The organism is Micromonospora sp. NPDC005161 (assembly GCF_053599855.1).
On record NZ_JBSFYQ010000010.1, the window covers coordinates 112,477 to 170,147 of the forward strand.

Sequence of the window (57,671 nt, forward strand, 5' to 3'; positions counted from 1 at the left end):
ACCGCGGCCACCGCCAGCTCCCGCTTGTCCAGGTCCGCGGTGCCGAACTCCATGCTGGCGCTGGCGTCGACCAGCAGCCAGGTGGTCAGTTCCCGGTCGGCGTCGACCTGCCGGACGTGCGGCACGGCGGTCCGGGCGGTCACCGCCCAGTCCATCCGGCGGACCTCGTCCTCGCCCGGCCGGTACTCGCGACTGCCGGCCGGTTCGCTGCCCGGCCCGGGCAGCAGGCCGCGGTACTGGCCGTGCAGCAGGCCGTTCAGTCGGCGTGTGACGGTCAGCTCCAGGCGGCGCAGCCGCTGGTCCGGAGCCAGCTCGGCGAGGCCGGGATCGGCCGGCGCGACGACCGCGCGCCTCATGCCGCCGCCAGGTCGGGGGCCTGCTGCGGGTGGCTGTCGGCCAGCCGGGGCGGTGGCACGGCCTCCACCAGCCGGCGGACCACGCCTTCGGCCGAGACCCCGTCGGCCACCGCGTCGAAGGAGAGCACCAGCCGGTGCGCGAGGACGTCCACCGCCAGCTCGCGGACGTCCTCGGGCAGCACGTACTCCCGCCCGCGCAGCAGCGCCCGGGCCCGGGCGGCCGCGACCAGGCCGAGGGTGGCCCGCGGGCTGGCCCCGTACGCCAGCAGTGACGCGATCTCCGGTAGCCCGAACCGGCCCGGGTCGCGGGTGGCGAGGATGAGCCGGACCACGTACTCGGCCAACGCGTGGTGGACGAAGACCCGCTCGGCGTGGGCCTGGAGGTCTTGCAGCCGTTGCGCGTCGAGCACCTGGCGCGGGCTCGGCCGGTCGGTGCTCATCCGGTAGAGGATCGCCAGCTCGTCGGCATCGCTCGGGTAGTCCACGACCACCTTCATCATGAACCGGTCGCGCTGCGCCTCCGGGAGCTGGTAGACCCCCTCGGACTCGATCGGGTTCTGCGTCGCCAGCACCAGGAACGGCGTCGGCACCGGCCAGCTGCGGCCACCGATGGAGACCTGCCGCTCCGCCATCGCCTCCAGGAGCGCCGACTGGACCTTGGCCGGGGCCCGGTTGATCTCGTCGGCGAGCACGAGGTTGGCCATGATCGGGCCCAGCTCGATGTCGAAGGTCTCCTTGGAGGCCCGGTAGATCCGAGTGCCGACGATGTCGGAGGGGACCAGGTCCGGAGTGAACTGGATCCGCGAGAAGGTCCCGCCGACCACGGTGGCGAGGGTCTGCGCGGCCAGCGTCTTGGCCACGCCGGGGACCCCCTCGAGGAGGCAGTGCCCGTTGGCGACCAGGGCGGTCAGCAGGCGTTCGACGAGCCGATCCTGCCCGACGATCACGCGTTTGACCTCGAAGAGGGTCTGTTCCAGCTCGACGCCGGTCGGCTCGGCTTCGACCGGGCTGGGCACGCTGGCCAGGGTGTCCGAGATGTCCGTCACGGTGCTTGCTTCCCGGGGCGGCCGCCCGGCAAACGTCGGATTATCAGCGCGCAAGTGCCCGATGGCGCCCCGACCCGGGATGAACGGTCCGGTCGGGTGACAACCGCCCCGGGACGACACGAGCCACGCGTGCGGCAGCAGACCGGGTGCAGGGCGAAGCCGCCGGGGCGGGCCGGCGGCCTCATCGGGACAACCCGGGTGCCGGCCCCTGTCCGGGGCCGGCACCCGGACCGTCAGGAAATGTGGACGACCAGGTGGAAGCCCAGGTCCGCCGCAGCCCCCGCCGAGTTGCGGGTCTGCACGAACACCCCGTTCGGCGTGCCGAGCCGAGGCGCGACCGAGACCTCGCCGGACGGCGGGACGCAGCAGGAGTCAGCGCGGCCGACGGTGGCCGCGAAGGTGCCGGTGGTGACGATGTGACCGAACTGGACCTCGTACTGGCCGACGCCGTACTTGATCACGATGCCAACGCCGCGCGCCTTGGTGCCGTTGGCGTTGACGACCACGATGCTCGTGCTGGCGGCGAGTGTGGTTGCGGCGCCGGACTTCAGTGCGGCCTTCGCCTTGCGTGCGGACTCCGCCGTCACCGGCGGCTGGGCGTTCGTGCTGCGGGCCGCCGGCTGGACGGTCTCCGCCGGCGCCTTCGCGGTCGGCTGGGCGACGGCGATCCCGCCGCCGGCCAGGCTCAACCCCAGGACAGCGAACGTGATTGCCGCCGCCTTACGTCGGAAAGATGTGCTCATGACAGGTCCCCCTTGTGTGACCGTGCGAATGCGGCCGACCCGCAGGGCGGGACGGATGACTGCCTGTAATAGGTGGACGACGACAATGAGACCGGAGGAAGTTATCTCACGCGCACCTGGTGAGGTTGATTTCTCAACGATCCACATCCGGTCTGAGCTGGGATTACTACTCAGAGTTGCGTCGTTTAGGCCAGGTGGAACGTAGCATCGGAAAAAGCCGAACGTCAATAGTTGATCTCGCTTTATCGAGCTGTCGGTCAGCCGTCAGATAATTGTGAAATGTGAGAGCATCACCATTCATGAAAATGGGATCCGGGGGTTACCGCTAGGCTCACCGCCATGATCGTCGACGCCCCGTCCGCACCGGCCCGACGCCGCGCCGACCGGATCGGTACGGTGCTCTGCTGGCTGGCGGTCGTACCGACGGCCGCCTGGGCCGCCGCCCGGCTGGCCGGCCTGGACCGGGGGCCGCTGGTGCAGGCGCTCGCCTTCACCCCGTACGTCGCGGGCTGGAGCCTGCTGGCCCTGACCCTCACCCTCGCCCTACGGCGCTGGTGGCCGGCGGCGGTCGCGGCGCTGGTCGCGGCGGCGCTGCTCAGCGTGGTCGCACCCCGGGCCCTGGCCTCTCCGCAACCCGCGACAGGCGGGCCCACCGTGCGGCTGCTCACCGCAAACCTGCTCGCCGGCTCCGCCGACGCGCGGACGCTGGTCGAGCTGGTCCGGCGGCACCGGGTGGACGTGCTCACCGTGCAGGAGTTCACCCCGGACGCGCAAGCCGCCCTCGATCGGCTCGGTCTCGACCAACTGCTGCCCCACCGGCAGCTCAACGCGCAGGTCGGCACGCCCGGCTCGGGGCTCTACTCGCGCTGGCCGATCACCGACGCCGGTGTCCGGCACAACCGCCGCGGCTGGGGCTTCAGCCAGGCGTACGGCACGCTGGCCGTCCCCGGCGCGCCCCCGGTCCGCGTCGAGTCGGCCCACCCCTCGGCGCCATACGCGCTGGACCAGGTCGGCGCCTGGCGTGACGACCTGACCGCCCAGCCACCGGCCACTCCGGACGGTGGCCTGCGGATCCTCGCGGGGGACTTCAATGCCACCCTCGACCACGGCCCGCTACGGGCCCTGCTGCGAACCGGCTACGTCGACGCCGCCGACGCCACCGGAGCGGGGCTGACCGGCACCTGGGGCCCGTACGACGGCGACCTGATCCCGCCGGTCACCATCGACCACGTGCTGATCGATCGCCGGATAGCCGCCCGGACCGTGACCGTGCACGACCTACCCGGCACCGACCACCGTCCCGTGCTGGCCACCCTCCGCCTCCCGGCCACCTGACCCCCGGCCCCCACGCCCCGCCCTGCCCCGATCCGGGCGGGGGTGGAGATCCGGGTCAGACGGGGGCGGGGGCCAGTCCGTAGGTGAGGGCGTCGACCAGGGCGTGCCAGCTGGCTTCGACCACGTTGGGATGCACGCCCACGGTGGTCCAGTCCCGGCCGCCGCTGTCGGCGGTTTCCAGCAGCACCCGGGTGACGGCGCCGGTGCCGTGGCTGCCCTCCAGGATGCGCACCTTGTAGTCGGCCAGCTCGAAGTCGCGCAGCTGCGGGTAGTGCCGGGCCAGCCCCACCCGCAGCGCCTCGTCCAGCGCGTTGACCGGACCGTTGCCCTCGGCGGTGGCGATCACCCGCTCGCCGCGTACCCGGATCTTGACGGTTGCCTCGGAGACCACCGCGCCGTCCTCGCGGTGCTCGACCAGAACCCGGTACGACTCCAGCGTGAACGGCCGGGCCGGGCCGCCCTCCGGAAGCTCCGAACGGACCAGCAGCTCGAAGGAGGCGTCCGCGGCCTCGAAGGACCAGCCGCCGGCCTCCAGTTCCTTGACCCGGTTGGTGACCCGGGTCAGCGCCTCCGGTCGGCCGGCCAGGTCCAGGCCGAGCTCACGACTCTTGAGCTCGACGCTGGCCCGGCCGGCCATCTCGGTTATCAGGATCCGCATGTCGTTGCCCACCACCGACGGGTTCACGTGGTTGTAGAGCAACGGGTCGACCTTGATCGCACTCGCGTGCAGCCCCGCCTTGTGGGCGAAGGCCGCGGCCCCGACGTACGCCTGGTGGGTGTCGGGGGCGATGTTGGCGATCTCGGCGATGGCGTGCGAGACCCGCACCATCTGCGCGAGGCAGCCCTCCGGTAGGACGGGCATGCCCAGCTTGAGTTCGAGGTTCGCGACGACCGCGAAGATGTCGGCGTTGCCGGGCCGCTCGCCGTACCCGTTGGCGGTGCCCTGGACGTGGCGGACCCCCGCCTCGACCGCGGCGATCGTGTTGGCCACCGCGCAGGCGGTGTCGTTCTGCGCGTGCATGCCGAGCAGCCCCGCGTCGATCCCGAGCCGGTCGGTCAGGTCGGCGATCACGGCGGTCACCTGGGATGGCAGCATGCCGCCGTTGGTGTCACAGAGCACCATCCGCTCGGCGCCGGCGGCCAGCGCGGTCTGCACCACGGCCGCGCCGTACGCCGGGTCGTGCCGGTAGCCGTCGAAGAAGTGTTCGCCGTCGACGAAGACCCGTCGGCCCTCGCCGACGAGGTGGCTGACGGTGTCGTGGATCATCGCCAGGTTCTCCGCGCCGGTGGTGCGCAGCGCGCGCTCGACGTGCCGGGTGTCGGCCTTGGCGACCAGGGCCACCGCCGGGGTGTGCGCGTCCAGCAGGCCGCGTACCTGGGGGTCGTCGGCGACCGCCACACCGGCCTTGCGGGTGGCGCCGAACGCGACCAGCACGCCGCGCCGCAGATCCAGCTCCGTGCGTGCCCGGCGGAAGAACTCGGTGTCCTTGGGCACCGCGCCCGGCCAGCCGCCCTCGATGAAGCCGACGCCGAACTCGTCGAGCAGCCGGGCCACCGCCAGCTTGTCGACCACCGAGTAGGTGAGCCCCTCGCGCTGGGCGCCGTCGCGCAACGTCGTGTCGTAGACCTGGAACGTCATCAGGATCCTTTCTCGGAGCAACAAAAAGACCCCCCGCGGCTGCGGGAGGTCTGCGCGCTCGGCGGAGGGAGGGCCGGCGCGCTAGGTCGCAATAATCAGGGCGGTGCTGGTCACGATCGCTACTCTGCCACCGCTCCTCTGATTTTGGGAGGAACAGTCCACATCGCGGGATGGTGACGCACCGTTGGCCGACCCGGACCCTCCTCCGGTCTCGGGCACAACCCCCCGCTCGTGATCGGCTTCACAAGTCACCTGCCCGCCCACCGGCGAAAACTCGCCTACGGAAGCATCTGGAACCGATCCAGTTATCGGGCCCAGTGCCGCTCCCAAGGAGGACCCTTGCTCACTGTCGGTGACCGCTTCCCCGAGTACGAACTCACCGCCTGTGTGTCGCTGGACGCCGACAAGGCGTTCGAGACGCTCAACCACAAGTCCCACGAGGGCAAGTGGCGGGTGGTCTTCTTCTGGCCGAAGGACTTCACCTTCATCTGCCCGACGGAGATCGCCGAGTTCGGCCGGCTCAACGGCGAGTTCGCCGACCGGGACGCGCAGGTCCTGGGGGCGTCGGTGGACAACGAGTACGTCCACTACGCGTGGCGCAAGGACCACCCGGACCTGCGGGAGCTGCCCTTCCCGATGCTCAGCGACATCAAGCGTGAGCTGGCCGCCGCCTGCGGCGTGCTCGGCGAGGACGGCGTGGCCCAGCGCGCGACGTTCATCATCGACCCGAACAACGAGATCCAGTTCGCCATGGTGACCGCCGGCTCGGTCGGCCGCAACGTCTCCGAGGTGCTGCGGGTGCTCGACGCGCTGCAGACCGACGAGCTGTGCCCGTGCAACTGGAACAAGGGCGGCGAGACCCTCGACGCCAGCGCGCTCCTCGCCGGCGCCGGAGCCTGACCATGGGTCTGGACGCGATCAAGGCGGCCCTGCCCGAGTACGCCAAGGACATCAAGCTCAACCTGGGCTCCACCGTCGGCACCTCGACGCTGACCCCGGTGCAGGCCTGGGGCACCGCGCTGGCCTGCGCGGTGGCCGCCCGCAACCCGGTGGTGCTGCGCGAGATCGCCGCCGAGGCGCTCGGTCACCTCATGCCGGAGGGTGTCGAGGCGGCCAAGGGCGCCGCGGCCATCATGGCGATGAACAACGTCTACTACCGGGCCAAGCACCTCATCGGCGACGAGCAGTACGCCTCGATGCCGGCCCGGCTGCGGATGCAGATCATCGCCCGGCCGGGGGTGGACAAGGGCGACTTCGAGCTCTGGTGCCTCGCCGTGTCGGCGATCACCGGCTGCGGGGTGTGCCTCGAGTCGCACGAGAAGACGCTGCGCGGCAGCGGCTTCACCCGGGAGCAGGTGCACGAGGCGCTGCGGATCTCCGCCGTGGTGCACGCCACGGCGGTCACCCTGGACGCCGAGGCCGCGCTGGCCTGAGCAGGTACGCCCCGACGGGCCGACGCCGCACCGCGGCGTCGGCCCGTCGCCGTTTCCGGCCCCCGGCGACCGGGTAGCTCCTGCGGGGACGCACTCACCTACGCCGTGCGCATCGGCGACAGTCAGGAGTGAACGGCATGGACAGGATCGACCCGCACGCGACGCACGCCGCGCCGGAGCCGCTGCGCGGAGGCGACCAGGGCACCGTGCCCGGCGGTGCCCCGGCAGGCGCCTTCGACCCCTGGCGCTACCGCGACCAGGCCGGGGTGGCCGACGCCGACCTGGTCGGCTACGCGGTCGAGGCCACCGACGGTGGGATCGGCAAGATCGACAGCGCCAGCCACGAGGTGGACGGCAGCTACCTGGTGGTGGACACCGGCCCGTGGATCTTCGGCAAGAAGGTGATGCTGCCGGCCGGCACGGTCAACCAGGTCGACCACGACCAGCGCACCGTCTCCGTGGACCGGACCCGCGACCAGATCAAGGCCGCCCCGGAGTACGACGAGACCAGCCACAGCGACCCGCACTATCGCAACCAGCTGGGTGGCTACTACGACGAGACGTACGGCGCACTCCCGCCCGGCACCGGGCGGTAGCCGATCGGACCCGACGGCCGGTGGGGCCTTGTCCCACCGGCCGTTACCGTGTCAGCGTGGACGCCATCGAGGACAACCGAAACATTTCGCTGCCCGCGACCTTCAACTTCCGCGACGTCGGTGGCTACCCCGGTCACGACGGCCGCACCGTGCGCCGGGGACGGCTCTACCGCTCGGACTCACTGCACCGCCTCAACGAGAACGACCGGGACGCGTTCGCCGCGATCGGCATCCGCACCGTCATCGACCTGCGCCGCCCGCACGAGGTGGAACGGGACGGCCGGGTGCCGTCGTACGAGGGGCTGACCTACCGGAACATCCACCCGGAGCACGCGGAGTGGGGCGAGCAGCCGTACCGCGAGGGCGACAGCCTGGCGCGCTACCTCGCGGACCGGTACGCCGCCCTCGCACAGACCGGCACCGGCGGGTTGGCCGAGGCGATCGGGTTGATCGCCGACTCGGCCAACGCCCCGGTGGTGGTGCACTGCGTGGCCGGCAAGGACCGCACCGGCATCGTGTGCGCGCTGACCCTCGCCGTGCTGGGCGTCGACGACACCGACATCGTCGCGGACTACGCCCTCAGCACCGAGGCGTCCGCCCGGTTCAGTGCCTGGCTGGCCGCCAACAATGTGGTTGTGGGGGACGTGCCGGCACCGTTCCTGGCCTCGCCCGCCGAGACGATGGAGCTCTTCCTCGCCGAGCTGCGCGAGGGGTACGGCTCGGTGGAAGGCTACCTACGCCACGCCGGGGTGACCGACGCGCAACTCACCACCCTCCGCGACCACCTGCTCGACTAGGGCGGAGGCGTCAGAGGACCCGGTGCACCCAGCCCTGCGGGTCGGTGGCCTTGCCACGTTGGATGTCGACGAGCTGTTGGCGCAGCGCCATCGTGACCCGGCCCGGTTCGCCGCCGCCGATCAGGAACTCGCCGTCGGGGAAGCGGACCCCGCCGATCGGGGTGATCACGGCGGCGGTGCCGCAGGCGAAGACCTCGCGGAGCCGGCCGCTGGCCGCGTCGGCCTGCCAGTCGGCGAAGGTGACCGGCCGCTCCTCGACCCGGTGCCCGGCCGCGCCGGCCAGCGTGAGGACCGCGTCGCGGGTGATGCCCGGCAGGATCGTGCCGGTCAGCGGCGGGGTGACCACCGTGTCGTCGTCGTAGACGAAGAAGACGTTCATGCCGCCCAGCTCGTCGACGAAGCGGCGCTCCACCGCGTCCAGGAAGACCACCTGGTCGCAGCCGGCCTCGATGGCCTCGGCCTGGGCCGCCAGTGACGCGGCATAGTTGCCACCGCACTTGGCGGCACCGGTGCCACCGGGCGCCGCCCGGGTGTAGTCCGGTGAGACCCAGACGGTGACCGGCTTGACGCCGCCGCTGAAGTACGCCCCGACCGGCGAGGCGATCACCATGTAGAGGTATTCGTTGGCCGGACGGACACCGAGGAAGACCTCGCTGGCGAACATGAACGGCCGCAGGTAGAGACTGCCGTCCGCGCCGGTCGGGATCCACTCCCGGTCGACCTCGATGAGCTTGTGCAGCGAGTCGATGAAGACCTCGGCCGGCAGCGCCGGCATCGCCATCCGCTGCGCCGAGGCGGCGAACCGGGCGGCGTTGGCGTCCGGCCGGAACATGGTCACGCCACCGTCGGCGGTCCGGTACGCCTTCAGCCCCTCGAAGATCTCCTGCGCGTAGTGCAGCACCGCGCTGGCCGGGTCCATCGGGATCGGCCCGCGCGCCTCCACCCGGGCGTCGTACCAGCCCTTGCCGTCGGCGTACCGGACGGTGACCATGTGGTCGGTGAAGACCCGGCCGAACCCGGGGTTGACCAGCAGGGCGGCCCGGTCGGTGGCGGATACCGGCGCGGGATTCGGACGGATCTCGAAGTCGAGCTTGTCACCACCGCTCATCGCGCTGACCTCCCTGCGGGACAACGGCATGCGGGATCGCACACCGACATGGCTGTGCCAGAAACTTACCCCGAACGGTCGTTCAGCGGGTAGCGCCGCCCGGGGCATGGACGACCCCGGATGGCTCCTCGCCGGACCGACCGGCGCGCGGCCGTGGGCGGCTCAGGCTACGGCGTGGGCGGCGAGCCGGTCGCCGACCTCGGCGGTACGCAGCGCCACACCCGGCGTCCGGCCGGCCAGCTCGGCGGCGACCGCCGCGTTGACCCGGGCCGCGGCCTCCGCGTGCCCGAGCTGCTCCAGCAGCAGCGCGGCGGAGAGCACCGCGGCGACCGGGTCGGCGATGCCCTGCCCGGCGATGTCCGGCGCCGAGCCGTGCACCGGCTCGAACATGGAGGGGTACGCCCCCTCGGGGTTGATGCAGCCGCTGGCGGCCAACCCGATCCCACCGGTGACCGCGGCGGCGATGTCGGTGAGGATGTCGCCGAACAGGTTGTCGGTGACCACCACGTCGTAGCGCTGCGGCTGGGTGACGAGGAACATCGCGGCCGCGTCGACGTGCTGGTACTCGGTGGCGATGTCCGGGTGCTCGGCGGCGACCGCGTCGAAGGCCCGCGCCCAGAGCGAACCGGCGTGGGTGAGCACGTTGGTCTTGTGCACCAGGGTGACCTTGCGCCGCTCCCGGCGGCCGGCCCGGGCGAACGCGTCGCGGATCACCCGCTCCACGCCGTGCCGGGTGTTCAGGCTCTCCTCGGTGGCGACCTCGGCGGGTGTGTCGCGGTGCAGCGAGCCGCCGGCTCCGGCGTAGAGCCCCTCGGTGCCCTCACGCACCACAACGAGGTCGACCTCACCCGGCTTGACGTTGCCCAGCGGGCCGGCGACCCCGGGCCAGAGCCGGGACGGGCGCAGGTTGACGTACTGGTCGAAGGCGAACCGGAGCTTGAGCAGCAGCCCCCGCTCCAGCACTCCCGGCGGGACGGTCGGGTCGCCGACCGCGCCGAGCAGGATCGCGTCGTGGCCGGCCAGCTCCGTCAGCACCGAGTCGGGCAGCACCTCTCCGGTACGGTGCCAGCGGGCCGCGCCGAGGTCGTACTCGGTGGCCTGCACGCCGGGCAGCACGGCGTCGAGGACCTTGCGGGCCTGCGCGACCACCTCGGGCCCGATGCCGTCCCCGGCCACCACCGCGATCCGCGCCACGCCCGCACTCCTCTGTTCGACTGCACCGTCGCCGCAACGGTACGTCTCCGTCCCGCCTCCCGGTACGCAGCTTCCACGATGTGGGAAGGACGGATACACAGCACCCTCTCAGGCGGGACTCATGCGGCGGTCATCTCCGCTGCCTACCGTGGGGGTCAGCGGGTCACGGGGGCCTGCGAACCGGGGGTCACCGACGACGCGACCCCAACTGCGAGGGGGCAGATGCCATGCGCATCGACGAGCAGCCGCGGACCCGCTGGCCGGACCCGTCGGCGTTCCGGAACCGCCGGCCGGACCTCCGGCTCGGCAGCCGGCGGCAGCGGATCGACCCGGCGGCCGCCAGCCAGGGCCGGATCGCGATGCAGCACACCGTGCGCACCCCGACCGCCGAGTACACGCTGCTGCTCAACGCCCCCGAGCGGCTCGGCCGCCGGGGCGTCGGCGAGGCACTGCGGGACAGCGTCGCGGAGCTACGCGCCATCGACCTCACCTACGGCCCGAACCGGCCGGAGAGCCTGGTCTCCAGGCTGCGTCGTGGCGAGATCAGTCCCGACTCGTACCCCCCGCTGGCCGACCTGGTGGACCGCTGCACGGCGATGCGCGCCGCCACCGACGGGTGGTTCGACGCCTGGTCGGTGCCGGGCGGCTTCGACCCGGGCGGCCTGCTCGGCGGCTGGGCGGTGGAGCGCGCGGCCGCCCGCCTGCGCGCCGCGGGCATCCACGACTACGCCGTGCTCACCGGCGCCGACCTGGTGGTCCGCGGCCGGGCGCCGCACGGCGGGCCGTGGCGGGTGGCGGTGCACCACCCGACCGCGCCCGAACGCGCGCCGCTGCTGCTGGAGATGACCGCCGGCGCCGTCGGCACCTCCGGGGTGACCGGACGACAGGGGCACGTGGTGGACCCGCACACCGGCGAGCCGGCCAACCACCTCGTCGCCGCCACGGTTGTCGGCCCCGACCTGACCGTGGCCGACGCCTACGCCACCGCGCTCTACGCCGCCGGCCCCACCGGGCTGGCCTGGTTCCGCGGCGGCTCCGACTATCGCGCGCTCTTCGCCCACCGGCGCTGAGCGGGACGTCGTCGCACCGAGCCCGCCTCCCCGCGGTGCTCCGGCCCGGTTGGCACCTCGGCGGTGCCCGGTCGGGCTGCGATCGGCCCCCACAGCCTCGGCAACGGCCGTGGGGGCCGGTCAGCGACGAGTGCGCGTGGCTCGCACAATCGAGGGGTGCGGACCGGTCGGGGCCGGACGTCGACCGCGCCACCCGAAGACGGGCCGACGCCGCGAACTCGGCCAGTGACCGCAGTCGGTACGCTAGCGAATCGACGCAACTCGACGCAAGAGTCTCCACAGCGGACCGTCGCGGCCGGAGCGTGGCAGATCAGTGATTGGCCTGCGGCGAGGCAGTTTCGACATGGTGAACGACGGATGGCACGCTGTCCGCCGTGAGTTTCGATCTGAGCGTGTGGGCCCTGGAGGACGGGGCGACGCCCGAGGACGTGCGGGCCGCGGTCGAGGGTTGCCGGCAGGGGCGGCACGTGGACCGTTACCCGGACCCGCGAGTGGTGGCTTTCTACCGGGCGATCACGGCCTCGTACCCGGACCGGCACCCCGGCCCGGACAGCCCGTGGGCGGTGGCGCCACTGCACGCCGCCCACGACCATGTCGAGCTGAACCTGCATCCGACCTGCGCGGACCAGGTGCTGCTGGACATCGAGCGGCTGGCCGGCGAGCACGGGCTGATGCTGTTCGACCCGCAGGACGGCTCGGTCTACCCGCCCCCGGCCCGGCTGCCCGGCTGACCCGGGCGGGCGGCAGGACCACCCGAGCCCGGGTACGACAAAGGGGCCCAGCGGATCGCCGGGCCCCCCGTGGTGCTGCCGTGACTACTCGTCGCGCAGGTCCGCCGCGCTGGCCGCCGTCGCGCCGATCGAGTCGGCCGCAGAGGTGAGCAGGTCCGCGCCGAGCGCCTGGTCGACGGTGAGCGTCATCAGCGTCTCGCCACCCGCCTCGCGCCGGGCCACCTGCATCGCCGCGATGTTGATGCCCGACTCGCCGAGCAGGGTGCCGACGGTGCCGACGACGCCGGGCCGGTCGGCGTAGCGCAGGAAAAGCAGGATGCCCTCCGCGCCGATCTCCACGTCGAAGCCGTCCACCTCGGTCAGCTTCAGGACGTCGCGAGCGCCGGAGTGGGTGACCGTGCCGGAGACGCTGACCGTCCGGCCGTCCGGCAGCGCGCCACGCACCGTGACCAGGGTGGGCTGCTCCGCCGTCTCGGCCAGGCTGGCCAGGGTGACCTCGACGCCACGCTCGGCGGCCAGGTGCGGGGCGTTGACGTAGGTGACCTGCTCCTCGACGACCGAGCTGAACATGCCCTTGGTGGCGGCGAGCTTGAGCACCGACACGTCGTGGCTGACGATCTCGCCGCGGACCTCGACCGTGACGCTGGCGGCGACGCCGCCGGCGACCGCGGTGAAGGCGCGGCCGAGCTTCTCGGCCAGCGGGAGCAGCGGCCGCACGTCCTCGGCGACCACGCCACCGGCCTGCACGTTGACCGCATCCGGGACGAACTCGCCCTGCAACGCCAGCTTCACGCTCCGGGCCACCGCCAGGCCGGCCTTGTCCTGCGCCTCGTGCGTCGAGGCACCCAGGTGCGGGGTGGCCACCACGTTGTCGAAGGCGAACAGCGGGGAGGAGGTGCAGGGCTCCTTGCTGTAGACGTCGACGCCGGCGCCGGCGACCCGGCCCTCGGCGATGGCGTTCGCGAGCGCCTGCTCGTCGACCAGACCGCCGCGGGCGGCGTTGACGATGCGCACGCCCGGCTTGACGATCGCCAGTTCCTTCTCACCGATCAGGCCCACCGTCTCTGGGGTCTTCGGCAGGTGGATGGAGATGAAGTCGCTCTCCCGAAGCAACTCCTCCAGGCCCACCAGGCGTACGCCGAGCTGCGCCGCCCGGGCCGGCTGGATGTACGGGTCGTACGCGATCAGCCGGGTGCCGAACGCGGCGATGCGCTGCGCGAAGAGCACCCCGATGCGACCGAGCCCGACCACGCCGACGGTCTTGCCCTGCACCTCGACGCCGGTGTACTTCGACCGCTTCCACTCCCCCGCCTTGAGCGCGGCGCTGGCGCTGGCGGTGTTGCGGGCCACGGCGAGGAGCAGAGCGACGGCCTGCTCCGCGGCGGAGACGATGTTCGAGGTGGGCGCGTTGACGACCATGACGCCCCGCGCGGTCGCGGCCGGCACCTCGACGTTGTCCAGCCCGATGCCCGCCCGGGCGACCACCTTGAGTCGCGGTGCGGCGGCGATCGCCTCGGCGTCGATCTGGGTCGCGCTGCGCACGATGACGGCGTGGGCCTCGGAGAGCGCCGAGAGCAGGGCCGGACGGTCGGTGCCGTCGACGTGCCGGACGTCGAAGTCGTGGGCGAGCACCTCGATGGCGGCGGGGGCGAGTTCTTCGGCGATCAGTACGACAGGATTCATCGGTCCTCGTAGAGGTCGTGTTTACGATCGGCGCGGGCGGCGAGGCGCCGCACTGCGCCCTGCGCTGATCCGTGCCGTGGCCGTCAGGTGCCGGCTGCGCACCTACCCGCGATCGTAGGGGCCCCGCTGGTCGGCATGTTCGGGTCTTCGGGGTGAGGGCCCTCACACGCCGGGGCGGACGCCGGACATCGCACGTTCACCCGACCGTCATCGCTGCCGGGCCCGGCGGGTCGCACGCTCAACGGACATGTCCCGGGCGGCCGACGCCACCGGCTCGGTGCTCAGCGTCACTCGGTCCAGCATGTGAGCATCGACAAGCTGGACGCGCGGGGCCGTCCGGCCGCGTCAGGACGACCGGACGGCCCCGCGGCGGCGTCAGGCGGTCTCGGTGATCGGGCGGTCGACCCAGCTCATCATGCCGCGCAGCTTCCGGCCGGTCTCCTCGATCGGGTGCGCCGCACCCTCGGCCTGCCACTTGGTGAAGTTGGGCCGGCCCGCCTCGTCCTCGGCAACCCACTCGCGGGCGAACTCGCCGGACTGGATCTCCCCGAGGATCTTGCGCATCTCGTCCTTGACCCGGGAGTCGATGATCCGCGGGCCACGGGAGAGGTCGCCGTACTCGGCGGTGTCGGAGATGCTGTACCGCATCTTCGCGATGCCGCCCTCGTACATGAGGTCGACGATCAGCTTCAGCTCGTGCAGGCACTCGAAGTAGGCCACCTCGGGGGCGTAGCCCGCCTCGGTGAGCACCTCGAACCCGGTCTGCACCAGCGCCGCCGCGCCGCCGCAGAGCACCGCCTGCTCGCCGAAGAGGTCGGTCTCGGTCTCCTCGGTGAAGGTGGTCCGGATCACGCCGGCGCGCGTGCCGCCGATCCCCTTGGCGTACGCGAGGGCGAGCGCGAGCGCGTTGCCGCTGGCGTCCTGCTCGACGGCGACCAGGCAGGGCACGCCCTTGCCGTCGGCGTACTGGCGGCGGACCAGGTGGCCGGGGCCCTTCGGGGCGACCATCGCCACGTCGACCTCGGCCGGCGGCTTGATCAGCCCGTACCGGATGTTGAAGCCGTGGCCGAAGAAGATCGCCTTGCCCGGGGCGAGGTGCGGGGCGATCGACTCGGTGTACAGGGCACGCTGGGCGGTGTCCGGCGCGAGCACCATGATCACATCGGCCTCGGCGGCGGCCTGCGCCGGCGTGACGACCCGCAGGCCCTGCTCCTCGGCCTTGGGACGGCTCTTCGAGCCCTCCGGCAGACCGATCACCACGTCGACGCCGGAGTCGCGCAGCGACAGCGCGTGGGCGTGGCCCTGGCTGCCGTAGCCGATCACCGCGACCTTCTTGGCCTGGATCAGGCCGAGGTCGGCATCGTCGTCGTAGTACACCTCAACGCTCATGAGACTTCCCTTTCGTACGACGGCCCGGACGGCCCGTCGTGGTCTGTGCGGATGGGTCAGGCGGCCCGCAGCGCGGGACCGGCGGTGATCGAACGCGAGCCGCGCCCGATCGCCACCAGCCCGGACTGGACCATTTCCTTGATGCCGAAGGGCTCGAGGTCGCGCAGCAGCGCGTCGAGCTTGTCCGGGGTGCCGGTGGCCTCGATGGTCAGCGTGTCCGGTGCCACGTCGACCACCCGGGCGCGGAACAGGTTGACGGTCTCCAGCACCTGGGTCCGCGCGGACCGGTCGGCGCGGACCTTCACCAGCAGCAACTCCCGGGCGACCGAAACCTGCGGGTCCAGCTCGACGATCTTGAGCACGTTCACCAGCTTGTTGAGCTGCTTGGTGACCTGTTCCAGAGGAGACGACTCCGCGTTGACCACGATGGTGATCCGGGAGACGTCCGGGTTCTCGGTCTCACCGACGGCCAGGCTGTCGATGTTGAATCCGCGCCGGGAGAACAGGCCGGAGACCCGGGCGAGCACGCCAGGCTTGTTCTCCACGAGCACGGACAGGGTGTGCATCGTCATGCCACGACCTCGCTTCGCCCGGTCGCGCCCTGACGACGCGCAGCACTGAGCCTGCTGATTCGTTCGCTTCGCTCACTCATGTCAGATGTCATCCTCGTCGAAGGCCGGGCGGACGCCCCGGGCGAACATGATCTCGTCGTTGCTGGTGCCGGCGGCGACCATCGGCCAGACCATGGCGTCCTTGCCGACCACGAAGTCGATCACCACCGGGGCGTCGTTGATCTCCATGGCGGCGGCGATGGTCTTCTCAACGTCATCGGCGTTCTCGCAGCGCAGCCCGACGCAGCCCAACGCCTCGGCGAGCTTCACGAAGTCGGGGATGCGGTGCTTGTGGGTGCCGAGGTCGGTGTTGGAGTAACGCTCGTTGTAGAACAGCGTCTGCCACTGCCGGACCATGCCGAGGTTGCCGTTGTTGATCACGGCGATCTTGACCGGGATGCCCTCCAACGCGCAGGTGGCCAGCTCCTGGTTGGTCATCTGGAAGCAGCCGTCGCCGTCCACCGCCCAGACAACCGTGTCCGGCTTGCCGACCTTGGCGCCCATCGCCGCCGGCACCGCGTAGCCCATCGTGCCGAGCCCGCCGGAATTCAACCAGGTCTGCGGCTTCTCGTAGGAGATGAACTGCGACGCCCACATCTGGTGCTGGCCCACCCCGGCCACGTAGATCGCGTCCGGGCCGACGATCTCGCCCAGCCGCTTGATCACGTACTGCGGGGAGAGCGTGCCGTCGGCCGGCTCGTCGTAGCCCAGCGGGTAGCGGTTGCGCAGGTCGTCGAGCTGGGTCCACCAGTCGCCCAGGTCGCTGTCGTGCCCGGCCGCACGTTCGACGGTCACCGCCGCGATCAGCTCGTCGATGACGTGCCGGGCGTCGCCGACGATCGGCACGTCCGCGTGCCGGTTCTTGCCGATCTCCGCGGGGTCGATGTCGGCGTGCACCACGGTCGCGTCCGGGGCGAACGAGTCCAGCTTGCCGGTGACCCGGTCGTCGAACCGCGCGCCCAGTGCGACGATCAGGTCCGCCTTCTGCAGGCCGTAGACCGCGGCGACGGTGCCGTGCATGCCGGGCATCCCCAGGTGCTGGGCATGCGAGTCGGGGAACGCGCCGAGCGCCATCAGCGTGGTGACCACCGGGATGCCGGTCAGCTCGGCCAGCCGGCGCAGCCCGTCGGTGGCACCGGCCTTGAGCACCCCGCCACCCACGTAGAGCACCGGCCGGCGGGCGCCGGCCATCAGCCGGGCCGCCTCCCGGATCTGCTTGCCATGCGGGTGCAGGGTGGGCCGGTAGCCGGGCAGGTCGAGGGTGGGCGGCCAGGCGAAGGTGGTCGGCGCCTGGAGCACGTCCTTGGGGATGTCGACCAGCACCGGGCCGGGCCGGCCGGTGCTGGCCAGGTGGAACGCCTCGGCCAGCACCTGCGGGATCTCCTCGGCGCTCTGCACGAGGAAGTTGTGCTTGGTGATCGGCAGGGTGATGCCCTGGATGTCCGCCTCCTGGAAGGCGTCGGTGCCGATCGACGGGCGGGCCACCTGACCGGTGATCGCCACCATCGCCACCGAGTCCATGTACGCGTCGGCGATCGGGGTGACCAGGTTGGTCGCGCCCGGGCCGGAGGTGGCGATGCAGACGCCCACCTTGCCGGTGGCCTGCGCGTACCCGGTGGCGGCATGACCGGCGCCCTGCTCGTGCCGGACCAGGATGTGCCGGACGGTGGAGTCGTAGAGCGGGTCGTACGCCGGCAGGATCGCGCCGCCCGGGATGCCGAAGACGACGTCCACGCCGAGCGCCTCAAGGGACCGCACGAGCGAGCAGGCGCCGGAGACCTGCGCCGGAGCGGGTGTCCGTACCGCCGGGACGGCCGGGGTGGCCGCGGCGCGCGCGGCGGTGGAGTCGACGTCGCCGCCCGGCTCGGCGGCGGCGCGGGCGCGCCGGGCGGTGTGGGCGAGGGTCTCTGGCGTGGGTCTCGTCATGGCGGTTCTGGCCTTCGGCTGGAATGGCTGGGGCTTGTCAAGCGAAGCGACGCGGGCGGGCCCGCCCCGACAGGTTCCGATGGCAATAAAAACGGCCCTCGTGCAGATGCACGGGGCCAGCGCACTCTCGATGAGGGAGAGTGCGCTCAGGTAAGTACTCGCGACCGGTACGACGACATGTGGCTAAGCCTGACGCATCTCACGCGATGAGTCAACTGATCCCACATGTTGGTTAACGGAGCGCGGCGAGTCGGGCGGCGACGCGCCCTCGGCGACCGGAGTGACCTGCCCGGACCCCCCGGAAACCCGGCGTGGCGTGGGCAGCGGGGTGGGCCTCGCACCCGGCGAGGTCGCCGCCTCCAGCATCGCCTCCAGGTGCTCGGCGGGCACGCCCCAGCCGAAGAGCGCGCCCTGGCCGAACCGGCAGCCGGCGGCCACCACCGCGGCCAGCTCGGTGGGGGTGGTCACCCCCTCGGCGATCACCTCCAGCCCCAACTGGTGGCCCAGTCGCATGACGATGTCGACCATCGGCGCGAACGCCGGACCGTCCGCGCCGACCGGGCGGACCGGCTCGTGCTCGGCGACCAGACTGTGGTCGATCTTCAGGATGTCGATCGGCAGCCGGCGCAGCTGCCCCAGTGAGGAGTAGCCGGCGCCGAAGTCGTCCAGCGCGATCCGGACACCGGTCAGCCGCAACGCGGTCAGCCGCCGGATCAGCTCGTCCAGGTCGGTGGCGACCGCGTGCTCGGTGACCTCCAGCACCAGCCGCTGCGGCGGCACGTGGTGGGCGCGCAGCGCCTCGGCGACCTGGACCACGTACTCCGGGGCGTGCAGCTCGCGTGGGGAGACGTTCACCGAGACCCACACGTCGTGCCCGTCGGCCAGCCAGCGGGAGAGCTGGTAGCAGGCCTGGTGCAGCACCCAGGCGCCGAGGGTGGCGATCATGCCGCACTCCTCGGCCAGCGGGATGAACTCGTCCGGGCGGACGTTACCCAGCTCGGGGTGGTGCCAGCGGAGCAACGCCTCGGCGCCGACCGGCCGGACCGACGGCAGCGAGGCCACCGGCTGGAAGGCCAGCCGCAACTCGTCGCGTTCGATGGCGCCGCGCAACTCGTGCTCCAGCGTGGTGCGCCGACGCAGCAGCTGGTCGTACGTGGCGTCGTAGCGCTCGATCCGGTTCTTGCCGCGCTGCTTGGCGTAGCGCAGCGCCAGGTCGGCATGGCGCAGCAGCAACTCCACGTCCGGCTCGCCGGCCCACCCCGCCACCCCGATGCTCACCGAGAGGAAGACGGGCCCTTCGGGCTGGTCGTACGGCCGGTTGAGCACCCCGAGCAGCCGCTCGGCGACCCGGTTGGCGTCTGCGGGCCGGCCCGCCATGAGCACGGCGAACTCGTCGCCGCCGAGCCGGGCCGCCACGTCGCCGGGGCGCAGGTTGCCGCGCAGCCGCCGGCCCACCTCGGCCAGCACGGCGTCGCCCACGTCGTGGCCACGCATGTCGTTGACGTTCTTGAAGCCGTCCAGGTCCAGGCCGAGCAGCACGCACGGGGTGCCCGCCGCGGCGCTGTCGTGCAGCGCGCGCAGCAGCCCCCGCCGGTTGGCCAGCGCGGTGAGCGGGTCGGTGTGCGCCAGTTCGCGGAAGTGCGCCTCCCGCTCGGCGAGCCGGCCGGCGTAGTTACGGACGTCCTTGAGGGTGAGGTACTGCCGGGCCACCAGGGCGAAGCCCTCCACGCTGCCGGCGACGACGCCCGCCGCGGTGAACCGGCCGTCCTGGAGGAGGTGGTACATCGCCGAGGCGGCCATCGCCAGCATCGGGGCGATCGCGTACTCGCCGTCGCGACCGATCAGGTCCAGGTCGACCTGACCCGGCCGGTCGGCGCGGTGCACCGCAAGCGCGACGGTCAGCAGACCGGCGGCGAGCACCGCCGCGCCGGCCAGGGCCATGTTCGGTCCGGCCTGGCAGAGCCCGGCGGCGAGACCCAGCCCGCCGCAGGCCACCGCGCTGATGCCCGCGCCGAGCGCGGCGAGCCGCCGACGCGGGGCGGCGGCCCGGAAGACGACGATCACGCTGAGCCCGGCGCCGAGCGCGGCGCTCACCGTGGCCAGCAGGATCGCCGGGCACGCCATCGGAGTGGCGGCGCCGAGCAGCCGGGTGGGCTCGGAGAAGAGCACCCAGCCGACGAACCACAGCGCGGCGGCCATGATCAACCCGTCCAGGGCGAGCCGGGCGGTCCCCGCCGCGGTGGCCGCCAGCCCGGGCAGTCGGAGCAGGCCGGCGGCGAAGGCCAGCCCGCTCACCGCCGTGCCGATCGCCACCGCCGTGGCCCACCCGGTGCGCTGCCCCTGCTCGTGCGCCCAGTGCTCGCTGCTGGCGAGCACGGTCGCCACCCCGACCAGGAGACTGAGCAGGGCGACGCCGGCGGCAGCGGCGAGCAGCACGTGCGCCGGGCGGCGGGGCCCGGCGCGCCGCCGGGCGACCACGGTCAGCAGTGCGGCGGCGGCAACGGCGACGAGCCCGCTCAACGCCGCCACAGCGACCATGCCCGGGGGAAAGTGCACGCACTCAAGAGTGCCGGATGCGCGCTCGCCGTGGGGACCGGGTGTGCATCTGTTGGGACACGGCGCCCGCTCCGGACGGCCGGCGCCCCGGCGGTGTCATGCTGGTACGCATGCCTGAGCTGCGGTCGAGGACCTCCACACACGGTCGGACGATGGCCGGCGCCCGGGCCCTGTGGCGGGCCACAGGGATGACCGACGACGATTTCGGCAAGCCGATCGTCGCCATCGCCAACAGTTTCACCCAGTTCGTGCCGGGTCACGTACACCTCAAGGACATGGGCGGCCTGGTCGCCGACGCGGTGGCCGAGGCCGGCGGGGTGGGGCGGGAGTTCAACACCATCGCGGTCGACGACGGCATCGCGATGGGCCACGGCGGCATGCTCTACTCGCTACCCAGCCGCGAGCTGATCGCCGACGCGGTGGAATACATGGTCAACGCGCACTGCGCGGACGCCCTGGTCTGCATCTCGAACTGCGACAAGATCACGCCCGGCATGCTGCTGGCCGCACTGCGGCTCAACATTCCGACCGTCTTCGTCTCCGGTGGCCCGATGGAGGCCGGCAAGACGATGGCGATCGAGGGCGTCGTGCACAGCAAGATCGACCTGATCGACGCGATGATCGCCTCCTCGAACGAGGCGGTCACCGACGACCAGCTCGGCGAGATCGAGCGCTCCGCCTGCCCCACCTGCGGCTCCTGCTCCGGCATGTTCACCGCCAACTCGATGAACTGCCTCACCGAGGCGATCGGGCTGGCGCTGCCCGGCAACGGCTCGACGCTCGCCACCCACGCCGCGCGCCGGTCGCTCTTCGTCGAGGCCGGCCGCACCGTCGTGGAGATCGCCAAGCGCTGGTACGACGGCGACGACGACTCGGTCCTGCCCCGCACGGTCGCCTCCAAGGCCGCGTTCGAGAACGCGGTCGCCCTGGACGTGGCGATGGGCGGCTCCACCAACACGGTGCTGCACCTGCTCGCCGCCGCCCGTGAGGCGGAGATGGACTTCGGTGTCGCCGACATCGACGCGATCTCCCGGCGGGTGCCCTGCCTGGCCAAGGTCGCGCCGAACTCGCCGATGTACCACATGGAGGACGTGCACCGGGCCGGCGGCATCCCCGCGATCCTCGGCGAACTGGACCGGGCCGGGCAGCTCAACCGGGACGTGCACGCCGTGCACTCGCCCTCGCTGGCGCAGTGGCTGACCGACTGGGACGTGCGCGGCGGCTCGCCGACGCCGACGGCGGTCGAGCTGTTCCACGCCGCCCCCGGCGGGGTGCGCACCGTCGAGCCGTTCTCCACCACCAACCGGTGGTCGTCGCTGGACACCGACGCGGCCGGCGGCTGCATCCGGGACCGCGAGCACGCCTACTCCGCCGACGGCGGGCTGGCCATCCTGCACGGCAACCTGGCGCCGGAAGGCAGCGTCGTGAAGACCGCCGGCGTGCCGGACGACTGCCTGACCTTCCGCGGCCCGGCCAAGGTCTACGAGTCGCAGGACGACGCGGTGACCGCGATCCTCGCCAAGCAGGTGGTCGCGGGAGACGTCGTGGTGATCCGGTACGAGGGGCCCAAGGGCGGCCCCGGCATGCAGGAGATGCTCTACCCCACCTCGTTCCTCAAGGGACGTGGGCTGGGCCGATCCTGTGCGCTGCTCACCGACGGCCGGTTCTCCGGCGGCACCTCCGGGCTCTCCATCGGGCACGTCTCCCCCGAGGCCGCCTCCGGTGGGCTGATCGCCCTGGTCCGCGACGGCGACGAGGTCGTCATCGACATCCCGGGCCGGTCCATCGAGCTGAACGTGCCCGCCGAAGAACTGGAGGCGCGACGGGTGGCCGAGGAGAAGCGCGACAAGCCGTACACCCCGACCGACCGGCAGCGGCCGGTGTCGGCGGCGCTGCGCGCGTACGCGTCGATGGCCACCTCGGCCAGCGACGGCGCCTACCGCCGCGTCCCCGAGTAGGCCCGGGGGCACGCCGTGTGATCAACACGCGAGCGAGTCAGCTGGCCGCGACGACGTGGTCGATCACCAGGTGGGCGGCGCCGGTGATGCCGACGTCCTGGCCGGTGGTGACCCGCTCGATGAGCAGGGTCTGGGTGGCCAGTGGCAGGCACCGCTCGTAGAGGGTGGCCCGCATGCTGGCCAGCAGCGGTTCACAGTCGGCGAGTCGGCCGCCGATGGCCACCACCTGCGGGTTGAAAAAGTTGACCACGACGGCCAGGATCTCGCCGATAGCCCGGCCGGCCTGCCGGGCGAGCGCCGTGGCGTGGCGGTCGCCGTCGTCGATCAGGCGGATGACCCCGGTCAGGTCGGAGACCGGGACTCCCTGGTCGCGTAGCGCGGTGACCAGGGCGGCGCCGCTGGCCACCGCCTCCAGGCAGCCGGCATTGCCGCAGCTGCACGCCGGCGCGGGGTCAGCTACCACCCGGCAGTGACTGATGTCCCCGGCCGACCCCTGGGGCGGCGTTCGCAGAGATCTTCCGGGCCGGCATCCTGGCCCTGGACCGTGGACAGACCGAGGCCGGCCTCGCCGTCGGGCTGCGCCGCGGACAGGTGATGGCGCTGGTGGTCCTGCCCCAGGCGCTGCTCCAGCTCACCCCGTCCCTGGTCAGCCAACTGGTCGGGCTGCTCAAGGACACCTCGCTCGGCTTCGTGGTCAGCTACACCGAGCTGCTCTACAGCGGGCAGGTGCTCTCCTCGTACACCCACCTACTGATCCAGACGTTCCTGGTGGTGGCGCTGATCTATCTGGTGGTCAACGCCTCGCTGTCGAAGTTCGCCCGCGTCCTTCAGGCCCGCAACGGCCGCTTTGGCGGCCGACGTGGACGAGGCAACGCAGACCTGCCCCCACCACTCATCGAAGGGAACAGCACCCGGTGACCGCTGCCCGATATGCCGAACTGGCCCGGGTCGTTCGCAACGGCTTTGTCGAGAGCAGGCACTACGGCAGCGTCGTCGTGCTCGCCCCGGACGGCGAGGTCGTCCTCGCCGCCGGCGTACCCGACGAACCGGTGCTCCGCCGCTCCACCCTCAAGCCGGTGCAGGCGTTGGCCTGCCGGGTCGCGGCGGCCCCCGGCCTTGACGGCGCCGACCCGCTGACCGGCCCGGCGCTGGCGCTCGCCGCCGGCAGCCACACCGGCGACGACCGGCACGTCGAGGTGGTCCGGGCGATGCTGGCCGGCGCCGGCCTGACCGAGGACGCCCTCGGCTGCCCGGTGGACTGGCCGGAGGACGAACTGACCCGAGACCGGCTGATCCGCGCCGGCGGGCAGCGCGACCGGATCCGGATGAACTGCTCCGGCAAGCACGCCGCGATGCTGGTCGCCTGCGTCGCCCGGTCCTGGAGCACACACGACTACCTCGACCCCGATCACCCGCTGCAGCGGGAGACCGCCGCGACCGTCGCCCGGCTGGCCGGCACGCCCATCGCGCACCACGCGGTCGACGGCTGCGGCGCACCCCTGTTCGGCCTGCCACTGACCGGCCTGGCCCGCACGTTCCAGGCGTTGGTCACGGCACCCGCCGGGACCGACGAGGCGCTGGTCGCGCAGGCCATGCGCCAACACCCGGAGTACGTGGGTGGGTGGCGCGGGCACCCGAACACCGACCTGATGCGGGCGCTACCCGGCGTACTCGCCAAGGGCGGGGCCGAGGGCGTGCTCGCGCTGGCCACACCGGACGGTCACGCCGTGGCGGTGAAGGCGATCGACGGGTCACCCCGCGCCACCACCGTCATCGCGCTCGCCGCGCTCGACGCCGTGGGCGTACCGGTGGATGGGGCCGACGCGCTGCGTCGGGTACCGGTGCTCGGCGGCGGCGAACCGGTCGGCGCCGTCACCGCCGCCATCGATTGGACCGCGGCATCGTCTCGTACCGAAGCGGCATCGTCTCGCACCGAAAAGGAAGAGTCATGAGCACATTCGAGATCTGCATCGACAGCGTCGAGGGGGCGGTAGCCGCCGAGGAGGCCGGCGCCGACCGGGTGGAGCTGTGCTCCGCGCTCTTCGACGGTGGACTGACCCCCAGCCTGGGCACCATCGAGACGGCCCTGCGCGCCGTCACCCGGATCCGGGTGCATGTGATCGTCCGGCCCCGGGCCGGCGACTTCATCTACTCGCCGTTCGAGATCGAGGCGATGGAGCGGGATGTGCGGGCCGCGGTCGCGGCCGGCGCGCACGGCATTGTGATCGGCGCGTTGACCGCCGAGGGTGACGTCGACGTGCCGACCACCCGTCGCCTGATCACCGCCGCCGGCGACGCCAGCATCACCTTCCACCGCGCGTTCGACATGACCCGCGACCCGCACGCGGCGCTGGAGCAGCTGATCGAGTTGGGCGTGCACCGGGTGCTCACGTCGGGTCAGGAGGTCAGCGTGCTGGAGGGTGCTCCGCTCATCGCCGACCTGGTCCGCCGGGCCGCCGGGCGGATCGTCATCATGCCGGGTGGCGGCATCACCCCGCGCAACATCGTCCGGATCGTCGAGGCGACCGGCGCCGACGAGTACCACTTCGCGGCCCTGGTCAGCTCGGACAGCCCGGCCGTGCACCGCAACCCGGCACCGCTGATGGGTGGCAGCCTGAGCCGGCCCGAGTACGAGCGGTCGGGCACGTCCGGCAGCCTGGTCGGCCAGGTGCTCGCCGCCGCCCGGGCCTGACCGGCAGCGGGTTTCGACGAGCGGCGGGCCTGGAGGAATTTCCTTCAGACCCGCCGCTCGCGCGTGTCAGCGGACGGCGACCGCCCTCAGTAGGCCAACAGGGCGATGAGCAGCGAGGACACCGCCGCTGCCAGGAGCACGCCGCCGGTGCCGAGCCCGACCACCGCGCTCACCGCCATGGCGCGGGCCCGGGCCACCGGGACGGCCGCGACCGCCACCACGGTGACGAGCGCGGCGACCAGGTGAATCAACGGGTAGTCGATCAGCGCCGCGACCGGGAAGAGGTGCACGCCCACGACGAGGGCGATCCAGGGGGCGGTCAGCTCACGACGCCGCAGCAGGGCGAGCAGCCCGGCACCGAGCGCGGCGGCGGCGAACTCGATGCCGACGACGATGCCGAAGGTGGGGCTGGTGTCGGCGTCGAACGCCGTACCGTCCGACCAGTGACGCCAGGCGAGCAGGGCACCGGCGGCCGCCGTGAGCAGCGCGAGAACCGAACCGACGATCAGCACCGGCCGCCACCGCTTCGGGGGCGCCTCCTGCGCCCAGCCGAACCAGCTGGTGGCGAAGAAGCCGAAGACGAACGCCGTCGCCGCCGCGTCTCGGACATGTTCGGTGATCATTTGCGCTCCCCGGGGTACCGCCTGGGCGAGACGTCTGTCTTCGCCTCTTCGGTCGGCCGCGCTGTGAAGCTCCGGCCACGGCGGTAGATCATGCCGTAGCGGGGCGGGCTGCCCTACCCGCACCGGCCCCGGGCGCACTTCTCAACCGTCACGTCCGGCCGGCCGGGCCGCCGGTCACGGGCAGCGCAGCCCCGCGGGCGTGCCGGATCGCCGCCGGGGTGTCGGAGAAGACCAGCCCCTCGCGGCGCAGGTCGTCGGCCACTCCGAGGGTGGCGAGGACCTGGTCGTGGGCGGGGGTGATGCCGGAGAGCAGGACGGTGATCCCGCGTCCGCGGAGCCGTCGGATCGCGTCGCCGAGGACGTGCGCGCCGGTGGCGTCCATGGTGGTCACCCGGGACATCCGCAGGATGACGACACGGACGTCGGCGACCTCGGACAGTTCGAGCAGGAAGGTGTGGGCCGCGGCGAAGAAGAGCGGCCCGTCCAGCCGGTACGCGACGATGTGTTCGCTGAGCAGCGCGTACTCCTCGGCGCTGTGTTCCTCGGGGTCGAGGGGCACCTGTTCCAGCCGGGCGCTGCGGGCCACCGCGCGTAGGGCGAGCACCACGGCGACGCCGACGCCGACCGCGACGGCGGTGACGAGGTCCCAGATCACGGTGACGGCGAAGGTGAGCACCAGCACGACGGCGTCGCCCCGGGTGGCCCGCGCCAACGCCCACAGCGAGCCGGCTTCCACCATGCGGACCGTGGTGGCCAGCAGCACCCCGGCCAGGGCGGCGAGCGGGATCCGGCCGACCAACGGCGCGGCGGCCAGCACGATCGCCGCGAGGGCGACGGCGTGGGTGAGGGCGGCCAGCTTCGAGGCCGCCCCGGCGCGGACGTTGACCGCCGTACGGGCGATGGCGGCGGTCGCCGGAATGCCGCCGAAGAGCGGGGCCGCGAGGTTGGCCAGCCCCTGACCGAACAGCTCCCGGTCCGGGTCGTGCCGTTCACCGACCGTCATGCCATCGGCGACCGTGGCGGAGAGCAGGCTCTCCAGGGCGGCGAGCGCGGCGACGGCGAGCGCGCTCGGCAGCAGCACGCCGAGCGCGCCGAGGTCGAGGAAGCCGAGCGAGGGGGCGGGCAGGCCCTGCGGGAGCGCGCCGATCCGGACCAGGTCGACCGGGACGATCTCGGCGAGGACGGTGGCCGCTGCCACGCCGAGCAGCGAGAACGGCAGGCCGGGTCGCCACCGGGCGCCCAGCAGCATCAGCGCCGCGACGGCGAGGGCCACCGCGAGGGCGGCCGGCCGCGGGTGTACGACGAAACGGGCGACCGCGTCGGCGGCGACGGCCCAGACCTTCTCCCCGTGGGCGTCGGTGACGCCGAGCGCGGCGGGCACCTGTTGCAGGGCGATGACCACGGCGATGCCGGCGGTGAAACCCTCCAGCACCGGGGTGGGCAGGTAGCGGACGTACCGGCCCAGGCGGGCCACGGCGAGCGCGATCAGCACCAGGCCGGCCATCGCCCCGACCATGAGCACGCCGGTGGCTCCGAACTGCTGCACCACCGGCACCAGCACCACGGTCATCGCCCCGGTCGGTCCGGAGACCTGGAGGTTGGAGCCGCCGAAGACGGCGGCCACCGCGCCGGCGATCACGGCGGTGATCAGCCCGGCCTGGGCGCCCAGCCCGGATGTGACGCCGAACGCCAGGGCCAGCGGCAGCGCCACCACCGCGACGGTGAGCCCGGCCAGGAGGTCCCGGCGCGGTGAGCGGTGGACGGCCGCCCAGTCGGCCCGGCCGGGCAGCAGCCCGAGTAGCCGCTCGCGGACGACAGGAATCGCGCCGCTCACCTGTCCCCGCCGGTGGCGCGCAGCTCGTCGAGGAGGCCGTCCCGGTCGGTGAGGACCGCGCCGAGGATCCGCCGCCCGGCGGCCAGCAGGTCGGCCACGTCCGGGGTGCTGAGCGCGTACATGACGAGGGGGCCGTCGCGGTGTGAGGTGACCATCCCGGCGCGGCGCAGCACGGCGAGCTGCTGGGAGAGGTTGGACGCCTCGACCTCGATCACGGCGAGCAGGTCACGGACCGGTTTCGGGCCGTCCTGGAGCAGTTCGAGGACCCGGATGCGCACCGGGTGCCCGAGGGTGCGGAAGAGTTCCGCCTTCGCCTGGTACAGCGGGACCGACATGAACACCCTCCCCGGATCGATACGAAGACTTTAGCACTTGAAGAAGTCTTCAATCTCCGAGGTGCGAGCCTCCGACGGTCCGCCCCCGTTGTTAAGAAGGGACCCCTCCTCTACCGGAGGCGTTAAGAAGGGGCCCTTCCTTTCAGATGTCGTTGACGGTGCGGAGGACTGGGCGGGTGGTTAGCGCCTGCTCGTTGAGGGGGGCGTCGGCGCGCACCGTGAGGGTGACCGACTCGCCGGGCAGCAGGGTGACGAGCGCCCTGTCCACGGACGCCGACGGGTCCAGCCGGTCCGGGAAGAGGGTCAGGTCACGCAGCACCGTGCGGGCCGTGACCCGGACCCGCTGCCCGCCGTCGACCGGCTCGACCGTCGCGTCCCAGGCCGCGGCCGGCCAGTCGACGTCCCGGTCCTCGGCGAAGAACCACATCGCCCGTTCGGCGCTCTCCCCCGCCTCGGCGACCAGCAGCTCCCGCCGGGCCTCCTCCGCGTCGGCCAGCTCCGCCGGCAGCGCCAGCGTCACCGCCGAGTACGCGGGGACGTCCAGCTCCATCGTCGTCTTCGCCCGCGGCTCACCCGCGACGGTCAGCCGGGTCACCGAGGCCGACGCCCGCCAGGGCGTGCCGCCGTCGTTCACCGCGACAAGCGCCAGGCCCCCGTCGCGGGGCTGGACGGTGAGCAGCCGGTCCGCGTACGCGTGGCGTAGCGCGTACCACAGGGGTTTGCGCCGGCCGTCGCCGTCAATGGCCGACCAGGAGGTGACCGGCCAGCAGTCGTTGAGCTGCCAGACGATGGCGCCGGCACAGACGTCCCGGTGCGAGCGGAAGTGCTCCACTCCGAGCTGGATCGCCCGGGCCTGGTTGAGCTGCGTCAGGTAGTGCCAGTCGTCGAAGTCCGCCGGGGCGGGCAGGTGCGCGTCCAGGCCCCGCTGGAGCTTCGCGTCCCCGTCGGCGGCCTTCTGGTGGTGCGCCATGCCCGGTGAGTCGTGGGCGAGGGGTTCGTCGCTCAGCGCCCGGCGCAACGTGGCGTACGCCGGCGGGCCCTGGTAGCCGAACTCGGCGACGAAGCGGGGCACGTACTCCCGGTATTTGATGTAGTCGTCGGTGTTCCACACGTCCCAGATATGTGTGGTGCCATGCGCCGGGTCGTTGGGGTGGATCTCCTCGGTGCCCGACCAGGGGCTGCCCGGCCAGTACGGGCGGGTGGGGTCCAGCTCACCGACGATGCGGGGCAGGACGTCCAGGTAGTAGCCGCGCCCCCAGGTGCGCCCGGCGAGGGCCTCCTGCCAGTCCCAGTCGTGCCAGCCCCAGATGTTCTCGTTGTTGCCGGTCCAGAGCACCAGCGACGGGTGCGGCGCCAGCCGGGTGACCTGTTCGGCGGCCTCGGCGGCCACCTCGCTGCCGAACGGCTCCTCCTCCGGGTACGCGGCGCAGGCGAACAGGAAGTCCTGCTGGACCAGCAGCCCGCGCTCGTCGGCGAGGTCGTAGAAGTCCGCCGACTCGTACCGGCCACCGCCCCAGACCCGCAGCAGGTTGATGTTGGCCTCGGCGGCCTGGTCGAAGCACCCGGCCAGCCGTTCCCGGGTGATCCGGGTGGGGAACGCGTCGTCCGGGATCCAGTTGACCCCCCGTACGAAGACCGGGACGTCGTTGACCGACAGCGCGAACGAGGTGCCGTGCTCGTCGGGGGTGGTGTCCAGCCGGACCGAGCGGAAGCCGATCCGCCGGGACCAGCTGTCCAGGGTGTCGCCGTCCGGCGCGTGCAGGGTGACCTCCAGCAGATGGCGCGCCTGCTCGCCGTACCCCCGGGGCCACCACAGCGTGGGCTCGCGGACGGCGAGCGTCAGCACGGCCGTGCGCTGCCCGGCCGGGACGACCACCTCGGCGCGGGCGTCGGCGACGGTGGCACGGACGGTCAGCGGGACGTCCGCGACCCGCTCCACCTCGACGTGCAGCTCGACCCGCCCGTCCCGGCCGGCCAGGGTGACCAGCGGGCGGACGGTGGCCAGCCGGGCGGTGGACCAGGCATGCAGGCCGATCTCCTGCCAGATGCCGGCGGTGACCAGCGTCGGCCCCCAGTCCCAGCCGAAGTTGCAGGCCATCTTGCGGATGAAGTGGAACGGCTCCGGGTAGGCGTTGGGCCGGTCGCCGAGTCGCTCCTGCTGCGCCTCGGCGTAGCGGTAGGCGGAGTCGAAGGCGACCACCAGGTCGTTGTCGCCGTCCCGCAGCAGCGAGCGGACGTCGAACCGGTAGCCACGGTGCATGTTCTCGGTGCGGCCGACCTCGACACCGTTGACGGTGAGGGTGGCGACGGTGTCCAGGCCGGCGCAGACCAGGTCGACCCGGTCGTGGTCGCCCGGTGGGCGGCGAAAACTCGTCCGGTAGCTCCAGTCGGTGCGCCCGATCCAGGCCAGCGCCACCTCGTTGTCGTCGAGGTAGGGGTCGGGGATCAGGCCGGCGTCGAGCAGGTCGGTGTGCACGCAGCCGGGCACGGCGGCCGGCACGGACCGGTCGGCGATCTCCGCCGGGACCTGTGCTCCGGGCGCCGCCCGCAGGGTCCAGCCGTCGTGGAGTGCCTGTCGGCTCAAGATTTCACCGCACCTTCCATGATTCCGCGGACGATCTGGCGTCCACCGATGAACAGCATGATCAGCAGGGGGATGGTAGCCACGAACGCGCCGGCGAGCACCCGCCGGTAGATGACGTAGTTGCCGCTGGCCAGGTCGGAGATGGCGACCATCGAGGTCGGGTAGTCGGTGCCGCCGAGGGTGATCAGCGGCCACTGGAAGTCGTTCCAGGTGGACACGAAGGTGAGCAGGCCGAGCACCGCGAGGGCCGGCCGGATCGCCGGGAGGACGATGTTCCAGTAGACCCGCATCGTCGTGGCGCCGTCCATCCGGGCCGACTCGACCAGCTCGTCGGGGACCGTGTTGAGGATGAACTGCCGCATGTAGAAGACGCCGAACGCGGTGACGAGGCCGGGCACGATGACCGCCAGGAGGGTGCCGTTCCAGCCCAGCTTGCCCATCACGATGTAGAGCGCGACGACGCCGAGCTGGTTCGGCACGGTCAGGGTGAGCACCACGAACAGCATCAGCCACCGACTGCCGGCGAAGCGCAGCTTGGCGAAGGCGAAACCGGCCAGCGAGCAGAAGAACAGCATCGCGGCGGTCACCACGGTCGAGACGATGACGCTGTTGATCAGCGAGGCGGCGAAGTACACGTCCTGGAGGGAGAAGACCTCGTCCAGGTTGACCAGGAACCGGTCGCCGGGGATCACCGCGGGCGGGATCTGGGCCAGTGCCTCGTCGTTGCTGGTGGCGATGACGAACATCCAGTACAGCGGGAACGCCGCGAACAGCATGGTGGTGGCCAGCAGCAGGTACGTCCCGATGCCGGCCGGGGTGTCCTGCGGCGCGCGACCCATCAGGGCGGCCCGCCTGCGGCGGTTCGTGGTGACCGCCGGCGGCGGCGGTGCGGTGTCGACGGCGCTCACCTGGATCGCCCTCCGGAGAGTCGGTTGGTCAGCAGCGTGTTGATCCCCGCCACGACCAGGATGATCAGGAAGAGCGCCCAGCTCATCGCGGCGGCGTAGCCCAGGTTGAGGTCCTTCCAGCCGACCTTGTAGATCAGCTGGGCGATGGTCTGCCACTCGCCGTTGGGTCCGCCGGTGGCGGCCTGGGAGTTGAGGTCGAACAGCATCGGCTCGATGAAGAGCTGGAACCCGCCGATGGTGGAGAGGATGACGGTGAAGACGACCACCGGCTGGATCATCGGCACGGTGATCCGCCAGAGCTGCCGCCACGGGCCGGCCCCGTCGACCGCGGCGGCCTCGTAGACGTCGCGCGGGATGGACTGCATGGCGGCCAGGTAGAGCAGTGCGTTGTAGCCGATCCACTTCCAGTTGACCATCGTGGCGATGGCGATCCAGGCGTGCAGCTTGTCGGCCCGCCAGTTGATCGGCTCGTCGCCGCCGATGCCGAAGAGGCCGAGCACCCAGTTGGCCATCCCGAAGTCGCGGGAGAAGAAGACGCTGAACACCATCGTCGAGGCGACGATCGGGGTGACGTACGGCAGCAGCACGCCCACCCGCCACCAGGTCTGCGCCCACAGCCGGCGGTTGAGCAGCGAGGCCACGATCAACGCGAGCAGCAGCTGCGGCACCGACGAGAGCAGGAAGATGCCGAAGGTGTTGTAGAGGGCGTTCCAGAAATCCTCGTCGCCGAAGAGCTGGCGGAAGTTGGCCAGGCCGGCCCAGCCGGTCAGCGTCGGATCGTCCAGTCGATAGTTGCGCAGCGCGACGACGCCGTTGAACACGAGCGGGAACAGCCCGAAGACCAGGAAGATCAGGAAGAAGGGCGCGATCAACACGTACGGCATGTAGCGCATGTCGAAGCGGTACAACCGGTCCCGCCAGCTGGGTCGATGGTGGTCCGGGTCGGTGCCGTGACCGTGCCGCCCGGCGGCGGCTCGGCGGCCCGACGACGCGGGCACGGCGCGGGTGGTGGACATCGGGACACTCCAGGGCCGAAGAGACGGGGTACGCGCGCGGGCGGCGCGGGGGCGGCGTGGTGCCCGGCGCGCCCCCGCGCCGACGGCTCAGGACCTGCTGGCCTTCTCGGCTTCCTTGATCGCCTCGGCCCAGGCGGTCTCCGGCTTGAGGGTCTTGTTCTGCACGCGGGTCAGCACGTTCTCCACCGCCACCCGGGTCGGCCCGTTCTTCTTGCCCAGGTACTGCGGCGTGAGGCCCTGCGCCATCTTCGGGAAGATCTGCCCGACCGGCGCGTTGCTGAAGAACGGGTTCGTGAAGTCGGCGATGGCCGGGTCGCTGTAGAGGGCCGGCTGTGAGGGCAGGTTGCCGACCTTCTTGAAGATCTCGATCTGCTGCTCCGGCTGCACCAGCCACTCCAGCAGCTTGTACGCCTCGTCGACGTGCTTGCTCTGCTTGGGGATGGTCAGGAACGAGCCGCCCCAGTTGCCGCCGCCACCGGGCACCGCGGCGATGTCCCACTTGCCCTCGGTGCCGGGGGCGGTGTCCTTGATGTGCCCGAGCATCCACGCCGGGCAGGCGAGCACGGCAAAGGAGCCGCTGGTGAAGCCCTTGTCCCAGTCGGCCTGGAAGCTGGCCAGGTTGGCGGAGAGGCCGGCCTGGATCGCCTTGATGGTGTAGTCGAAGGCGATCTTCGGACCCTGCTCCATCTGGAGCTGGTCCTGCTCGTTGTAGAAGCCGACCGGCTGCTGGCCGAGGATCGGGTTGAACAGGTTGCTGCCGGCGTCGATGAACTTCTTGTTGGTCTTGCCGGTGTACTGCTGGCCGACCTCGATGAATTTGTCCCAGGTGGGCCAGAGAGCGGAGACCTGGTCGCGCTCGGTGGGCAGCCCGGCGGCCTTGAACAGGTCGGTGCGGTAGCACATGGCCAGGCCGCCGGTGTCGGTGCCGAGGCCGATCTGGGTCTTGCCGTCGGCGGAGAGCGACTGCTTCCACTTCCAGGGCAGGTACTTGCTCTCGTACGAGCCGGCACCCTTGTCCAGCAGGTTGACGAACTTGTCCGACTGGCTACGGAACTGCACCATGAAGCCCTCGTCGATGGCCGCGATGTCGGCCGCGCCTGAGCCGGCGACCAGCTTCTTCTGCAGGTCCTCGTGCTGGGCGTTGTACTCGCCGGAGTTCAGCTGGATCTTGACGTTCGGGTTGGCCGCCTCGTACTTCGTCTTGAGGTCCTGGAGGCCGAAGTCGCCCCAGAAGTTGATTTTCAGGGTGACCTGGCCGTCCGTCGCGCCGGAATCCTGCCCGCTCTTGCCGCTGCACGCGGCGACCAGCGCGAGGCCGACCGTGCCCGCGGCGACGGCGCGGGCCCATCGGGTCCAGGACCGTTTCATGGCATCCTCCGAGCAAATGGGAACGCTCCCGGGATCGAGAGACGTTGACTGAACCGGATAAGTGAGGCCACCGTACGGGCCGGTTCCGGGGGTGTCAACGGCTTGTTACGACATGCTCGTCCGGCGCTCGAAAGGACCCGTGGGAGCGCGAACATGCGTGGTAGAGCGCCTTCCGCCGCAGCTCGGCGGGCCGGCCCCCACCCCGACATCGAGCAACCATCGGTACGCTGAACCGTGCAAGCACGTCGCACCGAATGACGGCGTGGAACGTGGACGCCGGTCATCAACCACCGGCACCGGTTGCGCTAGGTTGATGCCGCCGACACGCCCCGCGCCCCGCTGGCCGGGCCGCGCGTGTGGCGGCAGGCCAGAAGACCCGGCCCGTGGGGGCGGAGAGCAAAGGAGCACGCCGGTGAAGCGGCCGACCATCGCCGACGTCGCCCGACGCGCCGGGGTGTCCAAGGGCGCCGTGTCGTACGCGCTGAACGGGCAGCCCGGCGTCTCCGAGGCCACCCGGCAGCGCATCCTGGCCATCGCCGCCGAGATCGGGTTCAGCCCGAGCAGCGCCGCCCGGGCGCTCTCCGGCGCCACCGCCGAGGCGGTCGGCCTGGCGCTGTGCCGGCCGGCCCGGATACTGGGCATCGAGCCCTTCTTCATGGAGTTGATCAGCGGCGTCGAGGCGGAACTCTCCGCCCGCTCGTACGCGCTGACCCTGCAGGTGGTGGCCGACCAGGACGCCGAGATCGCGGTCTACCGACGCTGGTGGGGCGAACGCCGGGTGGACGGCGTACTCGTCTGCGACCTGCGCACCGACGACCACCGCATCCCCGCTCTCGAACAGCTCCAGCTACCCGCGGTGGTGATCGGCGGGCCGGGCGGCACCGGCGACCTGGCCAGCGTCTGGTCCGACGACGCGGCCGCACTGACCGAGGCGGTGGAGTATCTGGTCGCGCTCGGGCATCGGCGCATCGCCCGGGTCGGCGGCCTGCCCGACCTGCGGCACACCGAGATCCGCACCGAGGCCTTCGCGGCGGTGTGCCGGCGGCTCGGCCTGGTCGACGCGGTCACCGTCTGGTCCGACTACACCGGCGAGGAGGGCGGCCGAGCCACCCGCCGCCTGCTCAGCTCCGCACAACGGCCCACCGCGGTCATCTACGACAACGACGTGATGGCCATCGCCGGGCTCTCCGTGGCCCAGGAGATGGGGCTCACCGTGCCGGGCGATCTGTCCATCGTGGCCTGGGACGACTCCCCGCTCTGCCGGCTGGTGCACCCGTCACTGACCGCGTTGGGCCGCGACATCCCGGCGTACGGCGCGCACGCCGCCCGGCAACTTCTCGCCGTCATCGCCGGAGAGCCGGCCACCCGGGTCCAGGACGAGACGCCGCACCTCACCCCGCGCGGCAGCACCGCACCGCCCCGCGACAGGTGAACCGGTTCACCCCAGGGAGTCGTCAGCGGGACGCCGAGGGAAACTCCTCGAAGTACGCCTCGACCCGCTCCGCGGTCGCCGGGCGGGCCAGCGCGAAGCCCTGCCCGTACCGGCAGCCGGCCCGGTGCGCCCCCTCGACCTGGCCCGGTGACTCCAACTCCTCGGCGACGATCTCGACCCCCAGCCGCTCGCCGACGTTGACCACCACGTCGATCAGCGGCGGCTGCCCGTCCGGTCGGGCGCCCACCAGCTCCGGGCCTACCTTGAGCAGGTCGATCGGCAGCCGGCGCAACTGGGCCAGCGAGGCGTGTTCGGCCCGGAAGTCGTCCAGCGCGGTGTGCACGCCCAGCGACCGCAGGCCGGCCAGCCGGGCCACAACGGTCGGCAGGTCGGCGGCGACCCTCGGCTCGGCCACCTCCACCACCAGCCGCTCCGGCGACACCCCGTACGCGGCCAGTACGGCCGCGGCACGCTGCACGAAGTCGGGTGTGGTCAACTCCCGGGTGGTGACGTTGACCGCCATCCACAGCTCGCGGGTGCCCGCCGACCAGTCGGCCAACTGGCGGCAGGCCCGGTCCAGCACCCACCACTCCAGCTCGCCGACCAGGTCCAGGTCCTCCGCGACCGGCAGCAGCTCGGCCGGGAGCACCGTGCCGAGCGCCGGGCTGCGCCAGCGCAGCAGCGCCTCGGCACCCACCGGCTGCCGGCTGGCCAGGTCGAGCACCGGCTGGTAGACCAGATCCAGCTCGCCGCGGGCCACCGCACCCGGCAGCTCACGTTCCAGGTCGAGCCGGCGGACGAGCTGCTCCTCGAGGAACGCGTCGTACCACTCGACCCGGTCCCGGCCCAGCTGCACGGCCCGCCGCCGGGCCAGCTCGGCCTGGCGGAGCACGTCCGCCGGCCCGGCGCCGCTCACCTCGGCCAGCCCGATGCTCGCCTGCACCCGCAGCACCGTCCCGGCCAGCCGGTAGGGCGGGGTGAGCGCGGTCAGCAGTCGGGTGCCCAACGCGTACGCCACAACCGGGCCGGCGGCGGTGACCACCGCGAAGCCGGCACCCGCGCAGCCGGCGACCAGGTCACCGGGGGCGACGACCGCGCGGGCCCGGCGGACCGCCTCGGCCAGCAGGTCCTCCCTGGCCGCCGGGCCGATTCCGTCCGCGCCGTGCAGGTCGACCAGCAGCAGCGCGCCGGCCGGCGCCGGCACGTCGCCGATCGAGGCGAGGGCATCCAGCAGGGCAGCCCGGTTGCAGGGACCGTCGCCAGCCGACACGGACCGGGGGCTGAGCGCCGACCACGACACCTCGCCGTCGGGCGGCCAGGTCGAGCCGGCGCCGTTCGAGGTGGCCGGCCCGTCGTCCGGCCCGCCGAGCCAGCGGGTCGCGCGGCGGTGCCGGACGGCGCGGCCGGCACGCCGGCGGTGTGCGGCACGGCGGTCGGGGGTGGCCGCGTCACCGGAGCGCAGCAGCTCACGCAGCACCAGTGGCGGCACCGCGGCCACGGCCAGCAGCACGCTCATCCGGTCCGGTGAACGGCCGGCGCCCAGGTGCAGACCCGCCGCCAGCAGCAGCAACGCCGCCGGGAGCACCGACCGGGGCCAGGCGGACACGTGCTCACCCGCCGCCGGCTGCACACCGACCGCATCCGTCGCGTCGCCCGCGCCGAGCGCGGTGAGCAGCATTCCGAGCACCAGCGGCGGTACGGCCAGCAGTGCCGCCCGACCGGCCGACGCGGGCGGCAGGGTCGCCAGCAGCGCCAGCCCGGCCAGGGTGAGCAGAACGCCACCGCGGCAGATGGCGGCGCCCGAGCGCCGATGCGGGCCGGTGAACGCACTGAGCGCGGCCATGCCCAGCCCGCCGAGCCCCAGGGCGGCGACGAGCCGGCCGGGCAGCGGCAGGATGTCGCGGGGCAGCAACAGCCAGGCGGCGAGGGCCAGCCCCACCGCCGGGCCGGTCGCCTCGATCAGGTGACGCAGCCGGACCCGGGCCGGTGGCCGCGCCCGGCCGGGGAGCCGGCGCAGTCCGGCCGTGGACAGGGCGGCCGAGACCAGCAACCCGGTCAGCGTGGCGGTCCGGTGCCCGGTGGCGGCCAGCGGCAGCACGGCGGCGGTGAGCCCGGCCGCCACCACCGCCGCGTCGAGCAGTACGCCCGCCGCACGCCGCCGGGCGGCTCGCCCGGCCGCTCGTGCCGCCGGCACCCCGCAGGACGCCCCCACGCCAGGCGTGGGCATCCCGGCAGCGGGATGGGCTGCGGTCGGCCCACCAAGCGGTGGGTCGGCGCGCCAGGGTTCGGCGGTCGACGGGTCGGCGGGCGTCAGCTGGGCGGGCGACAGCTCGGTGGGCGACGCCTCGGTGGGCGACGCCGGGGTGGGCGACGCGTCGGCGGGGCGGCGGGTCGCCAGCCGGGAGAGCCGCACCCCGGCGAGCGTGGCACCCGCGCCACCGGCCAGCGCGATCACCACCGAGGTCGGGACCAGGTCAGCGGCACCGGCGAGGACGAGCAGCGCCACCGCCGCGGATACGGCGGCCTCCGGCGCCGCCCGGCGGGGGACGAGGAGGCGGAACGGGTACGCGAGGAGCACGGCGGTCGCCTTCGTGAGGGGGCACGGGGGCGGTGCGGCGGTGTGGGCGACCGGACGTTGCGGGTCCGCTGCCCAACAATCGAGAACGAACGGCGGCCAGATCGGTTATGGATCGATCACCCGAAGGAGCCAGTGACCCGTGTCACTGTACGGCCTGACGGGCCGGCCGGGCACCGCCCGCCGCGAGCCGGACCGGCCGGTGGTGGGATCATCAGAGGGTGAGTACGCCCGACACCGTCCGCTTCCGGTACAACCAAGCCATCCTGGTGGCCTCGGTCATCGCCTTCATCGGCGCACTGCCGCTGGCCAACGCCCGGGCGTACCTGCTGCCGGTGCTGCTCGTCCCGCTCGCCGTCGCGGTGTGGGCCTGGCGGGCCGGCACCGACGCCGACGCCCGGGAGCTGCGCCTGCGGGCGCTGGCCGGGCAGCGCCGGATCGGCTGGGACCGGGTCGTCGAGCTTGCCACCGACCCGCGCGGTCGGGCGGTCGCCCGGCTCGACGACGGCCAGCAGGTCGTCCTGCCGGCGGTACGCGGCGCGGACCTGCCCCGCCTGGTCGCCGCCACCGGCCAGCCGCTGCCCGACGCGGCCGGCTGAGACCCCCCGTCAGTACCCGTCGACCACCGTGTTGATCAGCGGCTGGCCGGCGGCGAACCGCCGCACCTGATCGCCGACCAGCCGGTAGGCCCGCGGCAGCAGCCCCCGCACCGACCCGGCCACGTGCGGGGTGAGCAGCACGTTCGGCATCGTCCAGAGCGGAGAGTCGGCGGGCAGCGGTTCCGGGTCGGTGACGTCCAGCGCCGCCGAGATCCGGCCGGTGCCCAGCTCGGCGACGAGCGCGTCGGTACGGGCCACCGGCCCCCGGGCCGCGTTGACCAGCAGCGCCCCGTCCGGCATCGCGGCGAGGAACTCCTTGTCGATAAGCCCGCGGGTCTGGTCGGTGAGCGGCACCAGCACCACCACCACGTCGGCCTCGGGCAGCAGCCCGGGCAGCTCCTCGACGCCGTGCACCCCCTGCCCGGGCCGGGCGGTCCGCGCCACCAGGGTGAAGCTGACCTGGAACGGGGCGAGCCGGTCCCGTACCGCGGTGCCGATCGACCCGGCCCCGACGATGAGCACCCGCTTGCCGGTCAGCTCGTCGGTCGGGGCGGCCTCCTGGAACGCCCACCGCCGGTCGGCCTGCGCCCGGACGAAGACCGGGAACGCCCGCAGCTGGGCCAGGATCGCGGTGACGACCCACTCGGCGGTGGACGGGTCGTGCACGCCCCGGGCGTCGCACAGCGTGACGCCGGGCGGCATCCGGCCGACCCAGGCGTCCGCCCCGGCGGAGAGCAGCTGCACCGCCGCCAGATCGGGCAGCTCGTGCAGCAGGGCCGTCGCGTCCGAACCGGCCAGGAACGGCGGCACCCAGAACCGCACGTCGGCCACCGCCGAGGGCAGCCGGTCGGCGCGCTCGACGACCTCCACCGTCACGTCCGGGGGCAGCTCGTCGATGAGGTTCAGGCCGACCTGGTGCGGGATCCATACCTTCACGTCCGCCGACGATAGCCCCCGCCGCGGCGGCGGGTGCGGGCACGGCGGCAAACGGGGGGGGGGTGGCGCCGGGGGGTTAGCGAGCCTCGGCACAGCGATGTTAAACCCGGGCGCGCGCGAGGTATAACGAAGGCTCGGAGCCCAGTTCGGCCTCCACCCCGGCAGACAGGTTCGCGATGACCGACGGCTCCCCCGCCCGCCCCCGGCGCGTGATCGCCCCACCCGCGGCGCTCAGCGACCCGGCACGGTTGCGAGCGCTCGCCGACACCGGGCTGAGCGCCACCCCGGACGAGGCGTTCGAACGGTTCGCCCGGCTGGTCAGCGACCTGTTGGACGTCCCGGTCGCGCTGGTCTCCCTGGTCACCGCCGACCGGCAGTTCTTCCCGGGCGCGGTCGGGTTGCCGGATCCGTGGGCGGAGCGCCGGCACACCCCGTTGAGCCACTCGTTCTGCCAGCACGTGGTGGACATCGAGGTGCCCATGGTGCTGCCGGACGCCCGGCTCTACCCCCGGGTACGGGACAACCTGGCAATCGACGACCTCGGCGTGGTCGCGTACGCGGGGATGCCGCTGACCGACCTCTCCGGCCGGGTGCTCGGCTCGCTCTGCGCCATCGACAGCAAACCGCGGGTGTGGACCGCCGGGCAGCTGCGGACGCTGGCCGACCTGGCGGCCGCCTGCTCGTCCGAACTGCGGCTGCGGATCGCCCTGGACGGCGCGCAGGAGGACCGCCGGCGGGTCGTGCAGGCGCACGAGCGGCTGGAACTGCTCGCCGGGGTGAGCGAGACGCTGGCCGGCACGCTGGACGTGGGCACCGCGTTGCGCCGGCTCGCCGCCACCATGGTGCCGCTGCTCGCCGACTGGTGCCTGCTCACCCTGGTCGGGCCGACCGGCCTGCCCCGCGAGGTGGTCGCGGTGCACCGCGATCCGGCCCGCGCGGCGGACATCGACCGCTTCGCCACGCTGCTGCGTACCGGGCTGAGCCCGGAGTCGATCATCCGGGCGGTGCTGCGGACCGGTCAGCCCCGACTCGGTGGCGTGGCGTCGCTGGCCGACGTGACGCGAGGGACCACGAACCCGGAGATGGCGTCGATCGCCGACCGCCTGGGCATCGCCTCCTACCTGACCGTGCCGGTGCGGGCCGCCGGCGGAACCGTGCTGGGCGCGATCACCCTCGTCAACGACCCCAGACGCCAGCAGTTCGACGACCGCGACCTGCTCACCGCGGTCGACATCGGCCGCCGGGCCGGGCAGGCGATCGGCAACAGCTCGATGTACGGCGAACAGCGGCACGTCGCCGAGGTCCTCCAGCACAGCATGCTGCCGCGGCTGCCGGTCGTACCGGAGCTGGAGCTGGCGGCCCGTTACCAGCCGGCGGCCGACCGGGTGGAGGTGGGCGGCGACTGGTACGACGCCTTCGTCCAGCCCGACGGGGATCTGATCGTCGCGATCGGGGACGTCGCCGGGCACGACATCGAGGCGGCGGCGACGATGGGTCAGCTGCGCAACCTGGTACGCGGCAACGCGTTCGGCCGGCCGGACACGGTCGGCGAACTGATGACCCACCTGGACGGCACGATGCGCGGCCTGCGGCTGCCGATTCCGGCCACCGCGACGCTGGTCCGGATCTGCCCCGAGCGCTCCGGCACCCGGGCGATGACGTGGTGCAACGCCGGGCACCCGCCGGCCCTGCTCGTCCGCGCCGGCGGGGCGGTGGAGATCCTCGAAGCGCCGCCGGAGCCGCTGCTCGGCCTGGCTCGCCCGTCGCGGCGAACCAGCCGGTCGACCAGCCTGGCCTCCGGCGACACCCTCCTGCTCTACACCGACGGGCTGATCGAACGGCGGGACCGGCCGATCGACGACGGGCTGGCCGAGCTGGTGGCCCGGCTGACCGGCACCGACACGCTGCCCCTCGACGACCTGTGCGACCTGCTGCTCACCTCGATCCGGCACCGTGAGGACGACACCGCGCTGCTGGCCGCACGGGCACGCTGAGCGGGCCACCCGGGCTGACGGCACCGCCGGTCGGATCCCGTCGGGCCCGGCCGGGCCGGCCTTCGGGCTACCCTGGGCCGGGTGAGCGTCCGTCCCCCGTACTTCCGCACCCGCCGCTTCCGGGCGGCCCTCGCGGCGTCCTGCGCGGCACTGCTCCTCACCGCCGGTTGCAGTTTCGGCGAGCCGGAGCCGGACCCGGCCGGTGAGCCGCCCAACCTGCCGACCCCGTCGGCGTCGGCCAGCCCCGGCGGCGCCGGCCAGCAGGCGGTGGCGACCGTGCTCGCCAAGGGGCTGCGGGTGCCCTGGGCCATCGCCTTCCTCCCGGACGGCGGGGCGCTGGTCACCGAGCGGGACAGCGGCCGGATCCTCCAGGTCGGCCCCGAGTCCGGGCCGGACGGGCTGCGGGTCCGGGTCGTGCAGACCATCACCGACGTCGCGGCGGCCGGCGAGGGCGGCCTCCTGGGCATCGCCGTTTCCCCCGGCTACGACCGGGACCGGACGGTGTTCGTCTACTACACCGCCGAGCAGGACAACCGGGTCGTCCGGTTGCGACTCGGCGGGCAGCCCACCTCGATCCTCAGCGGCATCCCGAAGGCCAACGTGCACAACGGCGGCGGGCTGGGCTTCGGCCCCGACGGGCAGCTCTACGTCAGCACGGGCGACGCCGGGCAGCGCCCGAATTCGCAGGACGTGAAGAGCCTCGGCGGCAAGATCCTGCGGATCACCCCGGACGGCAAGCCCGCCGCGGGCAATCCGTACCCCGGCTCCCCGGTCTGGTCCCTCGGGCACCGAAACGTGCAGGGCTTCGCCTGGGACGCCGCCAAACGGATGTACGCCGTCGAGTTCGGCCAGAACACCTGGGACGAGATCAACCAGATCACCAAGGGTGGCAACTACGGCTGGCCGCAGGTCGAGGGGCGGGCCGGCGACAAGCGGTACACGGACCCGATCACCCAGTGGGCGACCTCGGACGCGTCCTGCTCCGGTCTGGCCGCCACCGACCAACTGCTGGTCACCGGCTGCCTGCGCGGCAAACGGCTCTGGGTGATGGAGCTGACCGACACCGGCACGCTGCTCGGTCAGCCCAGCGAGTTGCTCACCAACCGGTACGGCCGGCTGCGAGCGGTGGCCGCCGCGCCAGACGGGTCACTCTGGGTGAGCACCTCCAACCATGACGGGCGGGGCGACCCGGCGGCCGACGACGACCGTCTCCTGCGGGTGGTCTTCGCCGGCGGCGACGGCGGCCGCAGCTGATTCGCGTCACCATCCGGTCAGGTTCGCCAAGATCCTCCGACGGGCAGGTCAGACTCTCAGCATGGACGGGCAGCATGACGACCAGCACGACGGCACCGGCGACCGGGACGAGCCGGTGACCGACGCCGCGCCGCGCCGGTCGGTGGGTCGGTCGGCCAACCGGCCCGGCCCCGTACGCCGCACCGGTGTCATCCTCGCCGTGCTCGCCGTGGCCCTGGCCGGAGCGGTGCTCGGGGTGCTCGCCGGCGGTCGGGTGGACACCGACATCGGGCCGTTCCGGGCCAACCTCACCCTCACCCCCGCCAGCGCGGGCGGCACCACCGTCGACGTACCGCCGCTCGGCGCGCTGCTGCTCGACAGCCACGACGGGCCGACGCACCTCACCGTGCGACTGGGCGCACTGGACCAGGGGCGCACCGAGGCGCTCCTCGACGACCCGGCGAGCATCAGCCGGGCCAGCCAGAGCGCCGTCGAGGACGTCCGGTCCGGGGTGATGCGGCTCGGCCTGCGGACCCTCGCCTCGGCGGTGCTGGTCACCCTGATCCTGGCCGGGCTGGCCTTCCGCGACGTACGACGCACCGCCTGGGCGGGCGGGCTGGCGCTGCTGGTCACCGCCGGCAGCCTCGGCACAGCGGCGGCCACCCTGCGTCCGCAGGCGATCGAGGAGCCGCGCTACGAGGGGCTGCTGGTCAACGCGCCGGCCATCGTCGGTGACGCCCGCCGCATCGCCAACGACTACACCAAGTACGCCGAGCAGTTGCAACGCATCGTCGGCAACGTCAGCCAGCTCTACACCACGGTGTCGGCGCTGCCGGTGTACGAGCCGGCCCCGGGCACCACCCGGGTGCTGCACGTCTCCGACATGCACCTCAACCCGACCGGCTGGCAGCTGATCCGGACGGTGGTGGAGCAGTTCGGCATCGACGTGGTGATCGACACCGGGGACATCACCGACTGGGGCAGCGAGCCGGAGGCGTCCTTCGTCGGCTCGATCGGCCTGCTGAAGAAGCCGTACGTCTTCATCCGGGGCAACCACGACTCCGGCCGGACCGGCGCCGCGGTGGCCCGCCAACCGAACGCGATCGTGCTGAACAACACGACGACCACCGTCGCCGGGCTGACCATCGCCGGCATCGGCGACCCGCGCTTCACCCCGGACAAGAACACCTCCCCGGCCGGCAGCGGGCTCACCCAGCAGGTGGCCGACCAGGTGATCGGAGCCGGCGAGCAGCTCGCCACCACGGTGCGCCGCTCACCGCGGCCGGTGAACATCGCGCTGGTGCACGACCCGGCCTCGGCCGGTCCGCTCGCCGGCACCTGCCCGCTGGTGCTGGCCGGGCACACCCACGCCCGGCAGGTCTCCAAGCTGCCCCAGGCCCCCGGGCAGCAGCCCACCACGCTGATGGTGGAGGGCTCCACCGGCGGCGCCGGGCTACGCGGCCTGGAGGGTGAGAAGCCGACCCCGCTGTCGATGAGCGTGCTCTACTTCGATCAGCAGAAGATGCTCCAGGCGTACGACGACATCACCGTCGGCGGCACCGGGCAGGCCCAGGTCAACCTGGAACGGCACGTGGTGGAGGGCCCGACCGCCGGCCCGTCCCCCTCGGTCACCCCCACCCCGACCCGCTGAGCACGGGCCGGAGCGTGACCTCGGGGTTCAGCGCAGGGCGATGGCGGCCAGGGCGGCGTTGACGATGCTGCCGGGCAGCAGGTCGTGCAACTCGTACAGCTCGGCCACGCTGCCGGACTGGCCGAACTCGTCCACCCCGAGCGGCACCGCCGGCGCGCCGAGCGCCGAGCCGAGCCAGGCCATCGCGTGCGACGCGGCGTCGTGCACGGTCACCACCGGCACCCGGTCGGCGAACGCCGACCGCAGCGTGCCCGGGACGCTCGGCACCGTCGCCGTCCGCACGCCCTGGCGCAGCGTGCGCTGCCAGGCGCGGTAGAGCCGATCCAGCGAGGTCACGTCCACCACGTGCGCGGCGACGCCCTCCTCGGCCAGCTCCGCGGCGGCGGCCAGCACCTCGGGCAGCACCGCGCCGGAGGCGGCCAGCTGCACCACCGGGGCGTCGGCCAGGTGCGGGTACGCCTGGTGCGCGTCGACCAGCCGGTACGCCCCGGCCACCACCTGCCGGCGCAGCACCGCGTCGCCGAGCCGGGCCCGGGCCGCCTCGAACGGCGCCTGCTCCAGCGGCCGGGTGCTCAGCCGGAAGTAGTACGCCCCGTCCTCGGCCGGCGCGGCGGTCGCGGCCGGGGCCGACCCGCCGGCGATCTGCCCGAGCGCGTCGCAGAGCAGCCAGTCCAGGCTGGTCGCGTAGGCCGGCTCCAGGAAGGTCACCCCGGGCAGCTCCAGCCCGACGGAGGCGGTGATGGTCGACTGGTGGGCGCCACCCTCCGGGGCCAGGGTGATGCCCGACGGGGTGCCGGCGACCACGAACCGGGAGCCGGAGTAGGTGCCGTACAGGAACGCGTCCAGGCCGCGCAGCACGAACGGGTCGTAGACCGTGCCCACCGGCAGCAGCGGCTGCCCGGACAGGTCCCAGGACAGGCCGAGCTGGCCGAGCAGCAGGAACAGGTTCATCTCCGAGATGCCCAGCTCGATGTGCTGCCCTGCGGGGCTCTCGGTCCAGCGCAGCATCCGGTCCTCGGTCCAGGAGCGCTGCTCGGTGGGGGCGAACACCCCGGTCTTGTTGATGAACCCGGCGAGGTTGGTGGAGGTGGCCACGTCCGGTGCCGTCGTCACCAGGTAGCGGCCGACCTCCCGGTCCCGGGCCAGGTCCACCAGCACCCGGCCGAAGACCTCCTGCGTGGAGATCGGCTTGTTGGCGCGTACTCCCGTGCTCTCCGGAACGGTGACCCCCAGCGCCCGCTCGCGGGGCGCGCGGGACAGCGCCTCCCGGCGGGCGCCGGCCCGGATGCCAGCGGGTGACGCCGGGTCGATGCGGTCCCACTCGGTCTCCCGGGTCAGCCCCTGCGCGGCGCGCAACGCGTCGACCTGCTCGGTGCTGAGCAGCGCCGAATGGTTACGCGGGTTGCCGGCGATGGGCAACCCCCACCCCTTGACCGTGTACGCGAAGACGACGCTGGGCCGGTCGGTGACCGCGTCACACTGGGCGTACGCGTCGAGCATCGCTTCCAGGTCGTGCCCGCCGAGGTCGGTGACGAGCGGGCCCAGCTCCTCGTCGCCGATGCCCTCGACGAAGGTGCCCACCTCAGCCGGCGCGCCGTCCAGGAACTGCTTGCGCAGTGCCGGGCCGGCCAGCCCGAACAGCGACTGGTACTGCTCGTTGGGCATCGCGTCGATCCAGTCGCGTAGCGCCTCGCCGCCCGGCCGGGCGTACGCCTCAGCGAGCCGGCGGCCGTACTTGACCTCCACGACGTGCCAACCGGCCGCCTCGAACTGGCCGCGCCACTGGTTGATCCGGATGCCGGGTACCACCCGGTCCAGCGACTGGCGGTTGAAGTCGACCAGCCACATGACGTTGCCCAGACCGGTGGTGGCGGGGTCGGCGACCGCCTCCCAGATGTTGCCCTCGTCCAGCTCCGCGTCACCGATCAGCGCGACGAACCGGGAGTGCGGGCGGGCGCCGAAGTGCGCGTCGACGTAGCGCCGGGTGGCGGCGGCGAAGAGCGGCGCCGCCGCGCCGAGGCCGACCGAGCCGGTGGAGAAGTCCACCTCGTCGGGGTCCTTGGTGCGCGACGGGTACGACTGGAGGCCGCCACGGGCCCGCAGCCGCGGCAGGTACGAGCGGTCCAGGTTGCCCAGCAGGTACTGGATGGCGTGGAACACCGGGGAGGCGTGCGGCTTGACCGCCACCCGGTCCTCGGCGTCCAGGTGCGCGAACCAGAGCGCGGTCATCGCGGTGACCAGTGATGCGCTGGACGCCTGGTGCCCGCCGACCTTCACCCCGTCGCCGGTTGCCCGGTCGTGGTTGGCGGCGTCCACGATCCGGGTGGCGAGCCAGAGCACCCGCCGCTGGATCTCGTCGAGGACATCGAGGTCGTGCTGGTTCACGGTGACTCCATCCGGGCGTCGCCGTTGACGCCCTCGCGAGGGGTGTGCGGGGTTCACGCCGCCCGGCGCCCGGCGCGGGGTGAGATGTTAGGAAGGGCCCCTTCCTATGCACGAGGCGTTAAGAAGGTGCCCTTCCTTCCATCGTTCAGCTTTGGACGCCGAGGCGCTCCAGGACCAGCTCGCGGACGGTCTTCGCGTCGGCCTGACCGCGCGTGGTCTTCATGACCGCGCCGACCAGCGCGCCGGCCGCGGCGACCTTGCCGCTGCGGATCTTGTCGGCGATGCCGGGGTTGGCGGCGATCGCCTCGTCCACGGCGGCGGTGAGCGCGCCGGTGTCCGACACGACCTCCAGGCCGCGGTTGGTCATGATCTCGGTGGGCGCACCCTCGCCGTCGACCACGCCCTCCAGCACCGCGCGCGCCATCTTGTCGTTGAGCTTCCCGGCGTCGACCAGGCCCTGCAACTCGGCGACCTGGGCAGGGGTGGCGCCGATGTCGGCCAGCTCCCGGCCGCTCTCGTTGGCCCGGCGGGACAGCTCACCGAGCCACCACTTACGGGCGGCGGCCGGCGTGGTGCCGGCGGCGACGGTTGCCTCGATCAGCTCGACCGCGCCGGCGTTCAGCACCGACTGCATGTCCAGGTCGGACAGCCCCCACTGTTCCTGGAGCCGGCGCCGGTGCACCCGGGGCAGCTCCGGCAGGGCGGCCTTGAGCTCGGCGACCCAGGCCGGGTCCGGGGCGATCGGCACCAGGTCCGGCTCCGGGAAGTACCGGTAGTCGGTCGCGGTCTCCTTGGAACGCCCCGGCGTGGTGTCGCCGGTGTCCTCGTGGAAGTGCCGGGTCTCCTGCGTGATCCGGCCGCCGGCGTCCAGCACCGAGGCCTGCCGCAGCATCTCCGAGCGGACCGCCCGCTCCACCGACCGCAGCGAGTTGACGTTCTTGGTCTCGGTGCGGGTGCCCCACTCCTGCCCCGGCAGGTTGAGCGAGGTGTTCACGTCACAGCGCAGCGAACCCTCCTCCATCCGCACGTCCGAGACGCCGAGGGTGCGGATCACGTCCCGCAGCTCGGTGACGTACGCCCGGGCCACGTCGGGGGCGAGCGCGCCGGTGCCCGGAATGGGCTTGGTGACGATCTCGACCAGCGGAATGCCGGCCCGGTTGTAGTCGACCAGCGACTCGGTCGCGCCCTGGATGCGACCGGTGGCGCCGCCGACGTGCAGCGTCTTGCCGGTGTCCTCCTCCAGGTGCACCCGCTCGATCTCGATCCGCACCGTCTCGCCGTTGACCTCGACGTCCAGGTAGCCGTCGACGCAGATCGGCTCGTCGTACTGGCTGATCTGGAAGTTCTTCGGCATGTCCGGGTAGAAGTAGTTCTTCCGGGCGAACCGGCACCACTCCGCGATGGAGCAGTTCAGAGCCAGACCGATCCGGATGATCGCCTCGATGGCCGCCTTGTTGGCCACCGGCAGCGACCCGGGCAGGCCCAGGCAGACCGGGCAGACCCGGGTGTTCGGCTCGCCACCGAAGTCGGTCGGGCAGCCGCAGAACATCTTGGTGTTCGTGCCCAGCTCGACGTGGGTCTCCAGGCCGATCACCGGTTCGTAGCGCGCGACGACCTCGTCGTACGCGGGCAGCGTCGTCGTCATCTGGGCTCCTGCCTCACAGTGCCGGTGGGGTGAACGTGCCGACCGCGGACTCCAGCGCGGCGGCGACCCGGTACATCCGGTCGTCGGCCAACGTCGGGGCCATCACCTGCAGGCCGACGGGCAGCCCCTCGGAGAGGCCGCAGGGCACCGAGATGCCCGGCCCGCCGTACAGGTTGCTCGGGATGGTGAACAGGTCGGCCAGGTACATCTGGTACGGGTCGCCGGTGCGTGCGCCCATCGGGAACGCCACGGACGGGGTGGTCGGCGAGATCAGTGCGTCGACCTGCTCGAACGCGGCGGTGAAGTCCCGGGTGATCAGCGTCCGGACCTTCTGCGCCTGCCCGTAGTAGGCGTCGTAGTAACCCGACGACAGGGCGTACGTGCCGATCATGATGCGGCGCTTGACCTCCGGGCCGAAGCCGGCCTCCCGGGTCAGCGACATGACCTCCTCCAGCGACCGGTTGCCGTCGTCGCCGACCCGAAGGCCGAACCGGACGCCGTCGAACCGGGCCAGGTTGGAGGAGCACTCGCTCGGGGCGATCAGGTAGTACGCGGGCAGCGCGTAGGCGAACGTCGGGCAGGACACGTCGACGATCTCCGCACCCAGCTTCGCGAGGGCGTCCACCGCCTCGCGGAACGCGGCCATCACGCCCGGCGCGGGGCCCTCGCCGACGAACTCGCTGACGATGCCGAGCCGCACGCCGGTCAGGTCACCGGTCGCGCCGAGCTTCGCGGCGGCCACCACGTCCGGCACCGGCTGCGGGATCGAGGTGGAGTCGCGCGGGTCGTGCCCACCGATCACCTGGTGCAGCAGGGCCGCGTCGAGCACCGTACGGGCGCAGGGGCCGGGCGTGTCCAGCGACGAGGAGAAGGCGACCAGCCCGTAGCGGGACGTGCCGCCGTAGGTGGGCTTCACGCCGACGGTGCCGGTGACCGCGCCGGGCTGGCGGATCGAGCCGCCGGTGTCCGAGCCGATGGCCAGCGGCGCCTCGTACGCGGCCAGCGCGGCGGCGCTGCCGCCACCCGAGCCGCCCGGGATCCGGCTGAGGTCCCACGGGTTGTGCGTCGGGCCGTACGCCGAGTATTCGGTGGAGGAGCCCATCGCGAACTCGTCCATGTTCGTCTTGCCGAGCATCACCGTGCCGGCCTCGCGCAGCCGCTGCACGATCGTCGCGTCGTACGGCGGGCGCCAGCCCTCCAGGATCTTCGAGCCCACGGTGGTCGGCACGCCCCGGGTGGCGAGCACGTCCTTCACCGCGACCGGCACGCCGGCCAGCGGGCCCAACTCCTCGCCGGCCGCCCGACGCTCGTCCACGGCGCGGGCGGTGGCCAGCGCGCCGTCGGTGTCCACGTGCAGGAAGGCGTGCACCCGGTCGTCGACCGCGGCGATCCGGTCCAGGTGGGCCCGGGTCACCTCGACGGCGGAGGCCTCGCCGCCAGCGACCAGGGCGGCGATCTCCACCGCGGTCATTCTGGTCAGATCGCTCATGCCGTCACTCCGCTTCGCTCCGTGACGCCATGAGGCACCACCGCGCTGCACTGCTGATTCGCTCGCTGGCGCTCACTCATGAGGCCACATCCTCGCTCAGGATCCGCGGTACGCGGAACCGCTGGTCCTCGGCGTCGGGCGCGCCCGACAGCACCTCCTGCGGGGTCAGACACGGCGTGACGACGTCCTCGCGGAAGATGTTGGTCAGCGGCACCGAATGCGACGTCGGCGGGATGTCCGCCGCGGCGACCTCGCCGACCTGGGCGACCGCCTGGAGGATCACGTCGAGCTGGCCGGCGAAGATGTCCAGCTCCTCCTCGGTGACGGCGAGCCGCGACAGGCGCGCCAGGTGCGCGACCTCCTCGCGGGAGATGGCGGCCATCCGTGCCCCCTTCTGATGTCCTGCTGGTCGGGCGGTGTGCCGATCGCGCGACGGGTGGAGCGTGACGCGCGGTGACCGGAGCGAGTCTATTGTTCCGCTCCGGTGCCGCGTCCACGACTCCCCCTCCGCCAGCCTCTCGCGTCGGATCGGCGGGCGGGTCAGCGGGTGGGACGACGGCCGGCGTCCGGCTCCGGGCCGCCGCTCGGACGGACCGGCCGGTACCGGGCCAGCCAGGTGACCAGTTCCTCGGCGGGCATCGGTCGGGCGTAGAACCAGCCCTGCGCGGCGTCGCAGCCGGCGGCGTGCAGCATCCGCCAGGTCCGCTCGTCCTCCACGCCCTCGGCGACCACCCGCAGCCCCAGCGCGCCGGCCAGCTCGATCATCGACCGGACGATCGCCGCGTCGTCGGCGTCGTCGGCCATGCCCAGCACGAACGAGCGGTCCACCTTCACCTCGGACAGCGGTAGCCGGCGCAGGTGCTGGAGGGACGAGTAGCCGGTGCCGAAGTCGTCCAGCGCGATGGCCACCCCGATGCGGTGCAGCCGGGAGATGGTGGCCAGCACCCGGCGCGGGTCGGCCATCAGAGCACCCTCGGTGATCTCCAGTTGCAGCCGCTCGGCCGGCACCCCGTAGCGGGTCAGCCGGTCGGCGATCTGGTCGGCGATCTCGCCGGTGTGCAGGTCACGCACGCTCACGTTCAGTGCCGCCCGCAGCCCGATGCCGGCCGCCGACCACTTGGCGAGCTGCTCCACCACGTCGTCGACGACCCGGCGGGTGAGCAGTCGCATCACCGCGCTCTGCTCGGCGACCCGGATCAGCTCCTCCGGGTCGACCATCCCCCGCCGTGGGTGCCGCCAGCGCAGCAGGGCCTCGACGCCGACCACCTCGCCGGTGGCGATGGCGATCTGCGGCTGGTAATACATGGTGATCTCGCCAGCGTCGTCGGCCGGTTCGGCGTCGGAGTGTGCCCACCCGGTCGACCCGGGCGGCTCGTCCGGGGTGCCCGGCCCGACGTCGCGTCGCGGGCCGGCGCCGCCGCCGGCCAGCGCGGGCGCGCCGTTCGGCGATCGCCGCCCGTGCCCGCCGGCACGCCGGCCCCGGTCCGGGCGGGTGCCGGTGACCGTGGCCCGGGTGTTCCGGCCACGGATCGGGTCGGCGCCGGTGGCGATCCGGTTGATCAGCTCGTCGGCGTGCATCAGCTCGGTGCCCGGCCGCCGGCGGCGACCCCACCACCGGCCGCCGGCCGGCGGGGCCCCGGCGACCACCGGCGACGCGCCCGCGTGCGACGCCGCCTCGGCGGGGTGCAGGTCACCGCTGGGCAGCGCCGCACCATCCCCGCCGCGCACCTCCGCCGCCGCGCCGAGGGGTACGTCGACCGGCCGCTCGGCGCCATCCGGCTCGGTCAGCCCCGCATCCCGGCCGTCCCCGTCGGCCGTCCCCGTCGGCCGTGCGGGTCCCGCCGGCTCGGCGTCCAGCGGGTCGTCGACCGACGGGCCGGACTCCAGTACCCGGCGCAGATCGGCGAGCAGGCCGAGCCGCTCGGCGGAGTTGTGATCGGACTCCGGGGCGTAGACGGCGACCGTGTCGTTGCGGTGCTTGGCGTCGTACATGGCCACGTCGGCGTGGCGCATCAGGGTGGCGAAGTCCTCGCCGTGCTCGGGGAAGAGAGCGATCCCGATCGAGCCACCCACATCCAGCGGCAGCCCGTCCAGCGGCACCGGCTCGGCCAGCGCCCCGACCACCCGGTCGGCCAGGTCACGCGCCTGACTCGCGTCGGTCAGCCCGGTCATCACGATGGCGAACTCGTCCCCGCCGAGCCGGGCGATCATCTGCGGGCGGGGCTCCACATCGGTGAGCCGGGCGCTGACCTCGACGAGCAGCCGGTCGCCCACGGCGTGCCCGAGCGCGTCGTTGACGTTCTTGAAGCGGTCCAGGTCGATCAGCAGCAGCGCCAGGTGCCCGTCAGGTTCGCCGCGCGCGGTCCGCTCGGCGTGCAGGTGCACCTGCTCGGCCACCTCGGCCAGGAGCGCCTTGCGGTTGGGCAGCCCGGTGAGCGGGTCCGCAGCGGCGAGGTGCTGCTGCTCGACGGTCAGCCGGGCCATCCGGTACACGGCGAAGAGCGGCACCAGCACCAGCGGGATCAGCGCCGCGCTGACCCGCGCGGCGGCCACCAGCACCGGGGCGAGCAGCAGGAGCGAGCCCGTGGAGAGCAGTTCGAAACCGAGGCCCTGCCGGACCGTGGGCCACCACCGGTCGCCGAAGCGCAGCCGTACCGCCCAGCTCACCAGCCCGTAGTTGACCACGAACCAGGCCAGCGTGGCGCCGCCGACGGCGACCACGTCGGTCCAGTGCAGCCGGCCGCCGGAGAAGACGATGCCCGGCCCGAGCTGGAGGACGCCGTACGCGGCGGCGAGGGCGCAGGCGTACTGGCCGACGTTGAACGCCGTCCGCCACGCGGCGTGCCGCATCCGCCAGCCGGAGACGACCACGCCCGCCGCCTGCACGGCCACCGCCGGGCCGAGCCCCCAGCCGAGCAGGATCGCGAAGGTGAAACAGGTGGACGGGAAGACCGCGGAGGACTGCCGGCGGCCCGGATGCACGAACGGGCGGGCGTCGCAGACCAGCGCGAGCGCGGCCATCGTCCAGAACGCCACCGGCAGCCGGGACAGCTCGGCCGGGAGTGTCGCGAGTGGACCGGCGGCGGCCAACACGGCGACCACCAGGATGCTGACGATGAAGGCGGTGAACGGCGCCACCCGTCCGGGCGGGACGGAGTTTCGCGGGTCGGCGACCTCCATCACACCTCCCGAGCGACGACTGGCGTGCCGTGTGCACGCCCGTGACCCAATGAAACGCCCTCAGCCCCGGGTTTCCCGGTATGACAGTCACGAATCGGTCGTAGTCGTAATTAAGTTGGTATGCGCGGCCAGCGGACGCCGGAGCCGGTCAGCTCTCCAGCCGGGCGACGTCCCGTGCCGCGTCCGGACCCGCGTCCAGCAGCACCCGGAACCCGTCCTCGTCGAGTACCGGCACCTTGAGGCTGGCCGCCTTGTCGGCCTTGGACCCCGGGTTGTCGCCCACGACCACGAAGCTCGTCTTCTTGGAGACCGAGCCACTGACCTTGCCGCCCCTGCTCTGCACGGCCTCGGCGGCCTGGTCTCGGGAGAAGCTGGCGAGCGTGCCGGTCACCACCACGGTCAGCCCCTCCAACGGGCGCGGCCCCTCGTCGCCCGCCTCCTCGGCCATCCGTACGCCCGCCTCGGCCCACTTGCGGACCACGTCGCGGTGCCAGTCCACGGCGAACCACTCTCGGATGCTGGCCGCGATCGTCGGACCGACCCCGTCGACCGAGGAGAGCTCCTCCTCGCTGGCCGCGTCGATGGCCTCCATGGAGCGGAAGTGCCTGGCGAGCGCCTGGGCCGCCGTCGGGCCGACGTGCCGGATGGAGAGCGCCACCAGCACCCGCCACAGGTCGCGTTCCCGGGCGACCGCCAGATTGTCCAGCAGCTTGACCGCGTTGCTGCCCAGGCTGCCGTCCTTGTTGACGAAGAACGGGGACCGGGACAGCTGCTCGGCGTCGAGCTGGAAGAGGTCCCCCTCGTCGGCGATGATCTCCGCGTCCAGCAGAGCCGCCGCGCCCTTGTAGCCGAGCACCTCGATGTCGAACCCGCCGCGACCGGCGAGGTGGAACACCCGTTCGCGTAGCTGGGCGGGGCAGCTGCGGGTGTTGGGGCAGCGGATGTCGATGTCGCCCTCCTTGGCCGGCGCGAGCGGGGTGCCGCAGGCCGGGCAGGTGGTCGGCATGACGAACGGCCGGGCGTCGGCGGGGCGCAGGTCGACAACCGGGCCGAGCACCTCGGGAATCACGTCGCCGGCCTTGCGCAGCACCACCGTGTCGCCGATCAGCACACCCTTGCGCTCCACCTCACGGGCGTTGTGCAGGGTGGCGAGCGCGACGGTGGAGCCGGCCACCCGCACCGGTTCGAGAACGGCGAACGGGGTGACCCGCCCGGTGCGCCCCACGTTGACGTCGATGTCGAGCAGCTTGGTGGTGACCTCCTCCGGCGGGTACTTGAAGGCGATCGCCCAGCGCGGGGCGCGGCTGGTCGACCCGAGCCGGCCCTGGATGGACACCGGATCGACCTTGACCACCACTCCGTCGATCTCGTGCTCGACGTCGTGCCGGTGCTCGGCGTAGTAGGCGATGTATTCGGCCACGCCGGCCAGATCCGGCACCACCCGCCACCGGTCACTGGTCGGCAGGCCCCACGCCTTGAGCGCCGCGTACGACTCGGACTGCGCGGTGGGCTGGAAACCACGGCGGGCGCCGATGCCGTGCACCACCAGGCGCAGCGGCCGTGACGCGGTGACCCGTGGATCCTTCTGGCGCAGGCTGCCGGCGGCGGCGTTGCGGGGATTGGCGAAGGGCGCCTTGCCCTGCTCCACCAGGCCCGCGTTGAGGTCGGCGAACGCGGCGATCGGGAAGTAGATCTCGCCCCGGACCTCCAGCAGCTCGGGAATCTCCGGGAACTCGGCGGACGGGGTGAGCTGGCCGGGCACGCCACGGATGCTGCGCACGTTGGCGGTGACGTCCTCGCCGGTGCGGCCGTCACCGCGGGTGGCCGCCCGAACCAGCCGGCCGGCCTCGTAGGTCAGGTTGATCGCCAGCCCGTCGACCTTCAGCTCACACAGGTAGGGCACCGGGCCGCCGGCGTCCCGCTCGACCCGCTCGGCCCAGGCCGCCAGCTCCTCGTCGGCGAAGGCGTTGTCCAGAGAGAGCATCCGCTCGGCGTGGGTGACCGGGGTGAAGTCGGTGGAGAACGTGCCACCGACCCGTTGGGTCGGCGAATCCGGTGTGCGCAGTGCCGGGAACTCGTCCTCCAGCGCCTCCAGCTCGCGCAGCTGCCGGTCGAACTCGGCGTCCGCGATGATCGGCGCGTCCAGCACGTAGTAGCGGTACTGATGTTCGGTCAGCTCGCGGCTGAGCGTGGCGTGCCGTTCCCGCGCATGCGGCGTCGGCTCGACGCCGGCCGCCGCCTCCTGCGCCGGGCTGACCTGCTGACCGATCTGCTCCTCGGACACACCGCCACCTTCGGACACGCCTGCGACCTCCCTGATCACGCTACTCCGGCACGGTATCCGCCCGGTGGGACAAACAGTCGCCCACCCACGCACCGCGTTCTCGCGATCACGATCGGCGGCGCGCGCCGCGGTGATCGGCATGCGAGGATCGCCGGACGACGGGGGCCGGTGGGCCTCCGGACGACGGCGGAGGTGGCGATGCCCGAGGCCCTGCTCTGGGCGGTGGCGATCCTGCTGGCGGTGGCGGCCGGTTGGGCGTGGAGCGCCTGGCGGCACCGGGTGGCGAGCCGGCGCCCGGGCAGCCGGCCGGGCCGGGGCCCCGCGACCGGCGGACGTCGTCCCGCGCCGCCGCGACCCCGCGCCGCCGACCGGCCGCCCACCAAACCCCGGGCCCGCGACGCCGACCGGGGCGCGGGCACGCCGGCGCCGGGTGAGATCTGGTGGGCCGACGTGCCGTACGCCGACGGCAGCGGGTCCAAGGTCCGGCCCTGCCTGGTGCTGCGCGCCGACTCCCGGGGCGCCGACGTACTGAAGATCACCAGTCAGGACAAGAGCGACCGGGACGACCACGTCCGCATTCCCACCCGGAACTGGGACCCCGGCGCCGAGCACGACAGCTACCTGAGCCTCACCGAGCCGACCCGGATCAGCTCGGCCGCCTTCGCCGACCGCGCCGGAAACTGCGACGCCGACCTGTGGCGACGGGTCCGCAGCCTGCACCACCTGCCCACCCGCTGACCGTCCCCCGCCCCGTCCGGCTCCCGTCGGTCACCCAACTCCTGCTGACGGGATCGGCAGCGGGGACCTGGATCAGTCCCAGGCCGCGCCGAGCGTGGCGAGCTGGTCGGCGTACTCGATGCGGTCGACCCAGCCGGGCGGCCAGGCGGTCATCCCGGCGGCCGCACCCACGAAGGCGCCGGCCAGGGCGGCGATCGAGTCGGAGTCCCCGGCGGTGGTCGCACCCCGGGCCAGCGCCGCGACCGGGTCGTCGGCGTGCCTTACGGCGCAGAGCAGAGCGGTGGCCAGCGCCTCCTCGGCGACCCAGCCCTCCCCGGTGGCCCGGCACGGATCGCCACCGTCGTCCGGCTGCCCCAGGGCGTCCGTCAGCCGGGCCAGCACCGCCAGGCACTCGTCCCAGCCCCGGGCGATGAAGTCCTCCGCGGTGCCGGCCCCGGCGCGCTGCCAGAGGTCACCCAGCCACCGCTCCCGGTACACGCGGCGCTGGCTCCGCGCCCGCTCGGTGAGAATCGCGGGAAGAGCGGGCAGCCCGGCGCCCCCGCGCAGGGCGAAGACCGCGTACGCGGTGAGCTCGCTGGCCGCCAACCCGGTCGGATGGCCGTGGGTCAGCCCGGCCTGCAACTGCGCCAACCCGGCCAGCGTGTCCAGATCCACGTCGAGCAACCCGACCGGCGTGACCCGCATGTTGGCCCCGCACCCCTTGGACCCGGCCACCGTGGCCTCCTGCCAGCGGAGCCCGCGACCCAGGTCGGCGCAGGCGCGCAGGCAGGTCATGCCGGGGGCGCGGTTGTTGTCCGGGCTGACCGCCCAGGCCAAGAAGCGCCGCCGGAGCAGCGGCTCCACCCCCTGCGGGGTGAGCGACGGAGCCTCGTGCAGCGCCCAGCCCACCGCCAGCGCCATCTGGGTGTCGTCGGTGACCAGCGCCGGCTCGCCGGTCAGCTCGCGCGGACCGGCCGGCCCGTACCGGTGCTCGATCTCGGCGACGGTCAGGAATTCCGTCGGCTTGCCGAGCGCGTCACCATAGGCAAGGCCGAAGAGCGAGCCAGAGGCACGCAGAGGGTCGTGGGCCACGGCGGCCATGATGCCCGGCCGCCGCGACCCACGCCAGGGTCAGTCCCAGCAGAGACAGAACGGGTGGCCGACCGGGTCGGCGTAGACCCGGAAGCCCTCGCCCTCGCCGGGCAACCGGCGGGCGCCCAGTGCGAGCGCCGCCTTCTCGGCGGCCTCGATGTCGTCCACCGTCACGTCGAGGTGGAACTGCTGGGGGCGCTCCGGGTCCGGCCAGGCCGGCGGACGCAGGTTGAGCGCACGCTGGAACGCCAGGCGGGGCTGGTGCCCGGGCGGACCGCCCAGCACCACCCACTCGTCGTCATCGGAGTCACCCTCGGCCAGGGGTACACCGAGCAGCTCCGCGTAGAACGCCGCCAGTGCCCGCGGATCGGGGCAGTCGATCACCACTGAACGTAGCTGTCCAATCATGTCCTTCATCCTGCCCAGTGGGTACGACAGGAAACCTCACTCCTCGGCGAGCCGCCGGCCGGCGTCCCGGCACGCGGCCAGCACCACCCGGGCGTACTCCGGGCTGGCTCCGGCCAAACCGCAGGCCGGGGTGATGACCACCTGCTGGGCGAGCTGCCGGCGCGGGAACCCGAGCCGGTCCCAGAGCTGGCGCACCCGGTCGGCCACCTGCGCGGACGTCGGCGCCTGGCCGGTCGACGGCGGTCGGGTCGGCACGGCCCCGGCCAGCAACCCGAGGCCGGCGTCGATCGCCTCGCCCAGCGGGTCCAGCTCGGTGAGCAGGTCCAGGTCGAGGGCCACCCCGGCGGCGCCCGTCGAACGGATCAACTCCAGTGGCACGTCCGGGGCGCAGCAGTGCACCACCGTCGGCACGCCAGCGGCCTCGACGACGGTGCGCAGCAGCGCCGCCGCATCCGCCGACTCCACCGCCCGGTACGCGCCCAGCCCGCTTTCGGTGGGCACCCGCCCGGCCAGCACGGTC

46 protein-coding genes and 1 pseudogene (2 of these 47 only partly in view) are annotated in these 57,671 nt (G+C 72.8%); 17 read left to right on the forward strand and 30 right to left on the reverse strand.

Annotation, left to right across the window (positions count from 1 at the left end; genetic code table 11):
- The 3 genes from ACWD5O_RS12610 to ACWD5O_RS12620 form a co-directional block, all read right to left on the reverse strand.
- A protein-coding gene (locus ACWD5O_RS12610) for a DUF58 domain-containing protein (RefSeq protein WP_450085334.1) crosses the window boundary here: on the reverse strand, positions 1 to 356 show its beginning. Its footprint begins 664 nt before the window's first position; 356 of the gene's 1,020 nt are visible here — the first part of the coding sequence; its start codon is at positions 354 to 356; its stop codon lies off the left edge, out of view.
- Positions 353 to 1,402, reverse strand: coding sequence for an AAA family ATPase (locus tag ACWD5O_RS12615; RefSeq protein WP_354966981.1), 1,050 nt, complete (start codon positions 1,400 to 1,402; stop codon positions 353 to 355). The genes ACWD5O_RS12610 and ACWD5O_RS12615 overlap by 4 nt, the downstream gene beginning before the upstream one ends.
- Before the next feature lie 233 nt (positions 1,403 to 1,635).
- Entirely contained in the window at positions 1,636 to 2,145 is a 510-nt protein-coding gene (locus tag ACWD5O_RS12620) for a hypothetical protein (RefSeq protein WP_450085335.1), read from the reverse strand.
- A 339-nt stretch (positions 2,146 to 2,484) separates the two neighbouring features.
- Here ACWD5O_RS12620 and ACWD5O_RS12625 point away from each other — a divergent pair, with 339 nt between their 5' ends.
- Positions 2,485 to 3,480 carry an endonuclease/exonuclease/phosphatase family protein gene (locus tag ACWD5O_RS12625; protein WP_354966983.1) on the forward strand — a complete coding sequence of 332 codons (996 nt, stop codon included), beginning with the start codon at positions 2,485 to 2,487 and terminating at the stop codon, positions 3,478 to 3,480.
- Between the two features lie 55 nt (positions 3,481 to 3,535).
- Here the strand turns inward: ACWD5O_RS12625 and cimA are convergent, their stop codons facing one another.
- Complete coding sequence (gene cimA, locus ACWD5O_RS12630) at positions 3,536 to 5,119, reverse strand: citramalate synthase (protein WP_387326965.1); 1,584 nt, start codon at positions 5,117 to 5,119, stop codon at positions 3,536 to 3,538.
- 339 nt (positions 5,120 to 5,458) lie between these two features.
- Between cimA and ACWD5O_RS12635 the strand changes: the two genes are divergently transcribed.
- The 4 genes from ACWD5O_RS12635 (at position 5,459) to ACWD5O_RS12650 (ending at position 7,945) form a co-directional block, all read left to right on the forward strand.
- Entirely contained in the window at positions 5,459 to 6,019 is a 561-nt protein-coding gene (locus tag ACWD5O_RS12635; RefSeq protein ID WP_089017338.1) for a peroxiredoxin, read from the forward strand.
- 2 nt (positions 6,020 to 6,021) lie between these two features.
- Positions 6,022 to 6,552 carry a carboxymuconolactone decarboxylase family protein gene (locus tag ACWD5O_RS12640; protein ID WP_450085336.1) on the forward strand — a complete coding sequence of 177 codons (531 nt, stop codon included), beginning with the start codon at positions 6,022 to 6,024 and terminating at the stop codon, positions 6,550 to 6,552.
- 137 nt (positions 6,553 to 6,689) lie between these two features.
- Positions 6,690 to 7,148, forward strand: coding sequence for a PRC-barrel domain containing protein (locus ACWD5O_RS12645; RefSeq protein WP_354966986.1), 459 nt, complete (start codon positions 6,690 to 6,692; stop codon positions 7,146 to 7,148).
- Positions 7,149 to 7,204: 56 nt separating this feature from the next.
- Positions 7,205 to 7,945, forward strand: a complete 741-nt coding sequence (locus ACWD5O_RS12650; protein ID WP_450085337.1) for a tyrosine-protein phosphatase — start codon at positions 7,205 to 7,207, stop codon at positions 7,943 to 7,945.
- A 10-nt stretch (positions 7,946 to 7,955) separates the two neighbouring features.
- Here the strand turns inward: ACWD5O_RS12650 and ACWD5O_RS12655 are convergent, their stop codons facing one another.
- Both ACWD5O_RS12655 and ACWD5O_RS12660 read right to left on the reverse strand, forming a co-directional pair.
- The gene (locus tag ACWD5O_RS12655; protein ID WP_450085338.1) at positions 7,956 to 9,053 is read right to left on the reverse strand and encodes a branched-chain amino acid aminotransferase; all 1,098 of its coding nucleotides are present in this window, start codon (positions 9,051 to 9,053) and stop codon (positions 7,956 to 7,958) included.
- A gap of 162 nt (positions 9,054 to 9,215) precedes the next feature.
- Positions 9,216 to 10,247 (reverse strand): 3-isopropylmalate dehydrogenase, encoded by a 1,032-nt coding sequence (locus tag ACWD5O_RS12660; protein WP_354966989.1) that lies wholly within the window; start codon positions 10,245 to 10,247, stop codon positions 9,216 to 9,218.
- A gap of 227 nt (positions 10,248 to 10,474) precedes the next feature.
- Here ACWD5O_RS12660 and ACWD5O_RS12665 point away from each other — a divergent pair, with 227 nt between their 5' ends.
- Together ACWD5O_RS12665 and ACWD5O_RS12670 are read left to right on the forward strand one after the other, a co-directional pair.
- Positions 10,475 to 11,317 (forward strand): FAD:protein FMN transferase, encoded by an 843-nt coding sequence (locus ACWD5O_RS12665; RefSeq protein WP_450085339.1) that lies wholly within the window; start codon positions 10,475 to 10,477, stop codon positions 11,315 to 11,317.
- 374 nt (positions 11,318 to 11,691) lie between these two features.
- Positions 11,692 to 12,048, forward strand: a complete 357-nt coding sequence (locus ACWD5O_RS12670; RefSeq protein ID WP_089017345.1) for a hypothetical protein — start codon at positions 11,692 to 11,694, stop codon at positions 12,046 to 12,048.
- An 84-nt stretch (positions 12,049 to 12,132) separates the two neighbouring features.
- Here the strand turns inward: ACWD5O_RS12670 and serA are convergent, their stop codons facing one another.
- From serA to ACWD5O_RS12695, 5 genes are all read right to left on the reverse strand, one after another.
- Entirely contained in the window at positions 12,133 to 13,731 is a 1,599-nt protein-coding gene (serA, locus tag ACWD5O_RS12675; RefSeq protein ID WP_450085340.1) for a phosphoglycerate dehydrogenase, read from the reverse strand.
- Positions 13,732 to 14,106: 375 nt separating this feature from the next.
- Positions 14,107 to 15,120, reverse strand: coding sequence for a ketol-acid reductoisomerase (ilvC, locus tag ACWD5O_RS12680; RefSeq protein WP_354966992.1), 1,014 nt, complete (start codon positions 15,118 to 15,120; stop codon positions 14,107 to 14,109).
- A 56-nt stretch (positions 15,121 to 15,176) separates the two neighbouring features.
- On the reverse strand, positions 15,177 to 15,692 hold the full coding sequence (gene ilvN, locus ACWD5O_RS12685; RefSeq protein WP_089017348.1) for an acetolactate synthase small subunit: 516 nt from the start codon (positions 15,690 to 15,692) through the stop codon (positions 15,177 to 15,179).
- Between the two features lie 81 nt (positions 15,693 to 15,773).
- Positions 15,774 to 17,657 carry an acetolactate synthase large subunit gene (locus ACWD5O_RS12690; protein WP_450085341.1) on the reverse strand — a complete coding sequence of 628 codons (1,884 nt, stop codon included), beginning with the start codon at positions 17,655 to 17,657 and terminating at the stop codon, positions 15,774 to 15,776.
- A gap of 183 nt (positions 17,658 to 17,840) precedes the next feature.
- Positions 17,841 to 20,195 (reverse strand): putative bifunctional diguanylate cyclase/phosphodiesterase, encoded by a 2,355-nt coding sequence (locus tag ACWD5O_RS12695; RefSeq protein ID WP_450085377.1) that lies wholly within the window; start codon positions 20,193 to 20,195, stop codon positions 17,841 to 17,843.
- A 128-nt stretch (positions 20,196 to 20,323) separates the two neighbouring features.
- Between ACWD5O_RS12695 and ilvD the strand changes: the two genes are divergently transcribed.
- Complete coding sequence (gene ilvD, locus ACWD5O_RS12700) at positions 20,324 to 22,171, forward strand: dihydroxy-acid dehydratase (protein WP_354966995.1); 1,848 nt, start codon at positions 20,324 to 20,326, stop codon at positions 22,169 to 22,171.
- 37 nt (positions 22,172 to 22,208) lie between these two features.
- Here ilvD and ACWD5O_RS12705 read toward each other — a convergent pair.
- Positions 22,209 to 22,700: pseudogene (locus tag ACWD5O_RS12705) on the reverse strand (ROK family protein); the annotation flags it as partial.
- Between ACWD5O_RS12705 and ACWD5O_RS12710 the strand changes: the two are divergent.
- From ACWD5O_RS12710 to ACWD5O_RS12720, 3 genes are read left to right on the forward strand one after another with little or no spacing between them, the layout of a single operon-like run.
- Positions 22,685 to 23,089, forward strand: coding sequence for an ABC transporter permease subunit (locus tag ACWD5O_RS12710; RefSeq protein ID WP_450085378.1), 405 nt, complete (start codon positions 22,685 to 22,687; stop codon positions 23,087 to 23,089). The pseudogene ACWD5O_RS12705 and the gene ACWD5O_RS12710 overlap by 16 nt on opposite strands.
- Positions 23,086 to 24,123 carry an asparaginase gene (locus ACWD5O_RS12715; RefSeq protein WP_450085342.1) on the forward strand — a complete coding sequence of 346 codons (1,038 nt, stop codon included), beginning with the start codon at positions 23,086 to 23,088 and terminating at the stop codon, positions 24,121 to 24,123. The genes ACWD5O_RS12710 and ACWD5O_RS12715 overlap by 4 nt, the downstream gene beginning before the upstream one ends.
- On the forward strand, positions 24,120 to 24,863 hold the full coding sequence (locus ACWD5O_RS12720) for a copper homeostasis protein CutC (protein ID WP_354966997.1): 744 nt from the start codon (positions 24,120 to 24,122) through the stop codon (positions 24,861 to 24,863). Before ACWD5O_RS12715 ends, ACWD5O_RS12720 begins: the two co-directional genes overlap by 4 nt.
- Positions 24,864 to 24,949: 86 nt before the next feature.
- Here ACWD5O_RS12720 and ACWD5O_RS12725 read toward each other — a convergent pair whose 3' ends face one another.
- The 7 genes from ACWD5O_RS12725 to ACWD5O_RS12755 form a co-directional block, all read right to left on the reverse strand.
- A complete protein-coding gene (locus tag ACWD5O_RS12725; RefSeq protein ID WP_450085343.1) occupies positions 24,950 to 25,486 on the reverse strand; it encodes a hypothetical protein in 537 nt (178 codons plus the stop codon).
- A 148-nt stretch (positions 25,487 to 25,634) separates the two neighbouring features.
- Entirely contained in the window at positions 25,635 to 27,320 is a 1,686-nt protein-coding gene (locus ACWD5O_RS12730) for a SulP family inorganic anion transporter (RefSeq protein WP_450085344.1), read from the reverse strand.
- Positions 27,317 to 27,655, reverse strand: coding sequence for an ArsR/SmtB family transcription factor (locus ACWD5O_RS12735; RefSeq protein ID WP_074317640.1), 339 nt, complete (start codon positions 27,653 to 27,655; stop codon positions 27,317 to 27,319). The genes ACWD5O_RS12730 and ACWD5O_RS12735 overlap by 4 nt, the downstream gene beginning before the upstream one ends.
- A gap of 142 nt (positions 27,656 to 27,797) precedes the next feature.
- Complete coding sequence (locus ACWD5O_RS12740) at positions 27,798 to 30,239, reverse strand: glycoside hydrolase family 2 protein (RefSeq protein WP_450085345.1); 2,442 nt, start codon at positions 30,237 to 30,239, stop codon at positions 27,798 to 27,800.
- A complete protein-coding gene (locus tag ACWD5O_RS12745) occupies positions 30,236 to 31,078 on the reverse strand; it encodes a carbohydrate ABC transporter permease (protein ID WP_089021695.1) in 843 nt (280 codons plus the stop codon). The genes ACWD5O_RS12740 and ACWD5O_RS12745 overlap by 4 nt, the downstream gene beginning before the upstream one ends.
- Positions 31,079 to 31,143: 65 nt before the next feature.
- Positions 31,144 to 32,163, reverse strand: coding sequence for a carbohydrate ABC transporter permease (locus tag ACWD5O_RS12750; RefSeq protein WP_450085346.1), 1,020 nt, complete (start codon positions 32,161 to 32,163; stop codon positions 31,144 to 31,146).
- Positions 32,164 to 32,250: 87 nt separating this feature from the next.
- Positions 32,251 to 33,531: an ABC transporter substrate-binding protein gene (locus ACWD5O_RS12755; protein WP_450085347.1), complete on the reverse strand. Its 1,281-nt coding sequence runs from the start codon at positions 33,529 to 33,531 to the stop codon at positions 32,251 to 32,253.
- A gap of 412 nt (positions 33,532 to 33,943) precedes the next feature.
- Here ACWD5O_RS12755 and ACWD5O_RS12760 point away from each other — a divergent pair, with 412 nt between their 5' ends.
- Positions 33,944 to 34,963, forward strand: coding sequence for a LacI family DNA-binding transcriptional regulator (locus tag ACWD5O_RS12760; RefSeq protein WP_450085348.1), 1,020 nt, complete (start codon positions 33,944 to 33,946; stop codon positions 34,961 to 34,963).
- 22 nt (positions 34,964 to 34,985) lie between these two features.
- Here ACWD5O_RS12760 and ACWD5O_RS12765 read toward each other — a convergent pair whose 3' ends face one another.
- Positions 34,986 to 37,541: an EAL domain-containing protein gene (locus tag ACWD5O_RS12765; RefSeq protein WP_450085349.1), complete on the reverse strand. Its 2,556-nt coding sequence runs from the start codon at positions 37,539 to 37,541 to the stop codon at positions 34,986 to 34,988.
- A gap of 218 nt (positions 37,542 to 37,759) precedes the next feature.
- Here ACWD5O_RS12765 and ACWD5O_RS12770 point away from each other — a divergent pair, with 218 nt between their 5' ends.
- Positions 37,760 to 38,137: a PH domain-containing protein gene (locus ACWD5O_RS12770; protein ID WP_354967005.1), complete on the forward strand. Its 378-nt coding sequence runs from the start codon at positions 37,760 to 37,762 to the stop codon at positions 38,135 to 38,137.
- Between the two features lie 9 nt (positions 38,138 to 38,146).
- Here the strand turns inward: ACWD5O_RS12770 and ACWD5O_RS12775 are convergent, their stop codons facing one another.
- Positions 38,147 to 39,073 (reverse strand): 2-hydroxyacid dehydrogenase, encoded by a 927-nt coding sequence (locus ACWD5O_RS12775; protein ID WP_450085350.1) that lies wholly within the window; start codon positions 39,071 to 39,073, stop codon positions 38,147 to 38,149.
- Between the two features lie 176 nt (positions 39,074 to 39,249).
- Here ACWD5O_RS12775 and ACWD5O_RS12780 point away from each other — a divergent pair, with 176 nt between their 5' ends.
- The 3 genes from ACWD5O_RS12780 (at position 39,250) to ACWD5O_RS12790 (ending at position 43,951) form a co-directional block, all read left to right on the forward strand.
- The gene (locus ACWD5O_RS12780; protein ID WP_450085351.1) at positions 39,250 to 41,067 is read left to right on the forward strand and encodes a SpoIIE family protein phosphatase; all 1,818 of its coding nucleotides are present in this window, start codon (positions 39,250 to 39,252) and stop codon (positions 41,065 to 41,067) included.
- 81 nt (positions 41,068 to 41,148) lie between these two features.
- Positions 41,149 to 42,321 carry a PQQ-dependent sugar dehydrogenase gene (locus ACWD5O_RS12785; RefSeq protein ID WP_450085352.1) on the forward strand — a complete coding sequence of 391 codons (1,173 nt, stop codon included), beginning with the start codon at positions 41,149 to 41,151 and terminating at the stop codon, positions 42,319 to 42,321.
- Between the two features lie 61 nt (positions 42,322 to 42,382).
- The gene (locus ACWD5O_RS12790) at positions 42,383 to 43,951 is read left to right on the forward strand and encodes a metallophosphoesterase (RefSeq protein WP_450085353.1); all 1,569 of its coding nucleotides are present in this window, start codon (positions 42,383 to 42,385) and stop codon (positions 43,949 to 43,951) included.
- A 27-nt stretch (positions 43,952 to 43,978) separates the two neighbouring features.
- Here ACWD5O_RS12790 and ACWD5O_RS12795 read toward each other — a convergent pair whose 3' ends face one another.
- The 6 genes from ACWD5O_RS12795 to ligA all read right to left on the reverse strand — a co-directional run bounded on the left by ACWD5O_RS12795 (position 43,979) and on the right by ligA (position 54,934).
- On the reverse strand, positions 43,979 to 46,336 hold the full coding sequence (locus tag ACWD5O_RS12795; protein ID WP_450085354.1) for a transketolase-like TK C-terminal-containing protein: 2,358 nt from the start codon (positions 46,334 to 46,336) through the stop codon (positions 43,979 to 43,981).
- Between the two features lie 145 nt (positions 46,337 to 46,481).
- Positions 46,482 to 47,981 carry an Asp-tRNA(Asn)/Glu-tRNA(Gln) amidotransferase subunit GatB gene (gene gatB, locus ACWD5O_RS12800; protein WP_450085355.1) on the reverse strand — a complete coding sequence of 500 codons (1,500 nt, stop codon included), beginning with the start codon at positions 47,979 to 47,981 and terminating at the stop codon, positions 46,482 to 46,484.
- A 13-nt stretch (positions 47,982 to 47,994) separates the two neighbouring features.
- Positions 47,995 to 49,470 carry an Asp-tRNA(Asn)/Glu-tRNA(Gln) amidotransferase subunit GatA gene (gatA, locus tag ACWD5O_RS12805; RefSeq protein ID WP_450085356.1) on the reverse strand — a complete coding sequence of 492 codons (1,476 nt, stop codon included), beginning with the start codon at positions 49,468 to 49,470 and terminating at the stop codon, positions 47,995 to 47,997.
- Between the two features lie 76 nt (positions 49,471 to 49,546).
- Positions 49,547 to 49,852, reverse strand: a complete 306-nt coding sequence (gatC, locus tag ACWD5O_RS12810) for an Asp-tRNA(Asn)/Glu-tRNA(Gln) amidotransferase subunit GatC (RefSeq protein ID WP_354967013.1) — start codon at positions 49,850 to 49,852, stop codon at positions 49,547 to 49,549.
- Positions 49,853 to 50,010: 158 nt separating this feature from the next.
- Positions 50,011 to 52,650 (reverse strand): EAL domain-containing protein, encoded by a 2,640-nt coding sequence (locus ACWD5O_RS12815; RefSeq protein WP_354967014.1) that lies wholly within the window; start codon positions 52,648 to 52,650, stop codon positions 50,011 to 50,013.
- A gap of 148 nt (positions 52,651 to 52,798) precedes the next feature.
- Positions 52,799 to 54,934: an NAD-dependent DNA ligase LigA gene (ligA, locus tag ACWD5O_RS12820; RefSeq protein ID WP_354967015.1), complete on the reverse strand. Its 2,136-nt coding sequence runs from the start codon at positions 54,932 to 54,934 to the stop codon at positions 52,799 to 52,801.
- 198 nt (positions 54,935 to 55,132) lie between these two features.
- Here ligA and ACWD5O_RS12825 point away from each other — a divergent pair, with 198 nt between their 5' ends.
- The gene (locus tag ACWD5O_RS12825; RefSeq protein WP_354967016.1) at positions 55,133 to 55,672 is read left to right on the forward strand and encodes a type II toxin-antitoxin system PemK/MazF family toxin; all 540 of its coding nucleotides are present in this window, start codon (positions 55,133 to 55,135) and stop codon (positions 55,670 to 55,672) included.
- 72 nt (positions 55,673 to 55,744) lie between these two features.
- Here the strand turns inward: ACWD5O_RS12825 and ACWD5O_RS12830 are convergent, their stop codons facing one another.
- The 3 genes in view from ACWD5O_RS12830 to ACWD5O_RS12840 are tightly spaced (at most 36 nt apart) and all read right to left on the reverse strand, a layout consistent with a single transcriptional unit that may run on beyond the window.
- Positions 55,745 to 56,752, reverse strand: a complete 1,008-nt coding sequence (locus tag ACWD5O_RS12830) for an ADP-ribosylglycohydrolase family protein (RefSeq protein ID WP_354967017.1) — start codon at positions 56,750 to 56,752, stop codon at positions 55,745 to 55,747.
- 30 nt (positions 56,753 to 56,782) lie between these two features.
- The gene (locus ACWD5O_RS12835; RefSeq protein ID WP_354967018.1) at positions 56,783 to 57,151 is read right to left on the reverse strand and encodes a VOC family protein; all 369 of its coding nucleotides are present in this window, start codon (positions 57,149 to 57,151) and stop codon (positions 56,783 to 56,785) included.
- 36 nt (positions 57,152 to 57,187) lie between these two features.
- Positions 57,188 to 57,671, reverse strand: partial view of a methionine synthase gene (locus tag ACWD5O_RS12840; protein ID WP_354967019.1) — the 3' portion only. It continues 521 nt past the right edge of the window; the window shows 484 of its 1,005 coding nt (coding positions 522-1,005); its start codon lies off the right edge, out of view — the gene reads right to left on this strand; its stop codon occupies positions 57,188 to 57,190.

Coding starts and splice junctions, on each gene's coding strand:
- ACWD5O_RS12735 (WP_074317640.1), bottom strand. CDS start 27,655: ATGTCGGTCCCGCTGTACCAGGCGAAGGCGGAACTCTTCCGCACCCTC.
- ilvN (WP_089017348.1), bottom strand. CDS start 15,692: ATGACGATGCACACCCTGTCCGTGCTCGTGGAGAACAAGCCTGGCGTG.
- ACWD5O_RS12690 (WP_450085341.1), bottom strand. CDS start 17,657: ATGACGAGACCCACGCCAGAGACCCTCGCCCACACCGCCCGGCGCGCC.
- ilvC (WP_354966992.1), bottom strand. CDS start 15,120: ATGAGCGTTGAGGTGTACTACGACGACGATGCCGACCTCGGCCTGATC.
- ACWD5O_RS12745 (WP_089021695.1), bottom strand. CDS start 31,078: ATGGGTCGCGCGCCGCAGGACACCCCGGCCGGCATCGGGACGTACCTG.
- ACWD5O_RS12620 (WP_450085335.1), bottom strand. CDS start 2,145: ATGAGCACATCTTTCCGACGTAAGGCGGCGGCAATCACGTTCGCTGTC.
- ACWD5O_RS12825 (WP_354967016.1), top strand. CDS start 55,133: ATGCCCGAGGCCCTGCTCTGGGCGGTGGCGATCCTGCTGGCGGTGGCG.
- ACWD5O_RS12830 (WP_354967017.1), bottom strand. CDS start 56,752: ATGGCCGCCGTGGCCCACGACCCTCTGCGTGCCTCTGGCTCGCTCTTC.
- ACWD5O_RS12780 (WP_450085351.1), top strand. CDS start 39,250: ATGACCGACGGCTCCCCCGCCCGCCCCCGGCGCGTGATCGCCCCACCC.
- ACWD5O_RS12790 (WP_450085353.1), top strand. CDS start 42,383: ATGGACGGGCAGCATGACGACCAGCACGACGGCACCGGCGACCGGGAC.
- gatB (WP_450085355.1), bottom strand. CDS start 47,981: ATGACGACGACGCTGCCCGCGTACGACGAGGTCGTCGCGCGCTACGAA.
- cimA (WP_387326965.1), bottom strand. CDS start 5,119: ATGACGTTCCAGGTCTACGACACGACGTTGCGCGACGGCGCCCAGCGC.
- ACWD5O_RS12695 (WP_450085377.1), bottom strand. CDS start 20,195: ATGGTCGCTGTGGCGGCGTTGAGCGGGCTCGTCGCCGTTGCCGCCGCC.
- ACWD5O_RS12750 (WP_450085346.1), bottom strand. CDS start 32,163: ATGTCCACCACCCGCGCCGTGCCCGCGTCGTCGGGCCGCCGAGCCGCC.
- ACWD5O_RS12835 (WP_354967018.1), bottom strand. CDS start 57,151: ATGATTGGACAGCTACGTTCAGTGGTGATCGACTGCCCCGATCCGCGG.
- ACWD5O_RS12665 (WP_450085339.1), top strand. CDS start 10,475: ATGCGCATCGACGAGCAGCCGCGGACCCGCTGGCCGGACCCGTCGGCG.
- gatC (WP_354967013.1), bottom strand. CDS start 49,852: ATGGCCGCCATCTCCCGCGAGGAGGTCGCGCACCTGGCGCGCCTGTCG.
- ACWD5O_RS12625 (WP_354966983.1), top strand. CDS start 2,485: ATGATCGTCGACGCCCCGTCCGCACCGGCCCGACGCCGCGCCGACCGG.
- serA (WP_450085340.1), bottom strand. CDS start 13,731: ATGAATCCTGTCGTACTGATCGCCGAAGAACTCGCCCCCGCCGCCATC.
- ACWD5O_RS12640 (WP_450085336.1), top strand. CDS start 6,022: ATGGGTCTGGACGCGATCAAGGCGGCCCTGCCCGAGTACGCCAAGGAC.
- ACWD5O_RS12720 (WP_354966997.1), top strand. CDS start 24,120: ATGAGCACATTCGAGATCTGCATCGACAGCGTCGAGGGGGCGGTAGCC.
- ACWD5O_RS12725 (WP_450085343.1), bottom strand. CDS start 25,486: ATGATCACCGAACATGTCCGAGACGCGGCGGCGACGGCGTTCGTCTTC.
- ACWD5O_RS12755 (WP_450085347.1), bottom strand. CDS start 33,531: ATGAAACGGTCCTGGACCCGATGGGCCCGCGCCGTCGCCGCGGGCACG.
- ilvD (WP_354966995.1), top strand. CDS start 20,324: ATGCCTGAGCTGCGGTCGAGGACCTCCACACACGGTCGGACGATGGCC.
- ACWD5O_RS12815 (WP_354967014.1), bottom strand. CDS start 52,650: ATGGAGGTCGCCGACCCGCGAAACTCCGTCCCGCCCGGACGGGTGGCG.
- ACWD5O_RS12645 (WP_354966986.1), top strand. CDS start 6,690: ATGGACAGGATCGACCCGCACGCGACGCACGCCGCGCCGGAGCCGCTG.
- gatA (WP_450085356.1), bottom strand. CDS start 49,470: ATGAGCGATCTGACCAGAATGACCGCGGTGGAGATCGCCGCCCTGGTC.
- ACWD5O_RS12655 (WP_450085338.1), bottom strand. CDS start 9,053: ATGAGCGGTGGTGACAAGCTCGACTTCGAGATCCGTCCGAATCCCGCG.